This is a genomic window from Chroococcidiopsis cubana SAG 39.79, assembly GCF_003991895.1.
In the GTDB taxonomy this organism is placed as follows: Bacteria; Cyanobacteriota; Cyanobacteriia; order Cyanobacteriales; family Chroococcidiopsidaceae; genus Chroococcidiopsis; species Chroococcidiopsis thermalis.
On sequence record NZ_RSCK01000041.1, the window covers coordinates 1 to 57,671 of the forward strand.

A 57,671-nucleotide genomic window follows, 5' to 3' on the forward strand; every position below is an offset into this window, starting at 1 on the left:
TTTTTATATGTTACAAATATTGCCTGAAATCGTTGTAGGGCAAGGATTATACCTCATCACTACTTCCATATCACTACCCAGAGTTGTTGGTAAAGGTAGAAGCAACATCACAATCAGCTCTAAGTATCTAAATATGTAAATAGTATGTTACATTGATTGTGCGAGGTGAAAAGTAGGAGAAATAGCTCTGTGTGCCTCTAATCGCCAAGGTACGTGCGATATCTATCCGATTAAAGAGTCGATTTTCTATCTGAGTATCCCATATCTGGAGAGTAATGTTGTAATGCTTTCCAAGATGTCTTTACTGTTGCGATCGCTACGTCAATTCCGTTAACTGCCTTTGCTTTTGGCAAGTCGTTAACATTAGGAGTCGATTGATTTCAGATTTAGATTTCTAGCTCCTAATGCAACATTGGCTGACAGTTTTCACCCTAAATTGGGTACGGGAGGCAGCGATGGATCGAACTAGCGAATTAACTTTAGAGCAGGAATTTAGCTTCAGAAGTTTCGCCGACCGAGTAAGGCAAATGTCTCGCGAACAAGCTCAAGAGTTATCGATTTTGCAGTACAAGCACATGATAATTCAGAACATGATATACAAAGGAATTCTGAAAAAGGATTGGCAAATAGAGCAAGATTTTGGTTTGCTGAAAACCAAGAAATAGTAATGACTTTACATCACCAAGCAAATCGCTAACAAAAATTGGAGTATTAACTATGTCTGCTAACACAAATCTTACTTCTTCTTCGCTTAAAGATCGCAATGCTTGGCTTTGGGGATTTACTCCCCAATCTGAAATTTGGAACGGTCGTTTAGCAATGATTGGTTTTTTGTCTGTCATCTTAATTGAAGTATTTTCTAGTCAAGGCTTTCTTCACTTCTGGAATCTTCTATAAGTTAGCAGTTACCCTGTAATGATGCTGACCGCGATCGCGCCTTTGCCGTTGGCTAGGTCAGCTTCACTGACAAATAAGCTGTCATGAACCTTTCGAGCTTAACAAATTAATACACAGTTAAATTTAACTAATTCTTGGAGCTATTTCTAATCTCAAGACATCACTACAAAATAAAATTCGAGACAATCTGCATTGGTGGCTCGGCAGCGATATTCTATATGAACATCAATAGATAGAGCTGATATCCTCATATACACTCTTGGACTGACTTAAAGGACTACCCAGATCGGGATATCAAGCCGAAGGGATTCATACTTCGTTTTTCGCGAGGGTGAGAAACTACACGACTTGCTGAGTCAGGTTCAAGCTGTCATCCTTATGTGGTTAGTACTTCAGGGCAGCCATACCGCGTTCTGAAGCCCGCAACTCCTTACTAGAGATTTTTCGCTCCTTGGTGTAAACCGAATTTAGTCAGATATTCAGATTTCAAAATAGGAAATAAAATGCACTGAATAGAAAGAAGCGATCGCCCTATTAGGTTTAAGTCAACAAAAAGTATAGACCTAATATTTACATTGAATCGCGATGGTTTGAATAAATTCGCTCTCATTTCTTTAAAGGAATCCATTCATGAGTATTGTCAAGAAGTTGATTGTTAACGCAGACGCAGAAACTCGCTATCCTACCCCTGGCGAATTGGAGCAGATTAAGATCTTAGCCCAGAGTGGCGATCGCCGGCTGCGCCTTGCTCAAGCGCTGACAGCTAATCGAGAAGGCATTATCAAACAAGCTGGAAGTCAACTGTTCCAAAGGCGACCGGACATCGTTTCTCCTGGGGGAAATGCTTACGGTCGGGAAATGACTGCAACCTGCTTGCGGGACATGGATTACTATCTACGTTTGATTACATACGCTATTGTGGCTGGTGATGCTACGCCAATTGAAGAAATTGGGGTGATTGGTGTCCGCCAAATGTACAGATCTCTGGGGACTCCTATCGAAGCTGTCGTCGAGAGCGTCCGAGCCATGAAGAATGTCACTAGCACGATGATGTCTGGAGAAGACGCTGGCGAAGTTGGTGCTTATTTCGACTACTTAATCGGTGCTATGCAGTAGAGCAAGGGCTATCGATTTAAGTATTTTAGGTCTATGTAACATAACTCCGATCGAATTCTGCCGAGCAATTTAAGCTTTGGTCGGTCTGGTCGGATAAAATTGGTTAAATGACCCAGAGTAGAACCTAATACTAAAGTGGAGTTTTATATGTCACCCGAAGCCACCCCAACCCAATCTGCCGTCCTAGTTACTATTATCGGTGAAACAGTACTCAAAGATAGCATTGTCCAATTACTGAAAAGCCACAATGTTAGTGGCTACACTATTATTCAAGTGCAGGGTGAGGGTGGTCACGGCAGACGCTTGGGAGACATGGCAGGCTACAACACTAATATTGAAATCAAGACAATTGTGTCGCCAGAAGTCTCAGATACTATTTTCTTGGCACTTAAAGAGCATCATGGCAAGCACGCTTTAATTGCCTTTCGACAAAAGGTAGAAGCTTTGTATTGATTGTTAAACGCGAGGTTGAGGAAGTTAAAAAGCTACTGAAAAAGCTGCTCAAGAATTAGTTCTTTAAGCGCGATCGAGCATTTTATGCTAAGATTAAATTAACGAGAATTATTTTCGGCTACGTGACTAAGCATTAGACACTCTGCCATAGACATCTTCCCGAATCTAAAGCTCTACACCTAATAGGTTTGGGGGGTATTGCATGTCAATTTATATAGAAAATCTATCTTCTGAGGTTGAAGAAGACGAGCTCAAGCGGATATTTTTAGAGTATGGAACTGTGAAACAGGTTCATATACCTACAAATCATAAAACTGGCAAGAACAGAGGATTTGCCGTAGTAGAAATGGAAACATGTGCCGAAGAAATATCAGCAGTTCAGATGCTGAGAGGCATTGAATGGATGGGTCGTATCCTCACAGTGAATAGAGCTAGGATTGAGTTAAAAGATGTTTCGTTGAGCCGCTTGTAGAAAAAATTTCCAGCGGGAAGCAATTGCTTTTTGGTTTCTCTAGCTGCTTAATATACAAGAACGCAGCAGTGCAGAGAAAAATGGGACATGCGTACTGTTGCGAGTAGGTTTCTACTACCGCGAGATTCAAACGATCTTTATTTTAATTCCTCCTAATTGTCTCATCTGACTTTGCCCGCTTTGTTGCTTCAGAATTGCGATCGCAGTCACTTCCGAAAAAAGAGATAGTTAAGGGCTTAATTGAGAGAGTTTAAACTAGAAGTGCAGATAAGAGCTATGGATTCAGCTGTAGATTGCTGCGATCCCAGATAAAAATTAAATCGAATATTAACAAACATAGGTTAGAAAAATGCAAGTTTTATTAAATAAGTCTCTTCAATCACTGACTCCTTATACAACTGAAAACAGTCGAAAGAATCTAGCCGTGTATGCTGGGCAATCTAGATTGAGGAAGTCTACATGCCCTTGTTGTTCATACATTTTGCTCCGTCATATAGATTTGGCAGGAATTTACTGGCGTTGTAGTCACTGTTACCAAAAAATGCCAGTTTATCAACCACTGTATAGCGATCGCAATGACCAACCAGCTCAAGCTCTGAGACCTGCTATAGTTATTGCCAAGCTCAACAGCTTGAAGTTGTGAAGATAGTTTGTATTCGACTTAACCCTCCAATAATTTGTAGTTCTCTACTTTAGCAGTACAGCTACTTCAAACTCTAGGCGGATACGAGCGATAAAACACTTGGCTAGGATGAGAAACATAAGTCATAAGTAAGGTTTTCATGACGACGAATATGGTTGAAACTGACCGCGAGAACGGTCAGCCGCTCGTACTGAATTGGACGAGCATAACGTTTTTTGCGGCAGTTCATGCTATAGCTTTATTAGCACCCTGGTTTTTCTCCTGGTCGGCTCTGGGAGTAGCAATCTTCCTCCATTGGTTATTTGGCAGTATTGGCATTTGCTTGGGGTATCATCGATTACTGACTCATCGTAGTTTGCAAGTGCCGAAGGGATTGGAATACGCGATCGCCCTGATCGGTTCGCTAGCGTTGCAAGGTGGTCCGCTCTTTTGGGTCGCAGGACATCGCAGACATCACGCATACACCGAAGACATTGACAAAGACCCTACTCTGCAAAACGGGGTTTCTGGTGGAGCCACATGGGTTGGCTGCTGTACAAACGTCCAGAGTTTTTTGAGTACGAATCCAACCGGAAATTTGCACCGGATTTAGCAAAAGATGCGTTCTACCGTTGGCTCGATCGCTACTATCTGTTGCTGCAAATCCCACTCGGAGTTGGACTATACCTGCTTGGGGGTTGGTCATTCGTTATCTATGGACTATTCGTAAGAGCAGTCTTGCTCTGGCACAGTACTTGGCTGATCAACTCTGCAAGTCATATCACTGGCTACCGCAGCCATGACTCCGATGATAATTCTCGTAACCTGTGGTGGGCAGCAATTCTCACCTACGGGGAAGGCTGGCACAACAACCATCATGCCTATCCCAACGTGGCAAAAGCGGGTTGGAAGTGGTGGGAAATCGATCTGACCTGGTGGACAATTCTGCTTTTGAAGCAAATGGGGTTAGCTCGAAAAATTGTTTTACCACCAACAGCCTCATAACGCGCACTCGAATCTTAGCTTGTTGCAGAGGCTAATGCTATGTTGCCTGCTGAACGTGGGCTTGATTTCAGTAAAATGCTAAGTGTAGCAGGTAGAAGTTGCACTTACGTTAATCTAAAGCAAATATCTGAAACCATTATTGATTGTAGTGTCAAAGGCTTTCCTATTCCCATCAGAAGTAGAAATCACTGATGCGATCGCGCTTCTTCAAACTTAAAATCCAGTCTATACAAGGAAACTTCGTATATGAAGGCACTCTTGCTCTACCCTTGTTTTCCCCAGTCTTTCTGGTCTTACGATCGCTGTATGGAAATGGCTGGACTCAAAGCAGTCATTCCGCCATTGGGAATTATTACAGTTGCAGCAATGCTGCCAAAGGATTGGGAAATTAGGTTTTATGACCGTAATGTCAACCAGGAAACAGATGGCGATTGGCAGTGGTGCGACATGGTTATTCTTTCTGCCATGCTGGTTCAGAAACCGGACTTCCACGCCCTGATTCAAAAAGCTGTACGGTTGGGCAAGAAGGTGGCAGTGGGGGGACCATATCCAACTTCAGTTCCTCAAGATGCCCTCGCCTCTGGAGCGCATTATTTGGTACTGGATGAAGGCGAGCTAACTATCCCGCAATTTCTAGAAGCACTTTCCCAAGGTCAACAACAAGGAATATTTCGCGCTACCGAGAAGCCTGACGTTACCACTAGCCCGATTCCCCGCTTCGATCTGCTCCAGCGGGATGCCTACTTCATGATGGCAATTCAGTTTTCTCGCGGCTGCCCCTTCAACTGCGAATTCTGTGACATTATCACGCTTTATGGTCGTAAACCGCGCACTAAGGAACCAAGTCAGACCTTAGCAGAGTTGCAAAATCTCTACGACTTAGGCTGGCGGGGGTCGCTTTTCATCGTTGACGACAATTTTATTGGGAATCAGCGCAATGTCAAACGGTTCCTACGAGAATTGATTCCTTGGATGAAGGAACGCAGCTATCCCTTCACATTCATCACTGAAGCCTCGGTTAACCTAGCAGAGGATGATGAACTGCTACAACTCATGCAAGAAGCAGGGTTCTACGCCGTCTTTCTTGGTATCGAAACTCCAGATACTGATAGCCTGCAAACCACTCGCAAGTTGCAAAATACCCGTAACCCGCTAATAGAAGCCTGTCGCAAGATTAATCAGGCAGGATTATTGATTTACGCAGGTTTTATCCTGGGCTTTGACGGAGAACGCTCGGGCGCTGGAGAACGAATTCAAGCATTTGTGGAACAAACTAGTATTCCTCAACCGATGCTGGGAATTTTGCAAGCCTTGCCTAATACTGCCCTTTGGAATCGGCTGAAAGCAGAACAGCGTTTATTAGAGGGCATCGGTATCACCCCAGTCGGGGATCAAAACACGTTGATGAATTTCATCCCCACTCGACCAGTTGCTGAAATTGCTAGAGAGTATGTAGAAGGCTTCTGGACGTTGTACGAACCCGCAAACTATCTCAAGCGCTGTTTTGAGCAATGCCTTAACATTGTTCCCCCGGCTGGGCGAAAGCAGAGTATGCACTTTGCTCCAGGCAAGGGGCTGCGGCTATTAGCACGGTTGATCTGGCATCAGGGCTGGCGACGAGCTGAAATTCGGGCGCAATTTTGGCGACAGTTGTGGGTAATCGTGCGTACCAAACCTCAAGTTCTGAATATGTATCTGGGGCTGTGTGCGGCTGGAGAGCATTTCTGGGAGTACCGCGCTTTAGCAAGAGAGCGAATTACCCAGCAACTAGGCTACGACCCACTGGCAGAAGCGACGCTACCAGTTAAAGCACTGATGCATGTCAGCACGTGATTTACTAGCAAACTAGGAGTTGGCGGGGATGCGCTCAATTTGGGCGTAGCCGCTGAAAATCAATAGTTTTTCTTGGGTTTCCAATTGGTTGAGTCGGAGCGTGATGCCATCGAGATCGAAGCGCTCCAAATCGACCATGCGATCTAAAATTTCTACCAATATGATGCTTAGGGTTTGAGAGATTTCTCGTCGAGATTCTGGTACGCTATCTGCTTCAAACTTCGGTTCGCAAAAAGCAAGGCGGCATCGTCGCTCGATGGTTATGGTTACACTCAGACTAATCGGCACGAGTTCGCCGTTGCTTAGATTGGCATTAGCCCAAATCTGTACCCGATTGTTGGCTAATAGCTGTAGCCGCACAGCTTCAAAAGAGATTGAATTACCACCAGATATATTGGATAAAGCAGGTAGATAGAGGTTTTGGAGGCGCTTTCTCACCAGCTCTGCCCCAAAAGCGCGATCCTAGTCCAGATGCCACTCATGCTTCAGAAATTCCTGGTACATTGTTTTCTGAATTATCATCTGCTTATGCAGCACAATCAAAAATTCCTGGGCTTGTTCGCGGGACATCTGCTGCACTTGGTCGGCAAAGCTTCTGAGGCTAAATTCTTGCTCTATAGATAATTTAATGGGCTGATTCATCGCTGACTCCTGCCCCACTGGGGCGAAAACTAGAAGATAGAGTCTAGCTAGATATCTTTGTCTGAGGTTAGATACCTAGTTCGCTCGCTATTGTCATACTGAGCTAATCGCCACTACAAAGATTTGCTAACTACTGCTTTCTTCGGTCTCTTTCCGGCTTTGAGATCTCCGTTTTGGTTGAAATGCATTTCCAGTGGTTCGCAGGTATAAACGTCAGGCTCCATCAAGAAGCTATCGGCAGTCATACATTCATTCAGGTTGAGGGTATTCCCTTCTTTATCGGTGTAGCGCATGGATGCCCTCGTGTAAGCGTATGTAAATTATTATAACAAAATATTTCTGTCGATCTGCTTGAATATTTCAACGACTAGTCTTGACCGCACTCAATCGGAGTTATCTATCTTTTGACTAGATCCCAACTAGATAAATCAAGAGCAAAGTTCCACAAAACAAAGCATCAAAGGCTTTTGAGCGCATACATCTAGCGATGCCGGAGGGAGCGTCTACACAGCTTGTTAAAATATGGCGAAGGTCTTTTATCACTAACTAAAATGTATTCAATACACCCATTCCAACGCGATCGCTCTCGTGCGAGAGTTCAATAGTGCGCTAGTATAGTGGGTGAGACTAAAATTCGGTTATATCGTTTGTTTTTAACATTAACAGGCTTCTCTCCGAAATCTAAATCTCTACACCTTTTGATTTTGGAGACAATCATATGTCTATATATGTCGGCAATTTATCATACGAGGTAACGCCAGAAGACCTCAGTGCTGCTTTTGCAGAGTACGGTTCTGTAAAGCGGGTGCAACTCCCAACCGATCGCGAAACTGGTCGGATGCGCGGTTTTGCTTTTGTGGAAATGGATACAGATACTGAAGAAACAGCTGCCATTGATGCTCTTGATGGTGCTGAATGGATGGGGCGCAACCTGAAGGTTAATAAGGCAAAGCCTAGAGAAGACAGAAGCTCATTCGGTGGTAATCGCAGAGGTAATTTCTCTAGTCGCTACTAAGCTTTAAGACAGATAATTTAACTCTAAGGTTTAAGGGTAGATCGGGAGTCTACCCTTTTTTGCTAACAACTTAATTTCAGGATAAATTGCCCAAATTCTATTTTAACTTACTCAATTGAGAGGAGAATAGATGGCACAAATTATTTTGGGTGAAAATGAAGGAATTGAGTCAGCCTTGCGTCGATTTAAGCGCGAAGTTTCTAAAGCAGGGATTTTTTTAGACATCAAGAAACATCGTCACTTTGAAACGCCAATTGAAAAACATAAACGTAAGGAACTCGCTAAGCATAAGCAGCGGAAAAGACGTTCCCGCTACTAAGCTAGCTGTCTGAAATTTTAGTTTTGATTCATGAACGTGGAGCAGGCTTCTAGCCTGCCGCAGGCTAAAAGCCTACTTTACAAATCATTTAGAACTGCTATAGTTTCCGAGCGAGATATAGCCTTTTTCAATTCGATGAAATACAAGATCTGTAGGGGCGCACAGCTGTGCGCCCCTACGAATGTATCGCATCATAACGAGAATCGCTATAGTATCGCACTGACAGTATGTCCTTCCACCCATTAGTCAATACTATGCTGGTTCTCAGTGAGTCTCGTCCCGACGATCGACAATAATGACTTCAGGAGCATCGTCAACACTACCTTCGGTGCGGTAGGTGGGGTTAGCTGTATTGACGTTATCGACAATGCCTTCGGTGCGGTAAGCCGGTCTAGTCGAATTTATCCGCGCTACATCAGTCACAACATCGGTACGGGTAGTGGTCGCATTTGGGTTGTTATATACACCCCATTCTTGAATCCCGCCACCGCCAAGAATTCTGGCTGCGTGGGCGATTTCGTCGTCAGTGCCATCCACAATAACTAAATAATGTCCTCTAGAAACGCGATCGCTGTAAACTTTGGCTCTTTCCTCGGGAATCCCCAAGCCAATTAGTGCGCCTAGCAAACCGCCCGCAGCCGCACCAATCGCACCACCAGCCGCAGTTGTAGCCAGGGCTGTAGCAACTTCGCCCGCTAGCATCACTGGACCAACACCAGGAATTGCTAAAGTGCCTAGTCCGACCAATAAACCAGTCAGTCCGCCTAAAACTCCGCCTGTCACCGCTCCAGTAGCAGCACCTTCATCGGCTTTGTTCCCGACGCGATCGCGATCTTCTACATCTACACCAGCAATATCAGGTTTGCTGTCTGCATCTTGGGCGATGATGGAAACCCGACCCATCCCAAAACCAGAATGCTTTAATTCATTCAGGGCGCGTTCCGCATCTTTACGCCGCTCAAATGTGCCTACTGCTCGTCTGTGGTAGCCTAAAGTCATTTTTTTGCTCCAATTTCAAAATTCCAGTGGAAACTTTAAAACAATCCACCGATCCCGTTCACGGCTAACGCTCCGGCGATCGCAGATGCGACAAGAGAAGTCAAAGCCGTACCAAACAACCACCAAGCTGCACCAGATGCGGCTTTTTTGGTTTCTACTGCTGTTGCCTGTGCTTGTTGTTTCAAAGCTTCCAGCCGTTTTTGCGTTTCTTGCTGAATGCGTTCGGCTTGATGCAGCACTCGATCGCGCGTACCTTCAATTTGACCCACAATCCGCTCGGCATCGGCTGGGGAAATATCTTCGCGAGAACTCAACACGGCGATTAGTGTATCGCGATCGAATTGGCTCAAGCGATTGCGTAGAGCATCAAATCCCGCTTGCGGATCGTCAAACAAGGTGGTGAAGTCTTGCTGAATTCCCTCGTAGTTGAGTTCGGGACGCTCTAGCGAGTTGAGGTAGCTGCGAATGCGATCGAAAACTGAGTCGATAACAGACTGTACGCTACGCTGAATTTTCTCAATTTGCTCGGCAACAGAGTTACGTACAGTCAGGATGCGATCGACAATTTGATTTGCTTCTTCTTCCGAAATATCTTCTCTTTGAGAGAGTAAAGCCACTATCGTCGAACGATCGAAGTGCGAGAGGCGATCGCCAAAACTACCTAATCCAGCACGAGGCTCGTTGAGCAATAGTTGCAAGTCGCGCTTAATGCTATCGGGATTGAGTTCTTCTTTATTCGTATTCCGCAAGTAACTTTCTAAAGTTGTCTCAAAATCGATCGCCTGCTGTTGGACGCGGCTTGCCAAACGGCGTGGTGCTTGCACAATGCTGTTAATTGCTTCTTCTACAGAGTCGATTGCTCGATTGACTTGTTCTTCGCTCAAGTCTTGCCGTTGCGACAGTAGTTTCACCAAGGTTTCCCGATCGACGTGAGACAAGCGATCGCGTAATGCTATGGCTCCCTCTTGAGGATCTTCCAATACTTTACGTAAATCCTGCTGGATGCCTTCAGGATTGAGTTCCTCTAAGTTGGTGTTACGCAGATATTCAGAAATCGCCGTTGTCGTTTTGTCGTATTGCTCTTTGGCTTTGCCTGTGAGCTGTTGCGGTGCTTGTAAGATATTATCGCGGACTGATTCTAAGCGATCGAGAGTTTGATTTATTTGCTCCTCGCTCAAATCTTGACGTTGCGATAGTAATGCTACTAAGGTTTCGCGATCGAACTGCGATAATCTTGAGCGTAATACAGAAATTCCCACTTGCGGATCTTCTAGCAAGGTGCGGAAATCGCGCTCGATGCCTTCAGGGTTGAGTTCTTCTTTATTAGTATTGCGAAGATACTCTTCTACTTTCTGCCTTACTTCTGCTGCTTTAGCTTGCGCCTGTTCTTGCAATTCTTTGGCTTTGTTGACAACGCGATCGCGAGTGCTTTCGAGTTGACCGACAATATTATTTGCTTCCTCTTCGCTAATATCCTGGCGTTGTTTGAGCAGTTGAGTCAAAGTATCGCGGTCAAATTGCGATAGGCGATCGCTGAGTGTTTCCACACCCGCTTCTGGATCTTCTAGAAGAGTTTGGAAGTCGCGCTCAATCCCTTCGGGATTTAGTTCTTCCTTGCCAGTCGATCGCAGATAATTTTCTACACGGCTACGCAGGTCTTGCGATTGCGCTTGTGACGCACCAGCAGAAACCGTAGCTAAAATCTCGGTGCGGATCTCTTCTAATTGCTGGGCAACTTCTTGGACTTTGTTCTCAAGTAGATCGCCGCGTTGATTCAGTTTTTGTGTGAAATAATCTTTATCTAGCTGCTCTAGCTCTTGTTTAACTTTACCTGGATCTGCTTGCGCATCGTAGATAACGTCTCTAAATTCTTGCTTAATCGTTTCGCGGTTGAGATGCCACGGGTAAGATTTCAGCAGATAATCATCTACATCGCTGCGGATGGCGCTGTTTGGCTGTGCTGGTAGTTTTTGCGCTTGCTGTTGCACCTGCTGTTTAAATTGCTGTAACTGACCGGAAATCTTGTCTCGGTCTACTTCTGGCAACTTATCGATGAATTTTTGCAGTTGACCAGAAATATTTTCCACATCAATTCCAGCCAGATTGGTTCTTTCGAGTACTGCGGTGGTGAGGGCGCTGACACCTAGTTGCACAGCTCGATTCCCCCAACCGTTGCTTTGCTTTTCATTCGATTGGGTGCTTTGTACCAATTGTTCCAGTTGTTCGCTGAGTTCGCTGGAATTGAGTTGTTCGGGAGAAGCTTCTTTAATAAATTGACTTAATTGAGCTTGCGGATCTACTTCGCCTGTACCGATCGTTTGCTGCCAAACGCCTTGTAACTGGTCTACAATCCGATTCACATCTTGTTTGGATAAATCCGTGCGATCGCTGACTAAATCTGCAAATGTCTCGCGGTTAATGTTACGTAATACGTCGCTATCAGCCACAGATTTTAGATCGGAGTTTTTGAGGATATTTTCAAACTGACCGCGAATTTCGTCTAAATTCAGTTGCGGTAGTTGTAAATTTCCCAAAGACTTTTGTAGAGTCTTACCGATCGCGTCTGGGTCGAGTCCTGTAGTGAATTCTTGCCGAACTGCGGCGGCGATCGCTTCAGCTGTATCCACAGCTTGATTCTTGGCTACATTAGCGCCTAAAGCTGCGGTTGCTGTCCCTACCAGTCCTTGAAAGCCAGAGGTAGCAGTGCTAACTAAAGAACCGATCAGCGAACCAACTGTAGTTGAGCCTAACCACAACAGGATAGAAAAATAGGTAGACCAAATAACTACCCCAATAATTGCCCCTAATACCGCACTGCTGACTAAACTAAGTTTCACAGCTAAAAAACTGGCAACGAATAGAGCCACGCCGCCAGTTGTTAAAGCCAAAAGACCTACTGCGGTCGAGATTTTACGGACTGTGCTACCTAAATTATCTGTATCGTCGGCATCTCCCCCACCTAACGCGGAAATACCTAAAGCGACTGTAAAGTTAGTTAACAGGAGTTGGAAAGCAAATGCCATCACTACACCCGCAAACAATGCCACTAAGAATTGTGGACCCGAAAAGACTGCGGCAGCTTCTTCGGGAGTGAGAATTTCTTCTGTGATAATTTGTGCTAGCCAATAGTTATTGAAACCATGCCCTGCTATTTCTGCAATTTCCCACATATGACTACCTCGTTTGAATTCGGCGCACGCTCATACTGCTACATCTGAGGCAATATATTTCCCAAGCTAACTGATAGCTTATTTAGCCGTTTATACCGCAAGTTATGTATTTTTGACTTCTCTCGTTGTGTATCTAAACTGATAGAAATATTTTCAGAAATATTTTCCTGAAATCAGATATAGCAGTTCTAAATGATTTGTACAGTAGGCTTCTAGCCTGCGGCGGGCTAGGAGCCTGCTCCACGTTCATGAATCAAATAGGATTGCTATATTACAGCAGCAGAAGAATTGTTAAATCTCTGATGATTTCTGGTCGATTGTTCAGAATTTATCGGAATGCTATGCGAGCTTTCCTATCCAATCATCAGCAAGCAGAACCGATTAGAAGTGGTAGGAAATGCCAATAGTCAGCACGGGATAGATCTTGAAGTCGCTCAAATCGTCTTCGATATCGTCTTCTTCCTGTTCGATCGCATCTTCTAATAACGAACCTACAACTGGTAGTTGTAACGCTGGTCCTGCTATTGGTCCTGATGCAATCAGATCGACTTCTGGCGCACCCCCGAATAAAACGCCTAAATCAATCGAAAAACTGAAGGCGCGATCGCGTTTGACTGGATTACCGTAACCAATGCCAACGTAAGGAGAAATTGTGTTAGGAAATGTCAGTTCTCCTTCTAGCTGACCCACGGCTGAAGCAGGAAACTCTACACCTCCAATATCCAAAGTTGCAGTTGAGCGGGCAGTTGCGTCAACTTTGTTGTTGTTGTAAAATAAGCCGCCTGTAATCCTAAAGTCACTTCTTTTCGACGGATACCAGTCTAAAAGTGCCGAAACACTGAATAGCTGCACGTCAGCATCGTAGTCAATATCGCTTTGCTCGGTGTCAATCCCAAAATCAAAGTAATTCACTCCCAAGCGACCGTTAAAATTAGGAGAAATAGCCCCAACTCCTTCTAACCCAAATCCTAAAGTACCAGCTTTACCTGTGAGTGCAAAGCCACTTCGCGGCTGCTTTTCGGTTAAAGTTTCTCTCAGCTTCTCTTTTGGCTTCTGACGTTGCTCCGGTGGCTGGTAATCAGCACAACGAGAATTGTAGGGATACGAGCGACAGAAAGTATCGATGTCAACTTCTCGCTGCGCCAGTCGTAGCTCCTGGGTAGATTCGTCCTGCGGTTGCAGATCGGCGGCAGCGTAAGATATGTCTTCGTTTTGAGCCGTGCTACTCGTTAGGGCTACCGCCTCTTTCTCGGTTGAATCCTTAAGCCTCTGTTCCTCAGCCAGAAGTTGTTGGGGTAGCACCCCCACACCAAAAAAAGCGATCGCTACACCCAAACTCAACTGGCTGAATTTGGATAAATCTGCACTCCCGGGCATACTTCACTCCTTCACACCTAAACACTTTTTCTCTTACTTACGACCACCCAACCATTTAGCCGCGATCGCACCCAATGCAGCACCGACCATTGGATTGCTGAGGAATTTCACGAACGCAGGTTGTTCCGCTAATACCTCTTGAAAAATATCGGGATGGTTGTGATAAGCAAATGCAGCTAATTTACTTACATCGTCGGCATTCATCCGGCTGGCGTGATGAGTTGATAGCCCCAATTGCTTTTCTAAATCGCGATCGTGCAGTCCTCTTTTACCTAAGTGCTTGAAGAAAGCCCGCGCCACATCATCTCTTTCATTTGGTTTAATCTGGGCGATCGCTTTTTGCAATTCCGGTTCCATCTGATTTGTGGGAATTCGGTCTGGGTGGAAAGAGCGACCGAATAAGCGGCGACGTTCTTCGTGAGATGAGCGTTGAGCAAAATCGTCAAAATTTTCGTAATCTTGCTCTAAATTTGTGGAAGCGTCAAGGTTTTCTACATTACCTTGAGCGAGATCGTTCATGACTTCTTTTCTATATTTGTCGCTACTACTCATTTTTTTCTCCTTGTTACTACCGCCATTTGCATTCATAGTTAATGACAAATGACCAACGACCTACTTGTATTCAATCTGATTAGTTTGAGTGTCGTACTTAGCTGTCAAAATTAGCTTTTTATCCGGTGCGTACATCAACACAGTCAAATCTTGGTTGGGGAAATTGCGGCGAAAACCTTGAGCTAGAGATTTTGCTAATGGCTTAACTTCGTTTGGGCGAACTTCAGGTGAGATGACAACACCTAATTTATTGTTGTCGCGCACATAGGCATCTTTAACCATTCCCCTAGCCGTTTGCACGACCCAACTACCAAAATCTTGTCCGGCTTGAGTATTTCCTCTTGCTATTTGCAAGTAATCTGCACTCCGGCTAGCTGTTGGTAGCATTGTTGTTGGCTGTTTGGCTTGAACTGCACTGCTACAGGCTGTAGTTGTAGTCACAAATAATACTAAGAGCAGCACAGTCGCAATTTTTCGAAACTTTTTAATCAAACTCATTTCTACCTCCTACAATTTACAAATGAATAGAACAGTTATCAGTTGTCAGTAGACCTCCTGCGTGAATACTTGAATTGTCATCAACACGCGAAGCGAAACATCTGGGAGATTCTTCACTACACTGCGTTGCGTACCCTTCGGGAAGGCTTCGCCAACAGAATGACATCCATGATTTTTTGATTCATGCAGGAGGTCTAGTAAAAAGCAGTTAGGAGTCAGAAGTTAGAATTAACCGATCGCTAGTCACTGATAACTGGTCACTGGTCACTGATAACTGGTCACTGGTCACTGATAACTGGTCACTGATAACTGGTCACTGGTCACTGATAACTGGGCGACCATCAGTATCGATATCTAATTCTTCCCTGCGAATCGTTTCTTGTGCTTCCACAGTTTCCTGTTCTACGACCTTCTTGACTCTGATTTCTTCTCTAACAAAGGCTTCTTTATGAATATCTGGAACTTCTTCATACACTTCTAAACGGGCAACTTCACCCTCATGGAAGTCAACTTCACCAGGTGCAACAGCCCTACCTGCATCGGGTGGGGTAATTCTTTCAATCACGACCCGCTCTTTTTCTATTGGAACTGAAACTCGTTCTGTCTCAGTTTCAACGTGCTTGCCGATCGCAACTTCTCCAGTTTTGCGGCGCTGTTTGCTGGCAATCAACCGCTCTTCATAAAGTTTAATGGTGCGATCGCTATGAGTGCTTGTATCGTATAAATCTCTGTCATGCTCGTAAGTGTAAGTATCGCGGTTATAGCTAGTTGGCGTAGCAGTACCCATCATCGCAGCAGTAGATGCCGAGTCTAGAGGTGCTGATGCATCTAAAGAAGCTTCTGTACGATAAACTCCTCTTACCCGTTCTTCGTAATCGTAGTCTGCTGTCATGCCTTCTGTATATTCGGGTAAGCGATCCGCTTGCTCTCTAGTCAAACCGTTGGCATAGACGCGATGAGCGTTGCGATCGATCCGAGCGCGACCAACTGGCAGTAGTACTTTTTTACCAAAAATCCAGAATCCTACGTCGATAACAAAATACCGAAAATTACCTTGTTCGTCTACTAAAATATCTTTTACTGTACCAAACTTTTCCCCATCTCCTTCACCGTAAACATCCATACCTTTGATGTCGTTTCCTTCAAAGGTACGCTGATAATCTGTATCGAAATCGCTAATGCTTAGTAATGGCATAACTTTCTTCTCCGCTTAGAAATAATTCATGATTAACAGTCACCCAATATTAAGCCATCAAAATTACATTCTTTTCACCTATCCACAGAATCAAAGTTTGAACTTTTCACTACTCATACAGATAGATGTTTGACTTTTTTATGGCGAGTAATCTCTGTTTTAATTGAGTAACATTCCTTAAAGTTTACTAGCTGCAAGGTTTTTTATTACTTCATTTCCAATGATTTTACTTTGAAGCTATCTCTAAAACCGTAGATTTAGAAAAATATCTTATTCGCTCGATTCAATAGCCCTTACATTTTTAGCTTGAGCTGAAAATGTAAGATTTTAATGTAAGTATTTTAAATCTAAGCCCTATAACGAAAAAGTGTGACTTGTTTCTAGCAAAAGTATGACTTGTTTCTAGCAAAAGTGTGACTAAGTGCTATAGCAACCCTATTTGATTCATAAACGTGGAGCAGGCTAGAAGCCTACTTTACAAATCATTTAGCACTGCTATGGTAGTAAATGTAAAGTTGTAAGATTCTTGCTCACTAAGATTTTGATGCTGTTTAAAGCAAATTGATTCAACCTGTTTTGGAAAAAGTGAGACGATACTAGTACTTTAGAACTACACTAAATCCAATCGGCTCAAATCTGCTGATGAAGACGGCACTTATGCGATCGCCTACTTTTAGTAGTACTACTTTCAGAATATGCCTTTTGATAGATCGGATTTACTCGCACACTTTCACTTAGTTAGCATTCCTGTCATTAATACTTCAATAAACTCCGCAAGGTCTACCAAATTAGGTAGGAAAATATCGTCAAATCCGAGATATGTTTGTATGGAGATGCAATAATTCGCGTTTCCAGCAAGAGCAAAAAATACGATAAATGCGATCGGTATACCAAGCAAGAAATGAAATTACCAGAATTACTGCGTAATCGGCTTGGAAGTCTGCTTCAACTGGCAGTACAAACAGTTATTCTTCGGCAAAATGACACAAGCAAGACCGAAGTAGACCGCGAAGAAACGATCGCTACAGAATCAACTACCACATCACCTCAGACAAGTAAATTGGGGACTGTCAAAAAGATTCTTCTGAAGTCTAGGCAGCTGAAATCTCCAACCAAACCATTCAAGAAAGCTTCTCTGTTTCCAGATGGCAAGACGAATCTTGCCGCTTTGTCACTCTTGTTGCATGGCGTGGCAGAAGTGTTATCTCAAAAGCGCGATCTACCCTGGAAGACCGAAACCCAAAACAATTTGAGCTATGAAAAAGCAACTGATGCCAAAAAAGGCACGATCTCTTACTACGTCACTGACAATTTAGAAAACTTGTCTCCTGACACCATATCTGAGTCAGCAGCTTTAGCTGTCATAGATCGATTCGATCCTAGAGCAGGCGCTATTCATCTAATTTATTGCGCCGCTGCTGCAAATCTGCATAATCCGTGGCAAAGTGAGTTTCTATTAGATGATAAACAACTGCTGGAATACACCGGATTAATCAAACGTAGAGATTTATGCAGACATGAGCAACTGACAATTCTGTATGACCTGGTACGACAGCCTGCACAGATATTAGCTCACGTAGTTTGGGAAAAACAAGGCAAGGTAAGAGCCTTTACCGTAGCCGATTTAAAAATCTGGAATGTCAATGTTGCAAGAGATTTTGAGACAGATAAGGCAGGCAATCCGAAGCTGACAGGTTTAAAAGTCATCGTTCAACCTGGATTGTGGGCGAAGTACTTTTTAAATAAGTCTGAGTACTATTACTATACGGGAGTTATTACCAAAAAAACAGTACAAACGCTGTTTAGCATTGGTAAGCAAAATGCTGGTGCAGCTCGAATGCTAATTTGGCTGATTTTTCAAGTCAAGCCAGGATGCCGCAAAGTCTTTTCCGGCAAATCTCTGATGCAAATTGCGTATGGTATGGCTAAAATTGCGCTAGCAGAGCAAGATCGGCAACTACGACGGCAACTAGCTGACGATTTGGCGACTGACTTGAAAGTAATTGAAGCGGCTGGATGGCGAGTCGAGGTAGAAACTGGTCCTGCGTGGTTGTTAAATAACGATGGTGCGAAAAGACCAATTGGCTTCTGGAGCCAGCTTTTAGATACTACATGGCGATTCGATTTACCAGAAGCAGCGTTGACAGAGATTGCCAAATCGCCAAACCAGCTTAGAGGCGTGGAACGTCCCAAACAACAGCCGCCATCTGGTGCTGCGATTAGAGAAGCTAGAAAAGCTAAAGGCTGGTCGAGGGCTTTCTTTGCCGCAACGATGGGGAAAAGTATATCTTGGGTTGATGCGATCGAAACCGAGCATCGCCAAGTATCTCAAAAGGATCTGCCTAAATTACTTGAAAAATTGGAGATGAAATCGTAGAAGCGATCGCCCAGCTATCCCGCGGCAGAGGCGTTCTGCTCCTAAATGGCTGACTTATTTATATTTGGTGATGCTATCGCTCCATAATTTTGCTAGCTTTCGTGCTTCATCTTGCCATTGGTGATTGAGCCGAAACATCCGTCGGGGACGACCGCGACCCTCTAGTTTTTGCCAGTACCCCGCGATCGCTCCTTCATCTTCGAGAAATTTCAGCGCTGCATACAACACGGTATCGGAGAGGCGATAGCGAGACTCTTCACGTTCGAGCTTTTGAATCAATCCAGAGCCATAAGATTCACCCTCAAGCAAGACCGACAGGATATAACAAACTGCTTGCTCTTGGCAAAGATAAATCTCTGGAGGATTGGCAAAATATTGATAAATATCTTCAAGCTGCATTAAAGGTTAAGGAATTGTAATAAAACAAGATTGACAATTGGGTGCGAGCATCCATTTTGATTTGAAGCTGCAAAGTGTCAAGCACTAACAACGGTGCTGGTCACAAAAATTCCACTGAATTTAGCAAGCGCATGGGGACGAGTATCTCTAGGAGATCGAGCAGTGCTAGCACCAGTAAACCGTAGTTCACAAAGCGGAATAGTAAGATGGAGCCTATTCCTTGTCTTGTGTTTGATGTTTGCGTTTTGCATATTTGTAAAGACAATTTCGCTTCTTGTCCTGAACTTTTCTGTAACTTTTATGTATTGACAAAAACTGACTTATAACTGAACATGATGATAAAGCAGAAATATAATTATTAAATTTATGGTATTAAAAAACATTATTCGGTAGGGTTTCGTTTGACTAATTTAACTATCAAGACTAAATTATTAATACAAGTAAAGTAGCGCTATGGGCGTTATAGATCGTGGTGTTATGGATTGTGAGAGAAGACACTAAGAGTGCACTTAAGCAACACCAGTCAGAGTCTGAAATATTTATCGTGCAAACAAGTACATACTGTTAGTTAAGTCGGAAGTTTCATTAGACAGTATGAAAGCCTGGATAATATATTGCAATTTACAAAGTAGCAATTCGAGTTTTTCATGATATTTAATTTCTATTAAGCTACGTCTTTCATTCCTGCATAGATGCAATTGTTAAGATACAGCTTGCACTAACAAAATTATTACAAAAGCTGGCTCATTTCTTTCACTATTTAAAGTGAGACATTTCAACGTTTCAAGCAAAAATAAAACACGGTACTTAAAAAATAGTTTCATGTATTTTCGCCAATAGTTCAATTCTCAAAAATATTACTTCAATGCTAGCACCCATCAATCAAGCCAAGGTTTTGCTCTGTGGCAATATTTCTCGCGTAGATCGTCGTTCTCAAGCTCTCATCGAGTTTCTATCTAGTTCCAAAAATTATTTTGTTTCTCAATTATGTCCTAGCTTTTATTATATAAACTTAAGGATGCAAAGCTCGTTAATTGAAAAAGTATTAACTAAGTTTTACTGGGTTGAGCTTTTAATAAAAGCTGCATTTACGGATGTAATTTACTTATTACCAATGAATACTATTTTCATCAAAAGTACCATCTTTGCAGCAAAGCTTTTTAGGAAAAAAGTCATAGTTGAAATGTATATCTCGCTTTACGATACTGAAGTGAGGGACAGAAAAAGAGTTGGTGATGGAAGTAAACTCGCTAAATCATATATTGAAAAAGATATACTAGCGTTAAAGAAATCAGACTATCTCATTCATAGCTCTAATCAAGAGTTAACTTACTGGGAACAGATTCTGAATACTGATATTGACAGAAAAAAAGTTTATATAGCTCCTCTGTGTAATGTTTCTTGTTTGCTCCCCAATAGAAGCTGGATGCAAGATGGTAAATTAAATATTTGTTGGTGGGGAACATTTATTCCTTTACATGGATTGGATAACATATTACAAGCAATAAGAATTTTGCGAGAAAGAAACTTGCATTTTACTTGTAACTTCTTTGGTATAGACAATAAAGCTTTTTACGATTATGTAGAAAAAGTTCGGTCATATCATCTTGAATCTATAGTTTTTTTAAGGAAAGACTTAAACTTTATTAATGGTTCCTTACCTAAATATCTAGTTAATTATTGCGATCTAGCATTAGGTATTTTTGGTAATACAGATAAGGCGTATCATGCTCTTCCTAATAAGTTGATTGAAGCCCTCTCATTAGGATTACCTACATTAACCATGAATTCCCCAGCTTTGAGAGAGTTTTTTAATCCAGAAACAGAGCTATGGACTTGCGAAAACACACCTGAGTCGATTGCTGAATCAATTTTGTCGATCGCTAGCGGTTCGGCTTATTCTGTAGACTGGAAGCAAACTCGTGAAAAAGTATTAGAGACATTCAGTCTTGCTCGATACACAGAGGTTGTGTCTGAAGTTTTAGCAAAAGCAACTAACAATCTTCCAAAAAAAGAAGTGACTCGATTTAACTAGTGTTTTTGCGATCGTAAATATTATATATACTAGCGCTATCAAAGCGAAAGGTTAAGCATGAAAATACGAGTAATAGTATATAGGTTTTGCATGTACTAATCATTGGCATCATCAAAAAATACCTATCAAAGAAAGTAAAATGGAAACGCTAAAATCTCTAATTTATGTATCTAAAGGAAACCTACCATCAAAAATGGCTCACTCAATTCAAACTGCTAAAATGGCGCAGGCTTTTTCTCAAAAAGTTGAAAATTTTGAATTGGTTACTAGCGGAGATATTTTTTCAGTTTTAAAAGGCATAGACTCAGAATTTCAAGCTTGGTATGGTTTACATCATAAATTTAAACTAGTTCGCCTACCGCTGCATATTAAGATCGAGTATCCTTTTCCCCAAAATTATGAAAATTTTATCTTTTATAAACTGGCTATTTTATACGCTTGTTTTAAAGCTCCTTGCTTAATTTATACTCGTTCGTTTCCTGTGGTTGAAATTTTGCTAAGAATGTGTATACCTGTGCTTTGGGAATGGCACGAACCAGTTTCAGAAAAACTCAGTTCTACATGTAAAAAGTTATTCGATAACAAGAACTTACTTGGTGTTGTTACCACATTACCTCAACTTGCAGAGAACTATTTAAATCATGGTTTGCTTCCTGAAAAAACATTGGTAGCTCCTAATGCCGTAGACATTAAAAATTTTCTTCCTTATCAAACTAAATCTTTAGCCCGCCAAAAGTTATCTTTACAAAAAGACAGTCAAATTATCTTATATTCAGGGCATTTGTACGATTATAAAGGCATACCAACAATTTTGAAAACTGCTAGTCTGATGCCAGAATGTGAATTTGTTTTAGTAGGAGGATGGATTGATGATATCAACCGGGTAAAAGCAACTTGTCAACAGATGAATTTACAAAACATACAATTTTTCGGTCACGTACCACAATCTGAGCTAGCATTATATCTATATGCCGCAGACATTCTAATTCTTCCTACCAGTAAGTATTGGGAACTGGCTGAAGCTACTTGTCCGTTGAAGTTATTTGATTATATGGTTGCTAAGAGACCAATTGTCGCTTCAGCTTTACCGACTATAGCAACAGTATTGCGACATAGAGAAAATGCACTGTTGGCAGAACCTGACGAACCACTCTCATTCAAATTAGCAATAGATACTCTATTGAATAATCCTTTATTAGCTAAGACTATTGCTGACTGTGCTTTTCAAGAAGTACATAATTTTACTTGGGATGGACGAGCGGAGCGAGTTTTGCAGTTTGCAACTGAAAGGCTACAGAAAGCTAAGAAAAGTGATATTAGTTACATGAGAAATGTACTTAAATACATCACATTGAAGACTATTTAACCTCATAAGTTAGTAAAGCTATAACTTTTGCCACTTACAGTATTAAGCTTTGCTGCGATCGCATAGCTAATAGGAATTTGACAGACTTATCCAATATACCACTACAAACGAAACTGAAACAAACGTCTTTTATTTTCTAAGATTGTTAGAGCGCACTCTGAGTGACTTCTCTTAACAACTTGTAGATTGTGTAGTGCTAAATCACCTCTATATAATAGAAATTTGACACTTAGATTTGTGTCATACCAATATGTTCTCTTGATAGATAAAGTTTGTCTATACAGAAAAGTTCAGGAATACTATCATTTCCGTCGGATGTAATACATATATTGTTCTTAGAAAAAGACAACTCCGATCTATGAGTCAAAGTATTCACACATCCAGTCGAAGTATCCAAGTAAATTATGGTAAAAAAAATTCAAGCTTGGCAGTACAAGCAATATGGTTTACATGCGTTATTTGAAGGTAATGTTAAAATAGCACTTTTATATTTTAACAAAGCTCTTAAGCTCGATCCGAATTTAGTAGAAGTTATATACAATCGAGGCAACCTTTATAGTATTTTAAAAATGTCAGATAAAGCAATCTCTGACTACGATCTAGCGATAAAACTCGATCCGCAACACTATAAAGCTTATATTTGCCGAGGAATAACTTACCTAGAGCAAAAGCAGAATGCTGAAGCTGCTATTGCTGATTTTACTAAAGCAATTGAGGTTGACTCAAATAAAATTCAAGCGCATGTTAATCGAGCAAATGCTTATAGCTACTTAAATGATTATAGTGCGGCACTAAAAGACCTTTCTACGGCTATTCATATTGCACCCGATCGCAGTGATAGCTATTTGAATCGAGGCTATATATGGGTGAGAACTGGAGATTATCATGCTGCGGTGGTTGATTTCTCTCAAGCAATCGTGCTTAACCCTGATTTTGCTATTGCTTATTTGAATCGAGGTAATGCTTACAAAAAATTAGCTCAAACACAAGCAGCGTTAAATGATTATGCAGCCGTAATTCATCTCGATAAAACTAATTCTAAAAATGTTGTTACTGCCTATGTATATCGCGGAGAGATTTTAGAATCTCTTGGAGAATTAGCCGCAGCTTTTTCTGAATACGATCGCGCCATCGAGTTGTGTCCTGACGAGCATTTTCTGCAACATAAGCGCGGGGCGTTGCTATGTCAATTCGGACAACTATCATCTGCTTTAGAACATTATAATATAGCGATATCACTAGATCGCAAGTGCATGTACTGTTATGCAGATAGAGCTTGGGTGAGAAAAAATCTAGGTGATATTTCAGGAGCGATCGCTGATTGGAGTCAGGTAATTGAACAGAATCCAGAAAATGTTTTGGCTTATATAGAAAGAGGAGAACTTTACTTTCAAAGTCATCAGTTGAAAGCAGCAAAAGCTGATTACACAAAAGCAATTATTCTCGAACCTGACGAACCACACTTTTATGTTGTAAGAGCTGAAGTGAATTTATCATTAAATTATCTAGTAGCAGCGTTGAAAGATTGCGATCGTGCTATAGAAATTGCTCCCGATTTTGCCCGAGCCAACTTTATTAGAACTTTAGTTAAGCTACGTTCTAAGAAAATGGGAACTGCTGTCAGCAATGCCAATCGCTCTGCTACCTTATTAAAAACAGAAGGCGATTTAGAAAAGTTAAAGTAAAGCTAAAAAAGCTTTACCTTATCATTATGCGGATCAAATCGAACCATTCTTCAAAATTGTCACTCACCACTAATTTTTTCCTCCGATCTACAATTCCTTCAGCACCTACAGCAGTAGCAATAACTGGCAAGCCAGCTTCTAGCATTTCTAGGGTTTTTAGTTTAATCCCACCTCCCTTAAATAGAGGAACTATTCCAATTTCAGCTTTTTCAAAAAACTCAGTTGGATCTTCAACAAATCCTGTAACTATAATCTGTTTACAAGCAAGTGCCAAAACTTTTTGAGAGGGACTAGAGCCAACTATGTAAAGTTTGAAATCTCGATCGTGTTGAACCAACTTCTTAAAACACTGCTCGACAAAGGTAAGAATTGCTTGTTCGTTCTCTGGTCTTCCTATAGCTCCCCAGAACAAGAGACTTTTTTTCTCTATCTTTTCTAAGCAACGCTGCACTCGATACACAAAACAACTAGCTTGGTGAGGTTTGATAGTAATCCTTTCACTGGGTATAGAAAATAAAGAAGTTAAAAGGTCGCGATCTTTGGTAGATGATACCCATAACTCACCGACACGCGAGTATAGTTGCCGTTCGTAATGGAAAGTTCTAGCTACTTCAATACCATAGAAAAAATTACTGACAGACTGTCTCAAAAAAACTTGAGTCCACACATCTCTTAAACTAATTACAGTCTTCGTTTGAGTAGGATTAATATACTTCTCAATTGCTTCAAAGTATATAGCAGCATGAGAACATTCAAAATGAATTGTATCATAAATATTAGTTGCGAGAAGTTTTTGAATTTTTCTCTCAACTGTATTAATAAGACGAGAAGCAAACTTCACGGGAACTTGATAATGAGTTAAGCAACTAGCAATTTTGTCGAACTGATGGAGAGGATATGTATAGAGGTTACTACCAAATTTTGCAACTAAATCTTTGGCAGCGTCCACCTCAACTTTGTTAGCTATAACCACTATATCAACGACTTCATTAGCAACAGCATATTCTGAAAGATGCGTAAAGGCAATCCTTTGTCCAGCTTGTGGATATTGGTTAGTGGGAGCCTGGGCAGAAATAAACAAAATTCTTGACATAGAAAAACTACCATTTACCATAAGTATCCGACACTGGCTTTCCAAGATATCTACTTAGAAAAGACTTCAGCTTTCTAGCTAGTGGAGGCTTAAGAAAATACCTAGTTGGGAGTGCAAATAACTCATTGAAAACCCAGGCTCCATATACTTTCCATCGCTGAAGCTCCATCTCTCTAGAAAATTGGTTAGAATGGCTACAGCTAATCTTCCAGCACTCCCGAATTAATTTAAGTCTATCAAAGGGTATGGCAGAAGAACTCATTCCACTTAATGAATAAGAGGCAAGTGGCGTACTCACATAATGAAAATTTACGCCAGATACAAATAAGCGAAGAATCAAATCGTAATCTGCGGCGATCGGGTATTCTAAGTTATATAAGCCTACAAGGTTATATGCTGACTTTGTAATAAAGCAAGATGGATGGTTGAGCGTAAATCTAAATAAAAGTTTATCTAGATCGCCAGGAACAAAAGTAGCAACATATTCTCCTTTATAGTAATTTGTTATAGGTGAATAGAGGACAGAAATGTTGTGATTTTGACAAAATTCTTGCTTGACTGTTGCGATCGCATTATCGTGATACCAATCATCAGAGTTAATTATGCCTATAACATCACCTGTTGAATGGTTTATTCCCTTATTCATGGCATCATAAGGACCACGATCTGGTTCTGAAATAAACAAATTTATCTGGTCTGCATACTTGTTTATGATTTGAATAGTACCATCAGTCGAACCACCATCAATTACAATATATTCTAAGGGAAAGTTTCTTTTTTGAGAAATCACACTCAGAATCGTTTTTTCAATTGTTGTTACAGAATTGAAAACTGGAGTAACAATAGATATTTTCATACAAGTGCTATGTTGAGATAGCTAAACTCGAAGCATATATGCAAATAGCTCGATTTCATTAATAAATTTTAGATTGCTAATATGGGTGTAATCTCTTACTTTTTGAAGGTAAACTTAAAATCAAGATAAAAAGCGTGAGTGTTGCTCCTTGTAAAGAGCTATGTAAAAATAAAGTAAAAGTCAAATATGAATAAATATATTTAAAATTATCTTTATGATAAAATCGCATGACGACTCTTACAAAACCGAAAAAATACAAGCAACTAAAGGGAACCCCAGTATATGCAAAAACTTCAAGAAATGATTGATGTATTAATAAACGAAGTGGTTGAAACACGCTTGCATAAGTATCTCTATAACCTTGAAAAGCTAGTATTGGATTGTTCAAATAAGATTGAATTAAAAAAACGTTGGCTTCAAATCTATCTAAATTAGAACTATCATTAAAAGAACTAAAAGAAAATAGACGACTAGCTCCACTATCGTATAATAAACTAGAAGTTTCTACGTTTGTAATCCAATAATAGCTGAGTAATATTACTAGAAAATTAACAGTTATAAAAATATAAGCAAAGTGAATTTTGCTGAGTATTTTTGAAAATGGAGCTTCAAATAACAAAATCAAAAAGAAGACGCATATACTAATAAAATAGTTTCGGCTAAGGAATAAACCTACACAAAGAAGCGATAAAACTATGCCAATCCTAAATTTATTTTTATAACAAAAGAAGAAAAATAACAACATAAATAATCCCGATATGTTGTGATCCCCAACACTTAAGGTAATCCTTGCTACACCATCAAAAAACTGGTTTCTATACACAACTAGTTGATAAAGAATTGAAGGCAAACAAATCCAATATAATATAGTAAGATAGTTTCTTTTAAGTAATGTAGGTTTATTATCATTAAAACCAATCAGAATAAAGCATATAGGTAGCGTGTATCTAAACAAAACCAAAGATGACACTGGTAATGAAGAAGCTATTAAAATCAAACACACAATTATAGTGTCTATAAGCTTTATCTTGGTCTTATAAACAATAAGTTGTAAAATTAAAATAAAAGCAATTATTGGTAAAAATAGTTTGGCATGTGGAAAAAAAGATCTAAATGGAATTACAAATATAACTACCAAGCAGTATAAAATCAAAGCATATCGAAAGTAATTCAATTGTTCGCGTATACCACCTATTTTTGTCGAGTTAATTCTTTTGCTTATTTCCATAGTCTTTTAGAATGATAGAAGAAGTCTTGAAGAATACAATAGATTGCATGACTAATCTTAAATTTAATGGGGCGATCGCCCTATATCTGTTGAAGTAAGTAATTAAGCTCTAATTCATGCTGTATTCTTTTATTGACTTGTTCGTCATAAAATGATTGATGTATAATCTCACTACCAAAACCGATAATGCAAGGAAGATTAAAAAGAAATTTTAAAGATAAACAAGCAGAACTAAATGCAAATATTTTTATATCGCAATGAGGAACTAAGTTTCGATCCAAAAATACTTCCATTAAAAAGAGTTCAAAAGGGAGAAAAAACCAACTTAGCTCAGAAATCACTATGACTTCTGAAAAGAGTCTATTTAGGCTATATTGTAATTTTTCTATTTTAACTGCGCTATCTCTTGGATGTGGCTTGATTATCAAAATTGTATTATCTTCTCGTTTATGAATTTTAAGAAAATTTTGATATGCACTAATTTCATTTTCCTCAGACATTCTAGTTGCCTCAGAAAAATTTGAGGTCAGTAAAATGGATACAGAGTTGTTTACGAGCTTTGTATGCAGGTTATTAATGTAATCTGAGTCTACGACCTTTCCGACAACTCCTCTTAATCTTTGGAAAATATTAAGGGTAACTGCTTTGTTTACCGTAACCACTTTCATAGGAGGAGACGCGCTCAAAGTATTAAAATTAGATATTGTGAAATAACCAACATCAAAATTTATTTCGTCGATCGAGTTCTTGGTAGATATAAATGATTTTAATAATCGCTTTAATTTATAATTTAAACTTCTTGGTTCAACTTGAAGAACAGTAGAAGAAGCTGAAAGATATAATCCAATACTATCTCCATAGCAGATTTTTTTAGCCGATTCATAAACATTTAGCAAAAGTCGATCCCAGATATCGTAGTTTTTACTCAGATAAATTTCATCTGCTGATGAAATACCGGTTAATTTATGAACTAAAGAGAAGACTTGCTGAATATTTGAAAGATTTAGCCTCACAAGATTTAGTTTTGCCTGGAGTGCCTGCATTTGCTCGGGCTGGATATACACAATTTTCTGCCAAGTGCAGACTTCTTCTGCCATCTTTTTGATGAAATTAGCAAATGTATTACTCTGATTTTCAGGAGTTCTAAGGTCGTAAATCACTAAGTAGTTATCATATTCAACGTTCGTACCTTGTTGCTCTTTCTCTCGGCAAGTCAGCGCTGATAGAGCCGTGATGAGTTGAATGCTACCCTGGCAAGCCACAAGTCGCTTTAGCTTTGTTGGAGTGTACATCTTCTTCAAGCACAAATAAACTGATTTTTGAAGTTTAAACGAGAGTTTATCAAAAGGTCGCAGATTTCTCTAACTGCACCTTGCCCACCAGACTTTCTAGTAACGTATATAGCGCGAGCTTTGTTCTCAGGCATGGCATCAGCAACTGTAAAAGGACACCCTACCGCTTGTAATACTGGAAGGTCGTTGTCATCATCCCCAACATAAGCAACTTCAGACAAAGATATGCTTAGTTGTAAGCACAAATCTTTGAGGACAGACAACTTATCTTCTACATTAATAAAACTATGAGTAATTCCTAATTTTTGAGTTCGATGGAGTGTTGACTTTGAAGAGTTAGCCGAGATTATAGCTACTTCTACACCAAATTGCATCAATTTCTTCAATCCTTGACCATCTTTGATGTTGAACTTCTTGAGTTCTTCTCCACTCTCTGTGTAATAAAGACCACCATCTGTCAACACGCCATCTACATCTAGTGCTAGAAGCTTAATCTTTAATAGACGCGATTGCAGCTCAGGCTCACTAATTTTTAGCATTGAATTCAGGTTGGCTAGCAACTTCTAAACCGGCACGGACACATAGTATTTGTTTAAGAATATGTTCGAGATTTACTAAAGGGATCATGTTTGGTCCATCGCTAGGCGCTAAGTCAGGGTTGGCATGAATTTCCATAAACAGTGCATCGATACCAACAGCCGCTGCTGCTCTCGCTAAGTAGGGAATGAATTGCCTTTGCCCTCCTGATTTGCTACCTTGTCCTCCTGGTAATTGCACGCTATGGGTGGCATCGAAGACAACAGGATAATTAAAACTCCGCAATTGAGGCAAGGAGCGAAAATCTACCACTAGACTGTTGTAACCAAAGCTCGTACCTCGCTCGGTTAATAGAATACGCTTTGTCCCACCAGCTTCTAGTTTGCTAATGACATGTTTCATATCCCAAGGAGCGAGAAACTGACCTTTTTTGACATTAATAGCTCGACCCGTAGCAGCTGCTGCAAGTAACAAATCCGTTTGACGGCAGAGAAAAGCCGGAATTTGCAACACGTCAACAACCTCAGCTACAGTTGCCGCTTGATAACTTTCGTGAATGTCTGTCAAAGTCGGCACTCCGATTCTATCTTTGACCAGTTGCAAAATTTCTAGCCCTGCCTCTAGAGAATGACCTCGAAATGAGTCTAACGATGTACGATTTGCTTTATCAAAAGAAGATTTAAACACAAAAGAAATACCCAAGCGATCGCATATTTGGCGAATTTTTTCTGCCATTTTTAAGGTAAAATATTCTGATTCAATGACGCAAGGACCACCAATTAGAGTTAATGGATAGCCGTCACCAATTGAAAGGTTGTCTGTAATTTGTGTACAAACCATAAACTGCTCTCTTTTTTTAGATAGCGATTAGACAAATTTTTTAGGTGATAGCCATCCTTCGTTTCAAAAGGTAACACCTTAAAAAAATTAATATTTGTGTTTATTTTAAAATGACTAAATAGCAATTTAAGCGTAACTATTACATACAGTTTAAATTCATGCTTACAACCAAAGTTTAACCTAAACGAATTGATTTTTAAACTAAAAGAAGCCGCCAAAAACGAACAACTGCAATATCTATATGCTGATTTAATAGCAGAAGTTTGTCGATATGGAAAAGTTCAGTTTTTTTATCCGAACATTAAAAATACTTCTCAAGCGCTCGAATCTGAACATAGACAATAACTTGATGTACTCGCTTGAGCTAATTTGATGCGCGTAAGGTTTCTAATTACCGTGAAAGAGATAGATGCCATGCAAAACTCTTGAGCAGAGATTTTATGTTTTCTCTAAATCGTCGTAAGCCTAACCTTATTATGTACTTCAATGGTTTTTTAGGTCGCCAACCCGACCAAGATGTCATATCGAGATACTGAAAGAACAAATCTTTAGCTGGATGTTCGCAGTAGTAATGCCAAGGCTTGATAGCGGTTGCAAAATGAACAATATAAGGCTGTTGAATCACAGATTTATACATCTCTTCAGTAAAAGGACTGTCTTTCCACGATCGATATTTATACACGCTAGGAGTTTGATTCCACCGTGGATCGAGTTCTCTCCATTTACCTGCAAGAACTGCATTTACTCCATCTTGATCCCAGTTTAAAACATGTTCTTTATTCTGCTCAAGATACTCAATGGCTTGAGTGCTGATATTTTCTGTTCGCCACTTTTCCAAGTTAAATACCATCACCCCAGCGTTTAAATACTTGGAATGAGGAGGAATTCCTAATTCTTGATAGTTATGAAGTCCACCGCGAGGATTTGATACTTCACGTATTCCCATATCTTGAACTGCTAGTAGATAGCTGTTGTCAATCTCTATAGCCCATAATTTTTGTAAATCTTCGTTGACAACTAAGTCACAGTCTAAATAAATAACCTTCTCGATATGCTGCGGTAATAGATCGGGAATAAGTAACCGATAGTAAGTTGCAACCGTCACATGACCTGAAACTTTCACTTTACTGAGAATAGCGTCAGTAGGCTGCAACCATTCAATCATAATTTGTTGTGAGTCCAGCGATTTTAATATTTTCTGTTTATTAACTTCTTGAATACCACCATCAATTACAAAACAAGTTATTCTTTGTGAAGTTTTAAGATTTACAAGTATAGATTTGAGCGTTACAGATAAGGGAATTACATAATTATTATCAGCAGCACATACGACTACAATAGATTCTGTATCTGAAGAAATCATTGTATTATCCTTAATAGTTAATTTTCTGACGATCGCGTAGGTGTATGTACTTCACTCATTTAGCCTTTCCTCATATTAATTGTATGAACTAAATTTTTAACTAATTGCTTGATCCCACCAGAACTGTTGTTCAGAGGATTATTATAGTCTTCTATATCAGAATAGCGGAACAATTCTAAGTTAAGCTTTTTCGTTCGGGATAAAGTTTGATTTTCTTCAAACTGCCGTTGATAAGCTAGATAAGTGCGGTTGTCTCTCTCGACAAATTGAGTAGGTACTAATCCTTTGGATTTGAGCAACGAATTCAATTTTTTTTGTTTTATACTAGAAGAACTACCTAAAGCTAGAAATAAACTACAGCCAGATAGGCATGGGTTGAGTTGCTCGATCAGATGCTCTAAATCTGAAACTTCATTAGGTAGGTCTATTATGATTACTTCAAAATCTTTTGTAGTATTAGCAAGCTCTTGTGATGAATCGACCGACGTAATCTGAAATTTAGGCAAGTCGGATAAATCTGCAATTAGCAATTCATTTTTACCTCTATAATAAAGCAGATCGATTTCAAAGTTTAATCTGTGGACTTCCTGTAGTAATTCATAAATTTTTAATCTTGAATATAGATTATTTGTATTAATTGTTCTGTTAAAAATATTAGTGACTCTTACATCATCTTGAGCTGAAAAAATAGATGGAATACTTTTGCCATCAAAAACGATTTGATTAAATTTTTCTACAAGAATTTCAGGATGATATTTTGCCATAAATAGTTCATGCCCTTGTCGGGCAATCTCTGCTGCCGCATCAGGATGACTGAGGTAGTATTTTATCTTGTCGAGTAGTTCTTGCTTGGAGCCGTAACACTCTAAATGTACTCCTTCTTGAAATAGCAAAGGAAGACCAGATTGTAGAGCGAGGCGATCGGTTAGTAAAAAACCTCCTACCATGAGTACTTCATAAACTCGTCGATTCAGATCTCCATTTAAACTACAATTCAGCACGATTTTGGACTGAACGTATATATCCAAACATTCTGCATAAGGACTTCCACTAAAATCTACATTTATTTCGGCTTCCTGTAAAAACTTTAAGAATTCACGACGATGGTAGTGGTTACTATCGACAGCACCTCGAAAGATTACATCGTAAGTTTTGTCTTTCACCGATTCTGGTACATAAGGAGGAATTGAGATCGCTCCTGGCATCCAAAATACATTCGGTAAACCAGCTTCAACAAAAAAATGAATGTGATGGCGAGTATAGCCCGTCCAATGATATTGACAGCCCACCAACTTAGCGTACTCAATCAAGTTTTGAATTGGGCGAGGCATATGATGGCTATCAATTAGCTTCATCACTGATGGACAAGTTAAGCTAGGAATTCCCACAGGGATCGGTGGATTCTGTACCAGCATTAGAGTCGAACTGATGGAAACTAGATCGGGCCACCACCCAGACGGTAACTGTTTTAAAATTAGATCGATCTTAAACTTACCATGAGGTAGAGCGATCGCCTTCCCTGCTTCAATAGCTTCAACAGGTGGGTCCATGCAAGCATAAATGTTGCTTTGGTTCTCGGGTATAAAACCATTGTCACGAGGATAGTACTTTGACAGTGTCAGAACTTTAATTGTTTTACTAGAACTCATTTATTCAGCCTCTAAAATTTTGGCTTGGATTGCATCGGTCTGAACTGGGATGGCTTTTTTAGCCAGCAATACCTGAACCTGTAACAGATCCTCTGGCGTATTGATTTCAGTTGTAGATGTTTGAGTGTGGCAGACAGTAATTCGATAACCATGCTCTAAAACACGTAGTTGCTCTAACCCTTCACAATCTTCTAGTGGTGTAGGCGCTAATTTGGTATACTTTGCTAAAAAATCACGCCTGAAAGCATAGAGTCCCAGATGATGAAAGACGGGTGCTGGTTTATGGTTGCGATAGTAAGGTATTGGCGCACGAGAGAAATAAAGAGCGCGATCGCGACGATCGCATAGTACCTTAACCGCGTTAGGATCGCCGTAGTCTTTCTCTGCTAGAGGACAAGCTAGAGTGGTCATGTCTGGCGATTCACCGCGCAAATAAGGTTTGACTAGCTGTGTTAGCATTTGCGGAGTGACGAACGGTTGATCGCCCTGAACGTTAGCGATCGCAGTCATCTCAGGATAACGTTCCGCTACCTCCGCCACTCGGTCTGTCCCTGTAGCATGGTCAGTACGAGTCATCTCCACAACACCGCCAAAACTCCAGACGCACTCTGCTATATCTGCATTATCCGTAGCTACCACAACTTGACTAAATGAAGGACAACTGATTGCCGCTTCATAAACCCATTGCAGCATGGGGCGATCGCCAATCTTTACCAAGGGTTTACCAGGAAAGCGCTGTGAGTTGTAACGAGCTGGAATCACTGCCAAAATTTTCATTTCAACTATTCCCAGAAGCGAAACATCAAGCAGTTTTTAGAGACCGCTACGCACAATATCATGCAGCCTCAGCAGACCAAGGCATTGCTGTTCTCGATCGACCACTGGTAACACGGAAAGCTGGTGAGGTCGATTTTCCATTAGTTGCAGTGCGTCATAAGCAAGGAGATCGGCAGAAACTACCGTTGGATTGCTTGTCATCATCGTCCCTGCGCTTAGCGTCTCTATATTAGTAAGGCTGACCTTCTGCAACCAACGCCGTAAGTCTCCATCTGTGATAATGCCGACTAGATATCCTGTACCATCAACGACATTCACCGCGCCAAGACCACCTTCACTAATCGCACGCAGCACTTCAAACCAAGATGCTTGTGGTACGACTTTGGGATTATCCGAACCACCATGCATCAGATCGCAAACTCTTAAAGTTAGACGTTTGCCTAAGCGTCCTGCGGGATGATTGAAAGCAAAATCTTGTGAAGTGAAACCCTTAACTTGGATCAGTGTCATTGCCAATGCATCCCCAAGTGCTAAGGAAACTGTAGTACTCGTTGTCGGTGCTAAGTTGAAAGGACAAGCCTCTTTGTCAACAGATGTATCCAATGCAACATCGGCACTACGAGCGAGGGTTGACTTGAGATTGCCAACCAAGGCAATGAAAGGGATCTGTCGATATTTAAGATATGGTAGTATGTCTAGTATCTCGTCTGTCTCTCCACTGTTACTCAGAATTATAGCGACATCCCCAGCAGAAACAATTCCTATATCTCCATGCAGAGCATCAGACGGGTGCAAGTAAACTGCTAGTATCCCCGTGCTAGTGAGGGTAGCTGCAATTTTTCGTGCCACAATTCCTGACTTGCCAACACCGATCGCCACGACTTTGCCTTGACAATTAGCCAATAGCTGTACTGCTTGTTCGACCTGTTCCGACTGAAGCCGATGCGCCACACGAGCGATCGCTTCCGCTTCTAATTTCAGGAGTTCGGTAACTTGTTTGAGGTAAGGCTGACTCAATATTTGTTGCATCATTAACCTGCGGCTATAAAAAGCCCATATGAGATTTGAGAGAGTACAAGTTTGAGAGAGGACAAGTTAAGCTGGCTGATTAAAAACGCCAAGTCGTCTCCGATTTTCTGCAAGCAGTGGCTTCATGAAGTGAAAAGCTTTTTTGAGAAAATTTACCGAACTTCCTACCGCTGAGAAGTTACCTTTTAATAAATTGCGTCTGACATAGCCTCTATCTATACTCAATTTGATATCCTTTACAGTAATGTAGCCAGATTCCAGAGCTTCTTTAAAATAGTCAAACCATAACTCACCGTAAGGATGATTTTGATACTTCCACGGTTGAGTGTGGAGATTTGTATAGTGGATCAGATGAGTGCGTCGATCCCAATAGTCGAAAACATTCCAGTGAGGATCGAGTGTAGCAATTCTATAGGAATGACGCTCTAGAAAAGCCTGACTCATACCTGTAAAATCTGTCATAGAATAGAAGCCGCGATCGATTTCATCTAGAATTAATTCAAGATCGAATCGGCACTTATCGCAGTTAATTAGCATAACGCTAAGTCCCCAGAGATCGGTTCCAGCATAAGCATCTTTTTTTGCTATAAAATCGTAATCTGATACAGGAGTTTCAAAGAGTGTCCCAATATCTGTAAGACAAATAGTATCCGAATCGAGATAAATTGCCTTACCTTGAAAATTACAAATTTCTGGAATTAAATAGCGGTAAAGACTAAATTCAGTTATATTTTGATATTTAACCTTTAAAGACATTGGAGCTAGAAAAGGCTCTCCGTCATTTAATTCAATTGAGTTGTGCGTCCCATTAAAAACATAAATATCGAGAGGTTTTCGGGTATTTTTACGAAGGGAATGAATCAGGGTTTTACGCTCCAAAAGACTTGCTTCCCCAGAGCCAACAAAAACTCTTACTCGCTCATCTTGTGTCATAATAGACTCTCTTTACTAGAGCTTGAATAAATTGAGTTTGAAAAAACCATGCAATGCTTAATAAATCTATAGTGACCTACAAATTGTAAAGATTTATTCTAGATTGATAGTAATTTATGCTTTAACAATTTATTAGATTGAAATACATGTTTTCTAAAATTTGTTTTTTATATTCTTTATATAATGCTTTGAAAGCAAAAAATTATAAGAGTGCTTGAAACAAAGAAGACCATTGTGATATAACTCTATCTTTATTGTACTTCATGCTAATGTATTTTTGTGCTTGAGCAATGTGTTGATGCCGTAACTCTTTATTTGTTGCATAAGTGTATAAACTATTCTGCCAGTCAGAAAATAAAATAAAATCGCGAAACTCTTCATAGCTAGGAATCTTATCTGCAATAACAGGAACCCCTAACAGAAGGGACAAAATTAGCCGATTGTTTGATTTGCAAATCGTAAAAGGATTAATATTAATTGGGATGATACATACGTCATGTTGTTTGAACAAATATTGGAATGTAGCTTTTTTCCAGTTATAATATTTTACGGGGAATGAAACTCCATTCACATATTTCTTAAAAAGAGTTTCAGAGCTACTGATTACAGTTAAGCTTACTGGTAATGTAGAGTGTAACTCATTTAGAAATGGTAACACGCTAGGTAGATCGACTATGCCGTAGGGAGGATTTTCTAATCCTGCACTACCATACCAAACTACTTTAAATTGCTTCTCAGTAGAATTTCTAAAATAGTTCTTACGTTTAAAACAAAAATTAATCAGAGAATTTATTTGAGGTTCATCAATAGCATCATCAATAACTCGCGTCTTTTTACTATGAATTAACTTTTCAACTTCTGGAGTTGAAACGGATACTGCATCTACAGCATCAATCATGCTTTGGAGTAATTTTTCTCTTTGTCTATCTGCGGTATCAGGATAAACAAACAAGTTATCACATAAGTCAAATACGGTTTTTATACCTCTAGTTTTTAAGGACTTTGCAAGTGCTATATTTTCCTCATCATATGTTTTTTGAAACACAACTAATTGATAGCGATCGATCTTTTTAGAGTTAAATAGTTCGCAAGACCACCCTCTATTCCTTAAATACTGGCATGGTAAAAAGCATCGAAGTCTTGAACTAGGTGTATTAATGTGTCCGACTGGTTTCCAAGCAATTGTAGGTGAAAGCATAAAGTCGTGCGATTACTTTTTTGCAAAGATATGGAATCGATCGGCTGCTTTACAGATTGCTGCAATTTTCATAGGAATGTAGAGTTGAGCAGATAGAAACTTGCGTTGCATCATAGTTTCAACTTCGTTAGAAGATATGCGACCGCGATCGCAGAGAAAATAACCTAAGCTTCTAGCAAAGTCTTTTGTAATCGATTCATGAAAAACCTTAAAATTGGAAAAATCGAGTTGAATGAGAAAATCTTTTAAGACTGGGGGAGAGTAGAGCATTATATGTCTTGGACATTCTAAGCCCCACCATTGGGAACGAAAAATTTGAGATGAAATTCCATGTGGATTTGGCACTGCAATATGTAGTATAGCCCCTGGTTTCATCTTTCGTCCGATCGCCGTTAAGACTTGTTTTGGATGATAAAGATGCTCTAGGACGTGGTTCATTCTCACAAAATCCAAGGATTCATCCTCTATTTCGTTCCAAACTGTTGGAGATACCTGCAAGGCTTTATGTCCATTTCGGCTAGCTTGTTCTACAGCTTGCTCTGAAAAGTCCATACCAAGAGTATTCCACCCTTGCTCGCGAGCTTCATTCAGAAATTGAGCTGAACCACAACCAAAGTCAAGTAGTTTTGCAGCTTCTCCTGTGGGTTGATAAAATTCTTGAATCTCCCTTATGAAATCCTTAAAAGGTAGAGCTTTTAAACTAGCTTTAGAAGTATTGAATGAGGCTTTGAGAATTTTACGAACATATTGATATTTTTGCCGATCGCCAAGCGATCGCTCGTTTGATAAATTTGTATCTTGTTGTAGCCGCTGATTTAGTGTTCCTTGGTATGGACCGTAATTCTCAGGGTAAAATTTATAAACTTCTGTTTCTACTGGTCTGACTGATAAGAAGACTAAATTACACTCTTTACATCTAGAATATATAAATTCTTGCTGACTACTTTTGTGCTGTCTATCGTAAGCCCTACACCAAAGTTCTAGCTTTTTGCTACTACAATTAGGACAGGCAGATATTTCCTCTGTCTCTACCGAAGTTGTGGAGGGAATTAATGTTGTAGATGCATTCATAACCTTGTGTGGAAATTATTTGTGTTGTGGCTATTCCTGCGTAGTAGTGGCTCTGCTAAAGCTATCCTAGTAGTTGCTACATTCTGCACGGATTGACCTTGAGGTGAAATTTCAGCCATTTCAAGAATCTGAGGAATTAAATCTTCTCGTTTAACCGCCATGATATGAACGCCTTGGCATACTTGACGAGCTAATCGTACTTGTTCTGCTGCAATGACTATGCCTTCATGTAATGGATCGGTAGCTTGTTCCAACCGCGCAATTATTGCCTGGGGAATATTCACACCTGGAACGTATTGATTAATGAATTGAGCATTTTTTGCAGATTTTAGTAAAAAAATTCCAGCTAAAATTGGTTTATTAAACTTAACTGCAATTTGACTCATAAACTTCTCTAAGCGGCTAAAGTCAACAATCATTTGGCTTTGAAAAAACTGCGCTCCTGCTGCAACCTTACGCTCAAAACGTCGTTGTAATCCCGACCAACTAGCAAGTTGTGGATCGACTGCTGCGCCTGGAAATATTTGTGTTGCTCCGTCACACAAACCTTTTCCGTTATAATCAAATCCTTGATTGAGTTTCGTAATAGTTTGTAAGAGCCTTACAGCTTCTAGATCGAAGACGCTTCGAGCTTGGGCATGATCTCCCGCTTTTACCGGATCGCCTGTGAGAGCCAAGATATTGTTAATGCCAAGAGCATTCGCCCCCATCAAATCGGCTTGGATCGCAATCAAATTGCGATCGCGGCACGTCATTTGACAGATGGGTTCAATTCCGTGCTGTGACAGAATCGTTGCGGCAGCCAAAGGACTCATTCTTAAAACTGCGCGACTACCATCTGTCACATTAACTGCGTGAACCCAATTTCTCAGAGCTAATGCCACTTCTATCATCCGAGTCGGATCGCTTCCTTTGGGAGGAGTGACCTCGGCAGTGATTAAAAACTTCCCCGATTTAACTGCTGTACGGAAGCTGTTGCGACTGTCGCGATCGGTGATATATTGCTCGGTCATGCTGACATCTGAACTGTAATAGCTTCCTGTAACTGTGGAACTTTGTCCAAGCGTTCCCAGGGTAGATCCAAATCCATTCGACCAAAGTGACCGTAGGCAGCTACATCTTGATAGAAACGACCGTTGCGTTCTTGAGGTAAACCTTGCATGTTGAAGGTATGAATTAAACCAGCAGGTCGTAGATCGAAGTGTTGATTGACCAAATTAAGCAAGTCTTCTTCGGGTAGTTTGCCCGTTCCAAAGGTATCAATCAAAATGCTCACTGGTTTGCTCATGCCGATCGCATAACTGAGCTGTACTTCACATTTATCGGCTAAGCCAGCAGCCACAATATTTTTGGCTACATAACGACAAGCATAACTTGCCGATCGATCCACTTTAGTAGGATCTTTACCCGAAAAAGCACCACCTCCGTGCCGCGAGTAGCCGCCGTAAGTATCGACAATAATTTTGCGTCCAGTGAGTCCAGAATCCCCCTGGGGTCCACCAATGACAAACTTGCCTGTAGGATTGACTAAAAAACGAGTGGAATTATCGATCTGAATATCAAGATCGGCAAATACAGGTTCGACGACTTCTAGTAGCAACCCTTGATAAATCTCTCCTAAGGTTGTTGCTTCTGAATGTTGAGTAGAAATTAGAATCGTATCTATACCTACAGGACGACCATTCTCGTAAACAACTGTCACTTGAGTTTTACCATCAGGGCGCAAGTAAGAGAGCTTGCCAATTTTCCGTACCTTTGCCAACTGCCGAGCAAGGCGATGAGCTAAACTAATCGGCAGTGGCATCAACTCAGGAGTTTCTTTGCAAGCATAGCCAAACATGATTCCTTGATCGCCAGCGCCAATAGCACTCCAATCATCTTCGCTATCACCTTGCTCGTACTCCTGCGCTTTGTTGACCCCTTGAGCAATGTCTGGTGACTGTTCGTCTAGAGCAACTAATATCGAACAGCTATTCGCAGAAAAACCATTATTTGCATCAGTGTAACCAATCTCAGCAATTTTTTGTCGGACTAGTTTGACGTAATCCACTTTTGCTTTTGAGGAGATTTCACCTGTTACTAGTACTAAGCCAGTATTGACGACTACCTCTGCTGCCACGCGACTAGTGGGATCTTGACTTAAGTGAGCATCCAGAATTGCATCCGAAATCTGATCGCAAATTTTGTCAGGATGCACCTCTGTTACAGACTCTGATGTGAACAAATATCTGCTCAAATTGTACGCCTCCATGTTTATACAAGTCCAATTTATGCAAGTCCAGTATTTTCATCTTGTCAGTACTCGATCGTTTCAAATCTACGAGTATTGCATACAAGAAGTACAGTTATTTTTAACTACCGTTCGACTTAAAAATAATGTATTGTTTTGATTATGGACGGGCAATTAAAACTTGTCGATACAGAAAAGTTCGGTTGGCTTACGTTCGTGTTGCGATCGCTACACAGATAAGTAGTTAGCTGTTCTATCGGTGTAATTTTGCTCGATCCAGCTTTGATAAGCTCCAGTGCGGATCTGCTCTACCCACTGAGGATGATTAATATACCACTGCACTGTTTTTAGTAAACCACTGTCAAAACTCTCGGTTGGTTTCCAGCCTAGCTCTCGATTCATTTTGGTACAGTCGATCGCGTATCGGCGATCGTGTCCTGGTCGATCTTTAACAAAAGTAATTAAGGAAGAGTGAGAAAAGTTAGGTTTGCTAGGTAACAATTCGTCCAAAATCGTACAAATTTTTTCCACAACCATTAAGTTTGTTTGTTCGTTCTGACCTCCAATACAGTAGGTTTCACCTACTTTTCCCTGTTGTAGAACGAGATGAAGGGCTTCACAGTGGTCGGATACGTACAGCCAGTCTCTAATGTTCTGCCCGTCACCGTATATCGGCAAAAGCTGTCCTTCCATAGCATTGAGAATCGTCAAAGGAATCAGCTTTTCGGGAAACTGGCGAGGACCGTAATTATTCGAGCAATTGGTGATTAGGGTAGGTAAACCATACGTATGGTAGTATGCCCGCACGAAGTGATCGGCTCCCGCTTTAGACGCTGCGTAGGGACTATTAGGTTCGTAAGGATTGTTTTCGCAAAAGGGTAAGTCTGTTTTACCCAACGAGCCATAAACTTCATCAGTAGACACTTGCAAAAAGCGAAATCTCTCGTGTTTGTGGAGTGGTAATTTTTGCCAATAGGCTCGGCAAGTTTCTAGTAGCTGAAGCGTACCCGTTACATTAGTCAGAGCAAAGGATAAGGGATTTAAGATTGAGCGATCGACATGGCTTTCGGCAGCAAAGTTAATGACTGCATCAGGTTGATATTGCTCTAATAAATGACTTACCAACTCTGGATCGCCAATATCACCTCTAACAAAACGGTATCCAGAATCGTTTTCTAAAGCTGTCAAATTTTGTAAATTACTGGCATAGGTCAGCTTATCTAGATTAACTACGTTATACCATTGCGCTCCTCTAGCTTGGAGGATGAAGTTTGCACCAATAAAACCAGCGCCACCTGTTACCAATACAGTTTGTGGTGTTTCCTCACTGCATCCGTGTCTTTCAGATTTAAAGAGATCGTTCATAATGCCTCTACAAAGGAGATACGTAATTCTGGGATGTCATCACTCAAAGCGATCGCTAATCTTACTAGCTATTGATATCATTTAGTTAACTCCAACGTCTTGTTAATAGTAGAAATCTAAAAGGAGACTTCAAACTCAAATTTAACTCAAGTAAATGAGTTAGTAATTGCCACCTCTTCTTATATGGTCTGTACTTTGCAAAGAAGCGCAATGCTGAAACTGTGTGTAGTAACTTCATGTAATTGAATTTTGAACTCGTACTTACCCGCTGGTACATGTGTAGCGCGTGAACTTGAGGTTGAAAGATTACCCTAAATCCATTTAGCCATGCATCCACGCACAAACTCACATCTTCAAAGTAAAGAAAAAACCTTTCATCAAATAAACCATATCTATCTACATAATCTTGTGAAACAACCATAAAAGCACCAATAGCCCAGTTAACCTCAACGGCGCTGTCTAAAGTTGGTGCTATATCGTAGTAGTACTTGAATGGATAAAAACGCTGCTGTAATCTTTCACCTAGTAAATTCCTTAGTAAAAAATAAGTAAAGGAAGGGAATTTTCGGATCGAAGGCTGAATAGATTTATCTAGGTAAAGAAGTTTAGGACAGACGATTGCAATATCATTTGCTGAATTTAATGTCGCAGTTAAGGTATTAACGATCTCGGGTTCAAATACAACGTCGGGATTGATTAAAAAGTATGTCTTACTAGGAGAAAGTTGAACGGCTTTATTGTTAGCCTTACCAAATCCTATGTTTTCATTGCTTTTAATACCTATAAAGATAGATGAATATTTATTAGCAAAGTTATCAATAATTTGAGGGCAATTATCAGAAGAAGCATTGTCATAAACTACAACTGCTCCAGTGTTTGCATAGTATTTTTGAACAGATGCAAGACAGGAATTAATTGATGCTTCCAATGTTTTATCTGAATTGTAGGAAACAATGATAAATGTTACATCACGTCTACTAGACATCAGCTATGTTCCTTTGTTCAGTCAAGTGTAGTTGCTTTCTCTCAGAAGCTGTTACCTATTCTTTTTGAGTCAAGACTCAAGTTTTTATTGCTCATTATTTAATAAAAATAGCCTTGCTACTCTACCTACTCAAACACTAGATTTGATTTTGTATGAGTTTAACTGTGTGAGTTTAACTGTATGAGTTCAATTCGTCTGATGTTGCATCTGATGATACTTCCAAAGCTTACCGCGTCGTTCTAATAACTCTTTATATGTTCCCTGCTCTACAATTTGTCCCTGCTCTAGCACGACCACCTTATCAGCACGGACAATTGTAGAGAGTCGATGAGCGATCGCAATTACTGTTCGACCTACAGCAAGTTGTTCTATAGACTCCTGAATTAATCGCTCAGCTTCGGAGTCTAGCGCACTCGTCGCTTCATCCAAGATCAGAATTTCTGGGTTGCGCAGTAAGGCACGAGCAATTGCAATCCGCTGCCGTTGACCTCCAGAGAGCCTAACTCCTCGATCTCCTAACTGTGTATCGAAACCTTCAGGCAGGTTTTGGATAAACTCTAGTGCATTAGCAAGTTGAGCCGCTTTTTGAATCGCAGCTTCATCAACATCTTCCATAGCGTAAGCAATATTGTTACGGACAGATGTATTAAAAATAAACGTATCTTGACTTACCATAGCTATCTTACGCCGCAACGTATTGATGTCGAAATCTTGCAAATCGACTCCATCAATCAGAATCTTGCCTCTTGTAGGATCGTAAAAACGGGGAAGAAGATCCGCTATGGTGGACTTACCCGCACCAGAAGCACCAACTAATGCTGTCATCTGTCCTCGCTTCATTGTTAAAGTGATATCTTTTAGCACTAGTTGATGAGGATTGTAGGCAAAATCTACAGCAACAAATTCAATGCATTGCTTTAATCCTAAAAATTGAATTGTCCCATTTTGTAAATAAGGTTTGTCATCAGTTTTCAAGAGCTGCTTAATACTATTTAATGAGCCTTGAAAGCTATTAACATGCGCCCAAGCTGCATTGATCTGTGCCACCACTGGTGCAGTCCGTAATAAAACAAATAAAAATGCTAGTAGTGAGGCTATTTCTAACCTATCACTTGCCACAAAAACTGCAACTGCTGCAATTAGCATAACTAGAAGAATAGTACTAGCTACAGCTTCAGTAATCGGTTGTACTAGTGCTGAGGCAGCTGCGGATTTAGCATGAGTACGCATCAATTCCGTAGTCGCTTTGTTAAACCGCTGAAACTCAAAATCATAAGCCGCAAACACCTGAACGGTACGAACACCGGTAATATATTCCATTACCATTGACATGAAGTGGTGAGTAGCAGTTACAGCCTCAAAACTAGCTTCTCTTACCCGTTTGACTAGTGTAGCTAAACCTGTTGCTAGTAGAACAAACATCAGAATCGAAATAACTGTCAGTTGCCAAGACAGCCAAAACATCGATAGCGTATACACTAATAAAGTAAAGCCTTTAGAAATTAAGGCAGAAGCCACACCAACAGCTAATCTAAGTTGGTTAGCTTCGCCGTAAATGTTATTAATTAACTCGCCTGCACGCTTTTTCAGAAAAAAACTCAAACTTAGTTTTTGGAACTGATCGAAAATCCGTTTCCGTATACAATTTGCTAGATGTAGTTCGGCAAGCGTAGTTGTGAAGTTACCTAGATATACAAAGCTGAAACGCAGCCAAACAGTGAGAAAAATTAAGATAGCTACTCGATAAAGGCGGCTGGAAGCTGATGAGTTTATCCCTAAAACCCAAAGATCAAACCAATCAACTCCTATTTTAATTGGTGAAGCATCAGGAGTAGTAAACGTTTGCAGAAAAAGCGTGATAAAACCAATCGTAATTCCTTCAAATACTGCTGCAAATAACGAAAAGATTATTGCTGATATAGCAATTTTACGAAAGTGCTTGAATTCTCGTAAGATAAAGTAGTTATTTCGCCATAAGCTTGTTCTCATCAAAATTGTAGAAATCGGAGTAGGTAATTTAAGATCCACGTGCTTTCTCGTTTAAGTTTCAAACTATTTCTCTATCTACCTCAATCATTCATTGAGCGAACTGTACCAATTAATTTTTCTTGGTAGTTTTAAAAGTAGTACTAGACTTTCAAGCTCTAAGTTATGTCAAGTTATCTAGCCTTTCTTTTTGAATTACAAACATCTCATTATTGTTGCCAATAACCAATCTTTTACGGCTCCTATACATAGATTATTTTACAAAAACACAATTAAAATTACAAACTCCTGAAAAGTGCGAAACTTCAGCCATCAGCTATCAACAATTTGTTAAATTAAAATATTTGGAAAACAGTATTTAACTATCTATGTTTAGATTTCAGCCTTATCCAATTGCAATCCGATCGCGAATATTTTCATCAATAACTTTTGCAAAAAGTTCTATATAACGACGTGCTTGTATTTCTAAAGAAAACTCTTGTTCTGCTTTTGTACGAGCAGATTGACGTAAATTTTGGTAGCGATCGCTATCTTCCAGTATCCAAGAAATACCCCGAGCCAAACTTTCGACTTCCAATTTTTGAGCTAAGTAGCCATTTTTTTGGTGATCGATCAGATCGGGCATACCACCAATATTAAAAGCTACGCATGGAGTACCACAAGCAATCGCTTCCATTATAGTATTTGGTAAGTTGTCTTGAATTGATGGAGCCACAAAAACATCTGCTGCTGCATAAATTAGTGCGAGTGAAAGGTCGTCACTAAAATTTCCTAAATAGTGAGACTTGAAACCCAATTCAACTGAATTTTCAGGTTGAGAAGAACCAAAAACGACTAGCTCTACTGTATCTTGCCATCCAGATTGACTCAGGTTTTGTAGAGCAGCTTGAAGTAGATGAAAACCCTTTCTAGGTTCGCTAGTCGATTCTACCGCACCAAAGAGAATAAGTTGCTTGTCTTGTGGCAGGTTGAGTATTTCTCGTGCTACGCCTCGCTCGACTGGTTTGTACTTTTGAGTATCTAAGCTATTAGGAATTACTTCTATTCGCAGATCTTTAAACAAAGAGCTTGATTTAGCACATTTAGCTAACCAAATACTAGGAGCAACAATGGTTAAGTCTAATTCTTTCCATGCTTTTGCTTTACGTTGCCATATCCAATGAGAGAGATCGTGCGGATTATTGCTGTGAAGTTGGAAGCAAGATCCACAAGAACTAGTATAGCGATCGCAGCCTTGACTATAATGACAACCTCCAGTAAACGCCCACATATCGTGGATAGTCCAGACTAAAGGTATTTTGAATTTAGCAAGGCTCTCAATACTTAAATAGCCACCACAATTCCAATGAAGATTAATTACGTCAAGGCAGAGATGCTTTAATTTTGATTCGAGCGCGTCTGGAAGCCACTGACAAGAAAAGATGTTGCAGTTACGCTTGGGGTAAAATTGCAATGGTAGCCCATCCAGATTCGGTCTCAATCTGTTAACCCACTTCCCAAACTTATTTGAAGGTTCGAGAACTGTTTTATCATTACTAGACTTATACTGTACCATCATTTTAGAGTTCAAGCCACCACCTTGCAAACCTAAATGTAAGCGATAAGCAGCGCGAGCAGCTCCACCATTAAGATCGAAAGTACTGAGAACTAGAGTGTTCATTAGATTTTATAAGTAAATATCTATTACATGCTGACGGGTTGTGCTGATATGAATTTTCTTAAATATCCGAACACTTTGATTTGCTGACACGCATCAACTCATACTATTCGTCGATCGGCAATTACCACAAAAATCTAACTTATACAACACTCTCGCAATCAATCCAATTAGGAGCTATTGTTATCTATTTTGCAATAGGTCGCTTTATAGACATAAATAGTGTAGCTCCTTGAATTATCATCTATTATCACTTATCTAGGTATAAGTCGAAAATTTTCTTTCAAAAAACTTAGCATGTCGTACACGCGCATAACTAGGGATACATTATCGAAATCTTCGCAAAATGACTCTTCAGTGAAATTGTTATAGAGGCAGTAATAACATTCATCGCCGTAAGCTACAGTCATTGTCCAAACATCAATAGTGAAGGTATAAACGACTGCACCTGCATCCTCATTATACTCGCTGTAGACAAAATGGTTGTTCACCAGAAACTGTTTTAGAGCAGCTACTTGTAAGGGGTTCATCCCTAATGTACCTTCCTCGAAAATATAATTTTCTGTTCTACATCTTTAGGTTGCAACACCTTCTGGTTAAGACTAAATCCCTATCCTTTTTTCAGGAAGTGAGAGACTCTTCAAGATTTTGCTATTCTTAACCGGAATATATTGCTTTAGCTCGGGCAATTCGCTTTGCTAGATAATACTCAATTCGTTTGAAGGAGTAATAACATACCAAATAGCTCCTCAACCAATTCCCTACCACTATCTTTTATTCCTTATTTTTTCGCCCACAAGTTAAAATTCAGATGGGAAAGAGCGATTATCCCTGGTAGTGCATTCAGTTGCCTCTGGCTATCAGGAGCAAGTCTTATAGCATCCTTTAAACCGTAAGCTGATGAACCTACAAAGCTCATGTCGCCTCGTACCACATTTAGTAGTTGTGGCAGCTTATTCAAGCTATATTTACGCATCCAACAACCTAGTCTTGTAACATGCAAATCATTACACTTATCTGGATCTTGCCGATCGTTTGTGGTTTGATGGTGTTGCGTTGTCAAATTTGAAGCCGTTGTACGGAATTCGATCCTCTGAAACAGCTTGCCCCTTTCTCCAACACACCATTGATAGGAAAAAATTCGCCCTGGTGAGTCAAAATAAATGAGTAGGGAAAGCCCTAAAAAGACTGGGCTAAGAGTTAGTAATAATACAATAGCAATAACGCGATCGACTATTCGTTTTACCCACCAGCTAAACCGATGTTGATGTTTGCGAAGTCCCTGTGCGGGAGGAATTCGTAAAAAAGTCACCTTCTCTGTTTGCTTGCAGACATCTGCCCAAAGTTGGATCGCGATCGCACCTAAAGCTGGATCTATGCGAACTAAACGCGCGGGACAATATTGCAGCCACTCAGTCAAAAACTGTCGATCCCGAGATGAAAGTAGACTACTACGATCTTGACTGGAAGCAAGCTTTACTAAAAGCTGTCCCTGCCGAAGTTTCACCTCATAGTTGGGACTTATACTCTCTATTTGCCCATACTTCAGAGGAGAGGCACTAGAATAGCCATCTAAAACTCTTAGAGCGAGGTTCAATTCAGAATTTTGCATAGTGAGGTATCGATAAAGGCTATGAAAACTGTTGCTCAAAAGCGGTGTTGATTTATCATCTGTTGCGCTAATCTTTCCGCGATTACTACTTTGCTATCTTCAAACTTAGCAAAATGACTTTATTGTGAAGCTTTCGTCAATTCTGAGTAGCGTTCGCTGCACAATTTAAATACATGTTGTTATCTATTTTCATTAGAGTGCGCTCGCTCGAACTCAGCACGTAGAGTCTATTCTCTTGGTCCGGTATAGTGCACTCTAAGTGTCTTCTCTAACAGACTAGATGTCGAGCTTTCTTACAAGCTCCGAACCTCTTTTAAGTTTTCGATTTGTCTACCTATTGGCTTACAAAAAATAGTTTATCGTTGAGTCACAACTGAATTTTTTATAAACTATTATTTTTAAAATAAGAACTGCCAAAACTTTAATTATTTATATTCTATCAATTTATTACTAGCTTGGCAAGACTACTCTTCAAATACTATAATATCCCTGAACTTTTCCTCATAGACAGTAGTAAATAGACTCCGCATAGTTAAAGCTAGTAGTATTTTTGTATGAAAAATTGTCTGTTAACTATAAATAATATTGCTACTTTGTAGTAATTTCAACAACCTTTATATTTTTTAATCACTCTCAACAAGAGAGCGATTGCTAATGCAGCACACCTCCGAAAACGTTATTTATATTGGGTAAATCTTGAAAATAGCTATAGCGGTTTTCAATTGGATGCAATACACGTCTGGTAGGGGCGCTTTCTCTGTGCGCCCCTACAAATGTCATCCATATAATCGAGAATTGCTATAAATCACAGCAAGAATGCCAGCGTGTTCAAAAGTGGCTCAAAGATGAATTTAACTAGATTGTTTCTACTTCAACTAAATTAATCTAGGTCAGCCAATAGTCTAAATGTGTAAATTTTACACATTTAGACTTGCTAATGTTGCTTTTACTGTTATAGCTACTTCCTTACTATCTGATGTAGCTCGTTAGGTAAATCTCCGCCGCGCTAGTTTAGGAAAGCAAAATTCATCCTTATTAATAGCAAGTTTTCCGTAACAGTTTTTGTTACGTATTTGTAGGATTTACTTTTTATCTTTGTCACCTCATATTCAAAAGAGCTGTAATGGAGATTTTAGTAATCGATTATGATGAATATTCTCTACTATTAATTGACGATTTTCTTACCTTGAATAATTTTCAAGTTCTGACTGCAAATAATGCTCGAACAGGTTTACAAATAGCTAGAGAACAACAGCCAGACTTAATTATTTGCGAACTCAATCTACCGAGGCTAAGTGGATACGAAGTTTTAAGAATATTGCGCAGCGAACCATCTACAGCTGGTATACCGTTTTGGTTTCTTTCATTTGAGGCAGACATGGCAACTCGTCGCCGTGCTTTACAACAAGGAGCTGACGGTTATTTTACTAAGCCTATAAACTTAAACGAATTACTCTCGGCAATTCGAGATCGGTTTTGACTGCGATCGCCGAGTCGCCGAGACATTTTACGAAAAGCGATTGTATGCTGGTGAGAGTAGCTTTGTATGAAGAGTCATCTTTCTAGAAAGGTGTCTTGTGGATCGCCTTGAATAGAGGAACCTGCAACCAATCCAACAGCACCATATTCGTAAGCCCCCACATCTGGCTTTCCATCAGGTATAGGCATGTTTATGCCTAACAAGGGAACCGCAGCGTCGATCGAAGGAGAATGACTGCGCAGGCGAAAGTCCCCTGTCCTCGGATTTACAAATTCCGAAGATACAACCCCTCCCCGATTATTCGAGATTGCAGCGCCACCACTCTTGTCGTAATATGTCGTTTCTGGCAACTGTGCAATATTGTTCGATATCCGGCTATTCTTCGTGCCACCACCCTTACCATTCCAGTTTCCGGCGAAAAAGACAGCCTTATCGTCATAACCCCAGAGGGTATTGTTATCTACAAAAACGTCCTTGATAGCGTGACCGTTATAGTGAATGAATATTGCCCAATTAATTCGCCCACCAGTATTAGTAACATTGTGATGGATGTATGCACCATGCGTTCCATCATCTAGATAAATTGCCATACCTTTTCCATTGTCAACAAAAGAAGTGTTGACTAAGCCAATGTAATTGTATGCAATGACACCACCCTCAAGAGTTCTCTTATCTGTCGGACGATCGCAGAAATTGCAAATATAAATTCCCGATTGTCCGCTGTCAAGCAGTAGCCGCCCCGTGTCGGAGATGGAGTTATACACGATCTGGGAACGACGTATGCTTCCGGCATGAATCCCCGTGCCAGCACTCTTTCGTACCGTATTTCTGAAGATCCTATTGTCATTACCACTGACAATAATTGGAGCGCCCTGGCTGCCCCAAGTTAAGTCCTCAACAAAATTATTCTCAATGGTTGTGCGACTGCCTGATATTGAGATTCCCGCACCCCATCCGTGTCCGATATACGAATTCTTAACGGTATTATCGGAACCCGAGACAGAAATTCCTGGAAATGCCACATAGCCGTGACCGTTGTAATTTGCTTGAAAGGGAGAATGGTAGCGAAAGATCGAGCGATCGATCGTGCAGTTGACTGCATTCTCCATCCGCACGGAAGCACCTCGAAAGACGATGCCTTTGATTGTCACATTTTTGCGCTGACTCAGATCGAATCCCCACAGTCTTACTTGAGCTTCAACAAGCTTTGATGTCAGCATCTCTTTATTTGGTGGATAGATGTAAAGGGTTGAATTTCCCCAATACCATTCACCTGGCGCATCAAGTGCATTTAAGTGGTTGATGATAAAGCCTCTACCGCTGCCCTCAAATTCATGCCACGCAGGGTTAGAGATCGTCTCGGTAATTTCTGTTAGAGCGAGTTTGTTGCCACTAGAAGAAGCGATCTTGCCTATGTTGGGAGCATAAAAGTTATCTCCATTGAGTCCGAGGAAGTAGCCTCCATTCCAAAAGCCGCTAAATACGTTCATGCCGTTCAAAAACTGGACGTTTGCCCTTCCTCTACCATTGTTATTGACTTGTGTAGCGCCCCATGTTCTCGAATCGAGGTAACCGTTACCTACATTAGGATATCGGGCAAGAGAAAGATAGTTGCCTTGAACAAATACGGCATAGACCTTTTTGGGCAGTGAAGTACGGAAGACATTATCTGAATGACGAAACCAATTGCTGACAAGATCTGTACCTGTCACTACAACCCGCTCTCCAGGCGCAGCCACAAAGGTTTGTCCGTCTTTCGGTATGACCGTTTCTCTATACACTCCTTGCCTAATAATGCACGTATCATCTGTCCCCATCGATTCGGCAGCTTTCTGAAGTGTTTTCCAGGGTCTTGCCATCGAGCCATTTCCTAATAAATCATTCCCTGACTTTGCATCGACATAGAAAGTAGTGATAGAGGCACTTTTATATGTAGATAATGTCAACATCAGCATAACAAGACCACAGAATAGTACGAGCTTAGAAACTATTTTCGATCTCATATAACTCCAGTTTTTGATATTTTAAAATTTGCTCGATTTTATCGTTAAGTTACATTTTTAGAGAAACTAGTTATATAGGGAGAATGCTTTGTTTAATTTTTGACATTTAGGCAGACATTATTATGAAGAATAGACAGAATTATTAATGGCAAGTTCCAACCAGTTAATATTAAGGCAAAATCCATTAGAACAAATACAACAATATCCCAGAGATTGCTCCAGAAAACTTGACAATACTCTGGGATTATTTTCTAAGTAAATTAGCAGTTGTACAATCTTTCTAAAAATAGATTTTCAGGCGATTTTCATACGTCAAAATCTATCTCTAGAGAATGCGGCTTCGCTCTAAATTTATGTTGGAAAGAAGTATTAGAACCTAGCAACTTATCCTTTTTCCTAACATAATTGAAGCTTTAAGAAAAACTATAATTATTTAAAACAAACTTGATTTGAAGGATGAGTCTATCTTTCTTAGTAGGAATATTTGCTCGGTGAAAACAAAACTGATCTTCAGCAAATCCCGACCCCGCTTCTCCACAAATATTGACAATTCTCTCACTACCGTAATAATTAATTAAATCTCGTTCAGATTTATCTCTATCTATGGACAACTGATATTGTAGCTTTTTCTGACTATGACTACCTTTTACATAAGCATGGGGACCGCTGTACAAATCTACATCTGTTAGATAAAACAGAAATTGCAAGCAGCGGTAATCATCCAGATCGTAATGAAATAATCCTTGAGCGAATCGCAAGCGCTCATCTAACTGTTCTACAGGAGTAGCAAAACTCCACCAGAGCATGGTACTTTTAAGAATAGGCTCACCCACTAAATATTTTGCAGCAATTTGCCGTAACTTAGGGTCATCTCCTAACTTTTTAATTGCCGTACAAGATCGGGAAGGCTTATAATGATAGCCAAATAAGAACGGCTTTCCATATTTAGCCTCTTCTTCTTCTTTATTGCTGAGAGTGAAAGGAAGTTCAAATCTACCATTGCCCAAATAATAGGTTTGATTAGTAAATTCTAAAATTTCGCTTAATACATAATTTGGCAAATGAATTCCTAAGCAAACCCCATCTCGTCTTAGATTTTCCACAACGGAATCAACATCAATTTCCGTAAATAAGGAAGAGTCTGCCGTGGGAATAATAAGCTCTGGTTTACTAGCTAATAAAATCATGAGCGAACGAATAATATGTATACGCCCAAAAATAAACATGAGTAGCCATTGAGGATTTTTGAATCCATGATCGGTATACTCACCTAGCCTTCGTTTAAACTTAAAATATAGCTTGTACCAGTAAGAATAAGAAATAGTTATGCTCATAGCGGATTCTAAGTCTTTGCTACTTTGACTTAACTAGGAAAAATACAGTTGTCAATGAATATAGAAAATTTTCTTTTGAGATGCTACTGCAAATTACGAAAGTAAGCGATACAGAAAAAGTCAGAAAAGTTCAGTCCTTTTCATTACGATCGGTTTTAGTTAAGCTTTATTGAAAACCGCGATCGCAATGTTCGGAATTATTTCGTAATTTCGCTGGGCTTTCCAGCTAGTAATGCTGAAAGTCATTCTAAAAAGCTGTAGCTAGACCTAAATATTTATCTCTTTCCTTATTGTAGGCTGCTGTCTTCCTACCATTCACAAGCTCAGCTTGTGCTTGAAGCATCATTTGTACAACAGCATTATCGTTGAGTTTATAATGCGCTTGCCATCCCAGCTTTTTTCTGGCTTTAGCGGGATTACCTTTGCTAACAGCAATTTCTGTTGGTCTGAATAAACTTGTATCTATTACAACACGATCGCGCCAGTCTAAGCCTACACAGGCAAAGGCTGCTGCTACAAAATCTTCTAATTTGCAACTTTCTCCGGTTGCAATGACGTAATCATCTGGCTGCCCTTGTTGTAGCATTAGCCACATTGCTTTAACGTACTCTGGAGCCCATCCCCAGTCACGCTGAATAGAAATATCGCCTAAATAAAGCTTTTCCTTACTACCTTTAGCAATTCGGTTAGCTGCGGATACAATCTTTTGAGTGACGAATCTCTCCGGTCGCAAAGGAGATTCGTGGTTAAATAGAATACCAGAACAAGCAAACAAATCGTAGGCTTTGCGGTAGTTAGCAACTTGCCAAAAAGCGGATGCCTTAGCTACGGCATAAGGGCTTTTAGGACGGAATGGCATAGTTTCATCTGCTGCTTTGCCTTCAGTATCTCCAAAACACTCACTTGAGGCAGCATTGTAAAATTTAATGGGGCGATCGATAAAGCGTAGGGCTTCTAATACATTTAAAGTACCAAGTGAGATACTTTCAAAGGTTTCAACTGGTTGATCGAAAGAGAGGCTGACTGAACTTTGTCCTGATAAATTGTATACTTCATCTGGCTGAAATTTATTCAAAATTTGTAAAACACTACGAAAGTCATTTAGGGCAACGGACTCTAATTTCAATTGTTCGCGGATTCCCAGGCGTATTAAATTTTGGAAAGAAGAAACTTGTGCGTCTCGTGATGTTCCACAAACAGCATAACCCTTATCGATTAACAACTGAGCTAGATACGCCCCATCTTGACCTGATACTCCAAAAATTAATGCTTTTTTCATAAGAAAATTTACTATTTTCCCCTGGAGAACTCAATCGCAAACTATATTTCAAAAAAAATTATGAGTAGTCGCAAGAATTAAACAATTAACAGCGATCGCAAATTTTTATACCTTAACGTCCAAAGATTTATAAAAACCTGTTTTATAAGGTCGTTTTGTACAAGTTTTTACATTTTAATTGATTGCTATCAGCTTTAAAAGTCTCTAACATATTCCTCTATAAATTTGCATTAATCAATACGGATAAGTTCAGGTATTTCATAGCTAAATAAATCGAGTCAAGACAATCGGAATAGAAAAAGCAAAAAGATACGTTTTTTGATGCAATTTGAGAATAGTTATATAACTGGCGATCGCATTAACTTTTCTATAACTTTTAAACATGAGATTTCATAGTCGTGCTAAACGCTATAGCGTCCTGATATCTTGGTATCTACAATAGCTCTAGTCAGACAATATTACTGAACTTTTCTAGAATGACAAAATTTGACTATTGAAGGAATATGTTGAAAAAGCGTAATTGTATATGAAAATTGCTATCTGGCATAACTTACCAAGTGGTGGTGGAAAGAGAGCCTTATATCATCACGTAAAAGGCTTATTGGAGCGCGGTCATACTTTAGAATCTTGGTGTCCTCCAACGGCAGACCAATCTTATCTTCCTTTAAATGAATTAATCAAAGAAAATATAGTACCACTTGCTCAGTCACCTATGAAAAGAAGGAGTAAGTTTATAAAACAGCCATTTTCACCTTATTTTCATGCGTTGAATAGCATCCAAGCGATGGATACACATTGTCAACAATGTGCTGCTGAAATTAACTGTGGTGGCTTCGATGTACTTTTCGCCAATGCCTGTACTTTTTTTCGCACGACTGCAATTGGTCGATATGTCAAAGTACCAACAGCTATTTATCTTCAAGAACCTAATCGGGAGCTATACGAAGCGATACCAAGCTTGCCTTGGGCAGCTATACCACCTCCGGCAAAGGCTTGGTGGTCGAATAGTTATGTCTCAGCATTTCTCAAAAATCTGATTCAGGTACAAGGGTATAGGCTTCAAGTTCGAGAAGAATTACAGAATGCGCGAGCGTTCGATGTAGTTTTAGTTAATTCCCTTTTTAGTCGAGAAAGTGTTTTAAGAGCTTATGGATTAGATGCTAAAGTTTGTTATCTAGGAATTGATACCGAACTCTTTAAGCCATCACAAGTTCCTCGCAAGAAAATTGTCGTTGGTCTTGGAAGTATTTATTCTGGCAAAGGACTTGAGCGTGCAGTTCGCGCTATCAGCACAATACAGAAAGAAAAAAGACCAGATTTAATATGGATCGGAAATTTTTCTGTCAATAATTATCAGCAGAAAGTTGCGCAGCTTGCTAGATCTTTAGAAGTTAACTTCATACCCAAGGTGCGGATCGCTGATGCTGAGATCGTCAAACTTTTGAGCCAAGCTTCAGTTATGATTTATACTCCTGTTTTAGAGCCATTTGGTTTTGCGCCTCTTGAAGCAAATGCTTGTGAAACTCCGGTTGTGGCGATCGCTGAAGGAGGAGTTAGAGAAAGTATCAAAGATGGAATTAATGGTTTTTTAATTAATGGTGACGATCCAATTCTGATTGGTAAAGCTATCTCATCTCTTTTAGATAATCCTGATATAGTAGAAAAAATGGGCGAACGAGCTAGAAAATACGTACTAGAAAATTGGAGTTGGAAGCAAGCAAATGACTGTTTAGAGAATTATTTATTCAGCTTAATAGTTAAACATTAGAAACCGCTCGGGAGGCGCTCGGTTCAGCGGTTGCCTTGATCGCGCCAAGAATGACAAACTATCTGCCTATCTGACACTGTTGCCAAGGTTCGCGAATGAAGTAAAGGGCATCGCGTCCTTGGACTTCCATACCACCTCGATTCTGCGTTCCCCAGCGAGTGACAAATTTCTTGCCATTTTGACGACGTTCGACAGCAACTGTAAAGTTATTTCGTAATTCTCGATAACATCCTTCTATATTCGTCAGAGTTAAATCCAGCATCGGAATATCGAATTTACCTACCGCTTTATTCACCACAAAAAATCCTTCATTGCCTCGTTCCATCAACAAGACAGTTGAACTATTGACGGCAGCTAAAACATTTTCTTTGACGTTGCCACCTGCTTTACCCCGTTGGCGCATAATTTGACGAAACTTCACACCAGTTTTGATGTATGGCGCATCAGCATTATCCCAGTTGAGTATTAAGGGAGTGCCACTTTCTCTGGCTAGTACGTAAGCTGTTGCCAGGTAAGAGTCAGAAGCATCGTCGTAGGGGTTAATCGCATCAGCATTAATCTCCCGAATCGTATCGTGGTTTCTGCCAAAGGTGATGCTGCGCGAGTCATCTATGGCTGTTGGCACTCGCAGCGATCGCAAATCTCCACTGCTAGTAAATGCTGCTTTCATCGAGTTGTAAAGGATAAAGTCTGTCACAGCAGCAATCCATTTGTAATCGTCCGCACGGGTGTCGCTATCTGTAATTACCTCCAGATAATTCCAGGTCTTGCCTTGACTTTCGCGATTAATATAATCGACGTACTCTTTAACAACATTTGCTGGCATGTGCTTGGCAGCGTCAAATCGAAATCCATCAATTCCCAGGTCAAGCAGTTTCTTTAAATGAGCCTTTTGAATTTTTTTCACATTGGCAGTATATTTTAGATCGGGAAGTCCCCCCAACCAACAATTCAGCTCCGAGTTTCTGTTTCCATCGCTATAATTGATATCACAGGGTTTCTTGCCAGGATTGCCTGGAGCAGAATGAAAATCATTTTGAGTCAGACCTGGAAATTTAGTTAAATCTTCAAAATTATCGCCACCACCTAAGTTAGCTGTATGGTTGAAAACAACATCAGCAATGACTTTAATTTTGCATTTATGAGCTTGAGCGATTAACTGTTGTAAATCTGCTTGAGAACCTTTTCCTTCAATAACGTCATAATCTACGGGTTGATATCGCGCCCACCATTCTTGACTCGAATTAGATTTTTGTGCTGGAGCAATTTGGATGTGAGAGTATCCTCGATCGGCAAGTTGACAGACAAATTTTCTGACATCATTATAGTTTTGATTAAAGGCATGAAAAATCGCCACTGGCTGTTCTGCTACTTGTGCCAAACCAGGTAAGTTAAAAGCTATGACTAGGGAAATCGCCAAGACAACAAATTTCTGGCAACGCATAAATTTCTAGAAAGCTAAATTTATTTAATTTCCACAAGTCAAAATCCCTTCTTGAGTGCCGTCGGCTTTCGCTTGTACCTCCACCTTGGGTTGCTGTCCTGGGTAGCAGCGGACTAAAACTTTATCGCTACTACGGGTCAAGTACAAAACATAAACGGCTTGACCTTTTAACTTGGCTGGGACGAGTTGCGGCGGGGTAGGTGCAGTGGCGATCGCGGGTACTAAACTGGCAATGCCAAGAAATATAATTATTGCTCCGGCGATCGCTCCCGAACAATGGCTGATAGATTGCAACATCGGTCTATCACCTTGACTAACAGTTTTGACTAAAGCCTTTTCATTCACTTTTTCGCTCTAAAAAACAGTAATTCATCCAGAAGTATACGATGCAAAATTAGCCAGCGATCGTATTCTTCATTAACAAACTTGGTGAAGACAAGATCGTCAACTTGCGCGATCGCTCTCGATATCTTGCTAAAATGTGACCACATAGCGATCGCTTTTTGGGAGTCAAAATGAAAAGCGTAGGTATACGCGAATTTAGGGACAAAGCTTCTTAGCTATTTAGCAAGTGATGAAGCGAATGCACAGAGCGCACGCTTCGCAAACGCGGTGAAACGTCACGGCAAGATCGT

50 protein-coding genes and 1 pseudogene are annotated in these 57,671 nt (G+C 40.2%); 15 read left to right on the forward strand and 36 right to left on the reverse strand.

The features are described 5' to 3' along the window. Window positions 1-455 precede the first annotated feature (455 nt). The 7 genes and pseudogenes from DSM107010_RS21470 (at window position 456) to DSM107010_RS21505 (ending at window position 6,398) form a co-directional block, all read left to right on the forward strand. Window positions 456-665 (forward strand): NblA/ycf18 family protein, encoded by a 210-nt coding sequence (locus tag DSM107010_RS21470; protein WP_041463080.1) that lies wholly within the window; start codon window positions 456-458, stop codon window positions 663-665. Between the two features lie 52 nt (window positions 666-717). Beyond that, the gene (locus tag DSM107010_RS21475) at window positions 718-897 is read left to right on the forward strand and encodes a chlorophyll a-b binding domain-containing protein (protein ID WP_015154540.1); all 180 of its coding nucleotides are present in this window, start codon (window positions 718-720) and stop codon (window positions 895-897) included. Between the two features lie 630 nt (window positions 898-1,527). After that, window positions 1,528-2,013: a globin family protein gene (locus DSM107010_RS21480; RefSeq protein ID WP_015154539.1), complete on the forward strand. Its 486-nt coding sequence runs from the start codon at window positions 1,528-1,530 to the stop codon at window positions 2,011-2,013. Window positions 2,014-2,160: 147 nt separating this feature from the next. After that, window positions 2,161-2,466: a P-II family nitrogen regulator gene (locus tag DSM107010_RS21485; RefSeq protein ID WP_015154538.1), complete on the forward strand. Its 306-nt coding sequence runs from the start codon at window positions 2,161-2,163 to the stop codon at window positions 2,464-2,466. 202 nt (window positions 2,467-2,668) lie between these two features. Beyond that, window positions 2,669-2,938 carry an RNA recognition motif domain-containing protein gene (locus DSM107010_RS21490; RefSeq protein WP_106167828.1) on the forward strand — a complete coding sequence of 90 codons (270 nt, stop codon included), beginning with the start codon at window positions 2,669-2,671 and terminating at the stop codon, window positions 2,936-2,938. Between the two features lie 782 nt (window positions 2,939-3,720). Then, window positions 3,721-4,565 (forward strand): annotated as a pseudogene (locus tag DSM107010_RS43060) (acyl-CoA desaturase). A 246-nt stretch (window positions 4,566-4,811) separates the two neighbouring features. Continuing rightward, on the forward strand, window positions 4,812-6,398 hold the full coding sequence (locus tag DSM107010_RS21505; RefSeq protein WP_106167826.1) for a B12-binding domain-containing radical SAM protein: 1,587 nt from the start codon (window positions 4,812-4,814) through the stop codon (window positions 6,396-6,398). Window positions 6,399-6,410: 12 nt separating this feature from the next. On the opposite strand, the gene DSM107010_RS21510 is transcribed toward DSM107010_RS21505, so the two are convergent. The 3 genes from DSM107010_RS21510 to DSM107010_RS21520 form a co-directional block, all read right to left on the reverse strand. After that, on the reverse strand, window positions 6,411-6,836 hold the full coding sequence (locus DSM107010_RS21510; protein ID WP_181246367.1) for a hypothetical protein: 426 nt from the start codon (window positions 6,834-6,836) through the stop codon (window positions 6,411-6,413). Between the two features lie 24 nt (window positions 6,837-6,860). Beyond that, window positions 6,861-7,040 carry an NblA/ycf18 family protein gene (locus DSM107010_RS21515; RefSeq protein WP_015154532.1) on the reverse strand — a complete coding sequence of 60 codons (180 nt, stop codon included), beginning with the start codon at window positions 7,038-7,040 and terminating at the stop codon, window positions 6,861-6,863. Between the two features lie 113 nt (window positions 7,041-7,153). Continuing rightward, the gene (locus DSM107010_RS21520; RefSeq protein WP_015154531.1) at window positions 7,154-7,333 is read right to left on the reverse strand and encodes a hypothetical protein; all 180 of its coding nucleotides are present in this window, start codon (window positions 7,331-7,333) and stop codon (window positions 7,154-7,156) included. A 425-nt stretch (window positions 7,334-7,758) separates the two neighbouring features. Here DSM107010_RS21520 and DSM107010_RS21525 point away from each other — a divergent pair, with 425 nt between their 5' ends. Together DSM107010_RS21525 and rpsU are read left to right on the forward strand one after the other, a co-directional pair. Then, complete coding sequence (locus tag DSM107010_RS21525) at window positions 7,759-8,055, forward strand: RNA recognition motif domain-containing protein (RefSeq protein WP_106167825.1); 297 nt, start codon at window positions 7,759-7,761, stop codon at window positions 8,053-8,055. A gap of 130 nt (window positions 8,056-8,185) precedes the next feature. After that, on the forward strand, window positions 8,186-8,374 hold the full coding sequence (gene rpsU, locus DSM107010_RS21530) for a 30S ribosomal protein S21 (RefSeq protein WP_015154529.1): 189 nt from the start codon (window positions 8,186-8,188) through the stop codon (window positions 8,372-8,374). A gap of 264 nt (window positions 8,375-8,638) precedes the next feature. Here the strand turns inward: rpsU and DSM107010_RS21540 are convergent, their stop codons facing one another. The 6 genes from DSM107010_RS21540 to DSM107010_RS21565 form a co-directional block, all read right to left on the reverse strand. Continuing rightward, a complete protein-coding gene (locus DSM107010_RS21540) occupies window positions 8,639-9,373 on the reverse strand; it encodes a hypothetical protein (protein ID WP_015154528.1) in 735 nt (244 codons plus the stop codon). Window positions 9,374-9,408: 35 nt separating this feature from the next. Next, a complete protein-coding gene (locus DSM107010_RS21545) occupies window positions 9,409-12,543 on the reverse strand; it encodes an MFS transporter (protein ID WP_127023899.1) in 3,135 nt (1,044 codons plus the stop codon). 381 nt (window positions 12,544-12,924) lie between these two features. Then, on the reverse strand, window positions 12,925-13,920 hold the full coding sequence (locus tag DSM107010_RS21550) for a hypothetical protein (RefSeq protein WP_106169429.1): 996 nt from the start codon (window positions 13,918-13,920) through the stop codon (window positions 12,925-12,927). Between the two features lie 33 nt (window positions 13,921-13,953). After that, window positions 13,954-14,472 carry a hypothetical protein gene (locus DSM107010_RS21555; RefSeq protein ID WP_106169430.1) on the reverse strand — a complete coding sequence of 173 codons (519 nt, stop codon included), beginning with the start codon at window positions 14,470-14,472 and terminating at the stop codon, window positions 13,954-13,956. A gap of 60 nt (window positions 14,473-14,532) precedes the next feature. Next, on the reverse strand, window positions 14,533-14,970 hold the full coding sequence (locus DSM107010_RS21560) for a hypothetical protein (RefSeq protein ID WP_106169428.1): 438 nt from the start codon (window positions 14,968-14,970) through the stop codon (window positions 14,533-14,535). Between the two features lie 313 nt (window positions 14,971-15,283). Continuing rightward, window positions 15,284-16,165: a DUF2382 domain-containing protein gene (locus tag DSM107010_RS21565; protein WP_106169427.1), complete on the reverse strand. Its 882-nt coding sequence runs from the start codon at window positions 16,163-16,165 to the stop codon at window positions 15,284-15,286. A gap of 823 nt (window positions 16,166-16,988) precedes the next feature. On the opposite strand from DSM107010_RS21565, the gene DSM107010_RS21570 reads away from it, so the two are divergent. Further along, window positions 16,989-18,542 (forward strand): helix-turn-helix domain-containing protein, encoded by a 1,554-nt coding sequence (locus DSM107010_RS21570; RefSeq protein WP_241994298.1) that lies wholly within the window; start codon window positions 16,989-16,991, stop codon window positions 18,540-18,542. A 54-nt stretch (window positions 18,543-18,596) separates the two neighbouring features. On the opposite strand, the gene DSM107010_RS21575 is transcribed toward DSM107010_RS21570, so the two are convergent. Further along, window positions 18,597-18,941 carry a PadR family transcriptional regulator gene (locus tag DSM107010_RS21575; RefSeq protein ID WP_015154521.1) on the reverse strand — a complete coding sequence of 115 codons (345 nt, stop codon included), beginning with the start codon at window positions 18,939-18,941 and terminating at the stop codon, window positions 18,597-18,599. Window positions 18,942-19,806: 865 nt separating this feature from the next. Between DSM107010_RS21575 and DSM107010_RS21580 the strand changes: the two genes are divergently transcribed. The 3 genes from DSM107010_RS21580 to DSM107010_RS21590 all read left to right on the forward strand — a co-directional run bounded on the left by DSM107010_RS21580 (window position 19,807) and on the right by DSM107010_RS21590 (window position 24,027). Next, complete coding sequence (locus tag DSM107010_RS21580) at window positions 19,807-20,976, forward strand: glycosyltransferase (protein WP_106166653.1); 1,170 nt, start codon at window positions 19,807-19,809, stop codon at window positions 20,974-20,976. Window positions 20,977-21,115: 139 nt separating this feature from the next. Further along, complete coding sequence (locus DSM107010_RS21585) at window positions 21,116-22,342, forward strand: glycosyltransferase (protein WP_199755683.1); 1,227 nt, start codon at window positions 21,116-21,118, stop codon at window positions 22,340-22,342. A gap of 404 nt (window positions 22,343-22,746) precedes the next feature. Continuing rightward, on the forward strand, window positions 22,747-24,027 hold the full coding sequence (locus tag DSM107010_RS21590) for a tetratricopeptide repeat protein (protein ID WP_106166654.1): 1,281 nt from the start codon (window positions 22,747-22,749) through the stop codon (window positions 24,025-24,027). A 13-nt stretch (window positions 24,028-24,040) separates the two neighbouring features. Here DSM107010_RS21590 and DSM107010_RS21595 read toward each other — a convergent pair whose 3' ends face one another. The 21 genes from DSM107010_RS21595 to hepC all read right to left on the reverse strand — a co-directional run bounded on the left by DSM107010_RS21595 (window position 24,041) and on the right by hepC (window position 47,728). After that, the gene (locus tag DSM107010_RS21595; RefSeq protein ID WP_041463076.1) at window positions 24,041-25,120 is read right to left on the reverse strand and encodes a glycosyltransferase; all 1,080 of its coding nucleotides are present in this window, start codon (window positions 25,118-25,120) and stop codon (window positions 24,041-24,043) included. A gap of 7 nt (window positions 25,121-25,127) precedes the next feature. Then, the gene (locus DSM107010_RS21600; RefSeq protein ID WP_106166655.1) at window positions 25,128-25,976 is read right to left on the reverse strand and encodes a glycosyltransferase family 2 protein; all 849 of its coding nucleotides are present in this window, start codon (window positions 25,974-25,976) and stop codon (window positions 25,128-25,130) included. 76 nt (window positions 25,977-26,052) lie between these two features. Further along, on the reverse strand, window positions 26,053-27,204 hold the full coding sequence (locus tag DSM107010_RS21605; RefSeq protein WP_127023905.1) for a hypothetical protein: 1,152 nt from the start codon (window positions 27,202-27,204) through the stop codon (window positions 26,053-26,055). 80 nt (window positions 27,205-27,284) lie between these two features. Next, on the reverse strand, window positions 27,285-28,496 hold the full coding sequence (locus DSM107010_RS21610) for a polysialyltransferase family glycosyltransferase (protein ID WP_106166656.1): 1,212 nt from the start codon (window positions 28,494-28,496) through the stop codon (window positions 27,285-27,287). 5 nt (window positions 28,497-28,501) lie between these two features. Next, window positions 28,502-29,035 carry a KdsC family phosphatase gene (locus DSM107010_RS21615; RefSeq protein ID WP_015154512.1) on the reverse strand — a complete coding sequence of 178 codons (534 nt, stop codon included), beginning with the start codon at window positions 29,033-29,035 and terminating at the stop codon, window positions 28,502-28,504. Then, window positions 29,022-29,873 carry a 3-deoxy-8-phosphooctulonate synthase gene (gene kdsA, locus DSM107010_RS21620; RefSeq protein ID WP_015154511.1) on the reverse strand — a complete coding sequence of 284 codons (852 nt, stop codon included), beginning with the start codon at window positions 29,871-29,873 and terminating at the stop codon, window positions 29,022-29,024. Before kdsA ends, DSM107010_RS21615 begins: the two co-directional genes overlap by 14 nt. 391 nt (window positions 29,874-30,264) lie before the next feature. Beyond that, window positions 30,265-31,236 carry a glycosyltransferase family 8 protein gene (locus tag DSM107010_RS21625; RefSeq protein ID WP_015154510.1) on the reverse strand — a complete coding sequence of 324 codons (972 nt, stop codon included), beginning with the start codon at window positions 31,234-31,236 and terminating at the stop codon, window positions 30,265-30,267. A gap of 59 nt (window positions 31,237-31,295) precedes the next feature. Beyond that, window positions 31,296-32,885, reverse strand: a complete 1,590-nt coding sequence (locus DSM107010_RS21630) for a glycosyltransferase family protein (RefSeq protein ID WP_106166657.1) — start codon at window positions 32,883-32,885, stop codon at window positions 31,296-31,298. After that, window positions 32,886-33,662: a 3-deoxy-manno-octulosonate cytidylyltransferase gene (gene kdsB / locus DSM107010_RS21635; protein ID WP_106166658.1), complete on the reverse strand. Its 777-nt coding sequence runs from the start codon at window positions 33,660-33,662 to the stop codon at window positions 32,886-32,888. A gap of 36 nt (window positions 33,663-33,698) precedes the next feature. Continuing rightward, window positions 33,699-34,691 carry a KpsF/GutQ family sugar-phosphate isomerase gene (locus DSM107010_RS21640; protein WP_015154507.1) on the reverse strand — a complete coding sequence of 331 codons (993 nt, stop codon included), beginning with the start codon at window positions 34,689-34,691 and terminating at the stop codon, window positions 33,699-33,701. Between the two features lie 66 nt (window positions 34,692-34,757). Then, a complete protein-coding gene (locus tag DSM107010_RS21645) occupies window positions 34,758-35,624 on the reverse strand; it encodes a glycosyltransferase (protein ID WP_106166659.1) in 867 nt (288 codons plus the stop codon). A 202-nt stretch (window positions 35,625-35,826) separates the two neighbouring features. Then, the gene (locus DSM107010_RS21650) at window positions 35,827-36,669 is read right to left on the reverse strand and encodes a glycosyltransferase (protein WP_127023908.1); all 843 of its coding nucleotides are present in this window, start codon (window positions 36,667-36,669) and stop codon (window positions 35,827-35,829) included. Between the two features lie 165 nt (window positions 36,670-36,834). Beyond that, window positions 36,835-37,893 (reverse strand): class I SAM-dependent methyltransferase, encoded by a 1,059-nt coding sequence (locus DSM107010_RS21655; protein WP_106166660.1) that lies wholly within the window; start codon window positions 37,891-37,893, stop codon window positions 36,835-36,837. Then, the gene (locus tag DSM107010_RS21660; protein ID WP_106166661.1) at window positions 37,890-38,906 is read right to left on the reverse strand and encodes a methylenetetrahydrofolate reductase; all 1,017 of its coding nucleotides are present in this window, start codon (window positions 38,904-38,906) and stop codon (window positions 37,890-37,892) included. The genes DSM107010_RS21655 and DSM107010_RS21660 overlap by 4 nt, the downstream gene beginning before the upstream one ends. Further along, the gene (metK, locus tag DSM107010_RS21665) at window positions 38,903-40,144 is read right to left on the reverse strand and encodes a methionine adenosyltransferase (RefSeq protein WP_127023911.1); all 1,242 of its coding nucleotides are present in this window, start codon (window positions 40,142-40,144) and stop codon (window positions 38,903-38,905) included. Before metK ends, DSM107010_RS21660 begins: the two co-directional genes overlap by 4 nt. 207 nt (window positions 40,145-40,351) lie before the next feature. Then, entirely contained in the window at window positions 40,352-41,488 is a 1,137-nt protein-coding gene (rfbB, locus tag DSM107010_RS21670) for a dTDP-glucose 4,6-dehydratase (protein WP_106167125.1), read from the reverse strand. 85 nt (window positions 41,489-41,573) lie between these two features. After that, entirely contained in the window at window positions 41,574-42,473 is a 900-nt protein-coding gene (locus DSM107010_RS21675) for a glycosyltransferase (protein ID WP_106167127.1), read from the reverse strand. A gap of 186 nt (window positions 42,474-42,659) precedes the next feature. Further along, entirely contained in the window at window positions 42,660-44,501 is a 1,842-nt protein-coding gene (hepA, locus tag DSM107010_RS21680; protein WP_106167130.1) for a heterocyst formation ABC transporter subunit HepA, read from the reverse strand. A gap of 343 nt (window positions 44,502-44,844) precedes the next feature. Continuing rightward, window positions 44,845-46,119: a glycosyltransferase family 4 protein gene (locus DSM107010_RS21685; protein WP_106167132.1), complete on the reverse strand. Its 1,275-nt coding sequence runs from the start codon at window positions 46,117-46,119 to the stop codon at window positions 44,845-44,847. Between the two features lie 251 nt (window positions 46,120-46,370). After that, window positions 46,371-46,646, reverse strand: a complete 276-nt coding sequence (locus DSM107010_RS21690) for a hypothetical protein (protein ID WP_015154497.1) — start codon at window positions 46,644-46,646, stop codon at window positions 46,371-46,373. Window positions 46,647-46,897: 251 nt separating this feature from the next. Then, a complete protein-coding gene (gene hepC, locus DSM107010_RS21695) occupies window positions 46,898-47,728 on the reverse strand; it encodes a heterocyst development glycosyltransferase HepC (RefSeq protein ID WP_015154496.1) in 831 nt (276 codons plus the stop codon). A gap of 1,123 nt (window positions 47,729-48,851) precedes the next feature. Between hepC and DSM107010_RS21700 the strand changes: the two genes are divergently transcribed. Further along, the gene (locus DSM107010_RS21700) at window positions 48,852-49,208 is read left to right on the forward strand and encodes a response regulator (RefSeq protein ID WP_015154495.1); all 357 of its coding nucleotides are present in this window, start codon (window positions 48,852-48,854) and stop codon (window positions 49,206-49,208) included. 74 nt (window positions 49,209-49,282) lie between these two features. Here the strand turns inward: DSM107010_RS21700 and DSM107010_RS21705 are convergent, their stop codons facing one another. The 3 genes from DSM107010_RS21705 to DSM107010_RS21715 form a co-directional block, all read right to left on the reverse strand. Then, complete coding sequence (locus DSM107010_RS21705) at window positions 49,283-51,067, reverse strand: right-handed parallel beta-helix repeat-containing protein (protein WP_127023914.1); 1,785 nt, start codon at window positions 51,065-51,067, stop codon at window positions 49,283-49,285. 557 nt (window positions 51,068-51,624) lie between these two features. Further along, window positions 51,625-52,545 (reverse strand): phytanoyl-CoA dioxygenase family protein, encoded by a 921-nt coding sequence (locus DSM107010_RS21710; protein ID WP_127023917.1) that lies wholly within the window; start codon window positions 52,543-52,545, stop codon window positions 51,625-51,627. Between the two features lie 247 nt (window positions 52,546-52,792). After that, complete coding sequence (locus DSM107010_RS21715) at window positions 52,793-53,824, reverse strand: GDP-mannose 4,6-dehydratase (protein WP_106167139.1); 1,032 nt, start codon at window positions 53,822-53,824, stop codon at window positions 52,793-52,795. A 526-nt stretch (window positions 53,825-54,350) separates the two neighbouring features. On the opposite strand from DSM107010_RS21715, the gene DSM107010_RS21720 reads away from it, so the two are divergent. After that, window positions 54,351-55,592: a glycosyltransferase family 4 protein gene (locus tag DSM107010_RS21720; protein ID WP_015154491.1), complete on the forward strand. Its 1,242-nt coding sequence runs from the start codon at window positions 54,351-54,353 to the stop codon at window positions 55,590-55,592. Between the two features lie 58 nt (window positions 55,593-55,650). On the opposite strand, the gene DSM107010_RS21725 is transcribed toward DSM107010_RS21720, so the two are convergent. Both DSM107010_RS21725 and DSM107010_RS21730 read right to left on the reverse strand, forming a co-directional pair. Continuing rightward, window positions 55,651-57,036 carry an alpha-amylase family glycosyl hydrolase gene (locus tag DSM107010_RS21725; RefSeq protein WP_127023919.1) on the reverse strand — a complete coding sequence of 462 codons (1,386 nt, stop codon included), beginning with the start codon at window positions 57,034-57,036 and terminating at the stop codon, window positions 55,651-55,653. 24 nt (window positions 57,037-57,060) lie between these two features. Next, the gene (locus DSM107010_RS21730; protein ID WP_015154489.1) at window positions 57,061-57,381 is read right to left on the reverse strand and encodes a hypothetical protein; all 321 of its coding nucleotides are present in this window, start codon (window positions 57,379-57,381) and stop codon (window positions 57,061-57,063) included. Window positions 57,382-57,671: the final 290 nt, after the last annotated feature.

What these genes read in the sequence shown, in the direction of transcription:
- DSM107010_RS21590 (WP_106166654.1), top strand. Translation starts at nt 22,747, where the DNA reads ATGGTAAAAAAAATTCAAGCTTGGCAGTACAAGCAATATGGTTTACAT.
- DSM107010_RS21720 (WP_015154491.1), top strand. Translation starts at nt 54,351, where the DNA reads ATGAAAATTGCTATCTGGCATAACTTACCAAGTGGTGGTGGAAAGAGA.
- DSM107010_RS21615 (WP_015154512.1), bottom strand. Translation starts at nt 29,035, where the DNA reads ATGCTAAAAATTAGTGAGCCTGAGCTGCAATCGCGTCTATTAAAGATT.
- DSM107010_RS21490 (WP_106167828.1), top strand. Translation starts at nt 2,669, where the DNA reads ATGTCAATTTATATAGAAAATCTATCTTCTGAGGTTGAAGAAGACGAG.
- DSM107010_RS21525 (WP_106167825.1), top strand. Translation starts at nt 7,759, where the DNA reads ATGTCTATATATGTCGGCAATTTATCATACGAGGTAACGCCAGAAGAC.
- DSM107010_RS21600 (WP_106166655.1), bottom strand. Translation starts at nt 25,976, where the DNA reads ATGAAAATATCTATTGTTACTCCAGTTTTCAATTCTGTAACAACAATT.
- rpsU (WP_015154529.1), top strand. Translation starts at nt 8,186, where the DNA reads ATGGCACAAATTATTTTGGGTGAAAATGAAGGAATTGAGTCAGCCTTG.
- DSM107010_RS21545 (WP_127023899.1), bottom strand. Translation starts at nt 12,543, where the DNA reads ATGTGGGAAATTGCAGAAATAGCAGGGCATGGTTTCAATAACTATTGG.
- rfbB (WP_106167125.1), bottom strand. Translation starts at nt 41,488, where the DNA reads ATGAACGATCTCTTTAAATCTGAAAGACACGGATGCAGTGAGGAAACA.
- DSM107010_RS21660 (WP_106166661.1), bottom strand. Translation starts at nt 38,906, where the DNA reads ATGACCGAGCAATATATCACCGATCGCGACAGTCGCAACAGCTTCCGT.
- DSM107010_RS21595 (WP_041463076.1), bottom strand. Translation starts at nt 25,120, where the DNA reads ATGTCAAGAATTTTGTTTATTTCTGCCCAGGCTCCCACTAACCAATAT.
- DSM107010_RS21550 (WP_106169429.1), bottom strand. Translation starts at nt 13,920, where the DNA reads ATGCCCGGGAGTGCAGATTTATCCAAATTCAGCCAGTTGAGTTTGGGT.
- DSM107010_RS21480 (WP_015154539.1), top strand. Translation starts at nt 1,528, where the DNA reads ATGAGTATTGTCAAGAAGTTGATTGTTAACGCAGACGCAGAAACTCGC.
- DSM107010_RS21655 (WP_106166660.1), bottom strand. Translation starts at nt 37,893, where the DNA reads ATGAATGCATCTACAACATTAATTCCCTCCACAACTTCGGTAGAGACA.
- DSM107010_RS21640 (WP_015154507.1), bottom strand. Translation starts at nt 34,691, where the DNA reads ATGCAACAAATATTGAGTCAGCCTTACCTCAAACAAGTTACCGAACTC.
- DSM107010_RS21485 (WP_015154538.1), top strand. Translation starts at nt 2,161, where the DNA reads ATGTCACCCGAAGCCACCCCAACCCAATCTGCCGTCCTAGTTACTATT.
- DSM107010_RS21715 (WP_106167139.1), bottom strand. Translation starts at nt 53,824, where the DNA reads ATGAAAAAAGCATTAATTTTTGGAGTATCAGGTCAAGATGGGGCGTAT.
- DSM107010_RS21580 (WP_106166653.1), top strand. Translation starts at nt 19,807, where the DNA reads ATGCTAGCACCCATCAATCAAGCCAAGGTTTTGCTCTGTGGCAATATT.
- metK (WP_127023911.1), bottom strand. Translation starts at nt 40,144, where the DNA reads ATGGAGGCGTACAATTTGAGCAGATATTTGTTCACATCAGAGTCTGTA.
- DSM107010_RS21630 (WP_106166657.1), bottom strand. Translation starts at nt 32,885, where the DNA reads ATGAGTTCTAGTAAAACAATTAAAGTTCTGACACTGTCAAAGTACTAT.
- DSM107010_RS21705 (WP_127023914.1), bottom strand. Translation starts at nt 51,067, where the DNA reads ATGGCAAGACCCTGGAAAACACTTCAGAAAGCTGCCGAATCGATGGGG.
- DSM107010_RS21560 (WP_106169428.1), bottom strand. Translation starts at nt 14,970, where the DNA reads ATGAGTTTGATTAAAAAGTTTCGAAAAATTGCGACTGTGCTGCTCTTA.
- DSM107010_RS21470 (WP_041463080.1), top strand. Translation starts at nt 456, where the DNA reads ATGGATCGAACTAGCGAATTAACTTTAGAGCAGGAATTTAGCTTCAGA.
- DSM107010_RS21645 (WP_106166659.1), bottom strand. Translation starts at nt 35,624, where the DNA reads ATGACACAAGATGAGCGAGTAAGAGTTTTTGTTGGCTCTGGGGAAGCA.
- DSM107010_RS21605 (WP_127023905.1), bottom strand. Translation starts at nt 27,204, where the DNA reads ATGGAAATAAGCAAAAGAATTAACTCGACAAAAATAGGTGGTATACGC.
- DSM107010_RS21700 (WP_015154495.1), top strand. Translation starts at nt 48,852, where the DNA reads ATGGAGATTTTAGTAATCGATTATGATGAATATTCTCTACTATTAATT.
- DSM107010_RS21710 (WP_127023917.1), bottom strand. Translation starts at nt 52,545, where the DNA reads ATGAGCATAACTATTTCTTATTCTTACTGGTACAAGCTATATTTTAAG.
- DSM107010_RS21520 (WP_015154531.1), bottom strand. Translation starts at nt 7,333, where the DNA reads ATGCGCTACACCGATAAAGAAGGGAATACCCTCAACCTGAATGAATGT.
- DSM107010_RS21610 (WP_106166656.1), bottom strand. Translation starts at nt 28,496, where the DNA reads ATGTACACTCCAACAAAGCTAAAGCGACTTGTGGCTTGCCAGGGTAGC.
- DSM107010_RS21565 (WP_106169427.1), bottom strand. Translation starts at nt 16,165, where the DNA reads ATGCCATTACTAAGCATTAGCGATTTCGATACAGATTATCAGCGTACC.
- kdsB (WP_106166658.1), bottom strand. Translation starts at nt 33,662, where the DNA reads ATGAAAATTTTGGCAGTGATTCCAGCTCGTTACAACTCACAGCGCTTT.
- DSM107010_RS21505 (WP_106167826.1), top strand. Translation starts at nt 4,812, where the DNA reads ATGAAGGCACTCTTGCTCTACCCTTGTTTTCCCCAGTCTTTCTGGTCT.
- DSM107010_RS21675 (WP_106167127.1), bottom strand. Translation starts at nt 42,473, where the DNA reads ATGTCTAGTAGACGTGATGTAACATTTATCATTGTTTCCTACAATTCA.
- DSM107010_RS21555 (WP_106169430.1), bottom strand. Translation starts at nt 14,472, where the DNA reads ATGAGTAGTAGCGACAAATATAGAAAAGAAGTCATGAACGATCTCGCT.
- DSM107010_RS21585 (WP_199755683.1), top strand. Translation starts at nt 21,116, where the DNA reads ATGGAAACGCTAAAATCTCTAATTTATGTATCTAAAGGAAACCTACCA.
- DSM107010_RS21690 (WP_015154497.1), bottom strand. Translation starts at nt 46,646, where the DNA reads ATGAACCCCTTACAAGTAGCTGCTCTAAAACAGTTTCTGGTGAACAAC.
- DSM107010_RS21540 (WP_015154528.1), bottom strand. Translation starts at nt 9,373, where the DNA reads ATGACTTTAGGCTACCACAGACGAGCAGTAGGCACATTTGAGCGGCGT.
- DSM107010_RS21575 (WP_015154521.1), bottom strand. Translation starts at nt 18,941, where the DNA reads ATGCAGCTTGAAGATATTTATCAATATTTTGCCAATCCTCCAGAGATT.
- DSM107010_RS21515 (WP_015154532.1), bottom strand. Translation starts at nt 7,040, where the DNA reads ATGAATCAGCCCATTAAATTATCTATAGAGCAAGAATTTAGCCTCAGA.
- hepC (WP_015154496.1), bottom strand. Translation starts at nt 47,728, where the DNA reads ATGCAAAATTCTGAATTGAACCTCGCTCTAAGAGTTTTAGATGGCTAT.
- DSM107010_RS21475 (WP_015154540.1), top strand. Translation starts at nt 718, where the DNA reads ATGTCTGCTAACACAAATCTTACTTCTTCTTCGCTTAAAGATCGCAAT.
- DSM107010_RS21625 (WP_015154510.1), bottom strand. Translation starts at nt 31,236, where the DNA reads ATGATTTCTTCAGATACAGAATCTATTGTAGTCGTATGTGCTGCTGAT.
- kdsA (WP_015154511.1), bottom strand. Translation starts at nt 29,873, where the DNA reads ATGGTTTGTACACAAATTACAGACAACCTTTCAATTGGTGACGGCTAT.
- DSM107010_RS21725 (WP_127023919.1), bottom strand. Translation starts at nt 57,036, where the DNA reads ATGCGTTGCCAGAAATTTGTTGTCTTGGCGATTTCCCTAGTCATAGCT.
- DSM107010_RS21685 (WP_106167132.1), bottom strand. Translation starts at nt 46,119, where the DNA reads ATGAACACTCTAGTTCTCAGTACTTTCGATCTTAATGGTGGAGCTGCT.